Annotated in this window: 43 protein-coding genes; 29 read left to right on the plus strand and 14 right to left on the minus strand. The window is 43.4% G+C overall.

Translation table 11 applies throughout. The annotated features are described in order from the left end of the window. The first annotated feature begins 358 nt into the window (after window positions 1-358). From IT392_08860 to IT392_08895, 8 genes are all read left to right on the plus strand, one after another. Window positions 359-1,561, plus strand: coding sequence for a carbohydrate porin (locus tag IT392_08860; protein ID MCC6544595.1), 1,203 nt, complete (start codon window positions 359-361; stop codon window positions 1,559-1,561). A 26-nt stretch (window positions 1,562-1,587) separates the two neighbouring features. Beyond that, on the plus strand, window positions 1,588-2,397 hold the full coding sequence (locus IT392_08865; GenBank protein MCC6544596.1) for a DUF4198 domain-containing protein: 810 nt from the start codon (window positions 1,588-1,590) through the stop codon (window positions 2,395-2,397). A 163-nt stretch (window positions 2,398-2,560) separates the two neighbouring features. Further along, window positions 2,561-3,175, plus strand: a complete 615-nt coding sequence (locus IT392_08870) for a hypothetical protein (GenBank protein ID MCC6544597.1) — start codon at window positions 2,561-2,563, stop codon at window positions 3,173-3,175. A 229-nt stretch (window positions 3,176-3,404) separates the two neighbouring features. After that, complete coding sequence (locus tag IT392_08875; protein MCC6544598.1) at window positions 3,405-4,046, plus strand: hypothetical protein; 642 nt, start codon at window positions 3,405-3,407, stop codon at window positions 4,044-4,046. Window positions 4,047-4,064: 18 nt separating this feature from the next. Continuing rightward, the gene (cbiM, locus tag IT392_08880) at window positions 4,065-4,700 is read left to right on the plus strand and encodes a cobalt transporter CbiM (protein MCC6544599.1); all 636 of its coding nucleotides are present in this window, start codon (window positions 4,065-4,067) and stop codon (window positions 4,698-4,700) included. Window positions 4,701-4,853: 153 nt separating this feature from the next. Next, the gene (gene cbiQ / locus IT392_08885) at window positions 4,854-5,642 is read left to right on the plus strand and encodes a cobalt ECF transporter T component CbiQ (GenBank protein MCC6544600.1); all 789 of its coding nucleotides are present in this window, start codon (window positions 4,854-4,856) and stop codon (window positions 5,640-5,642) included. A gap of 52 nt (window positions 5,643-5,694) precedes the next feature. Further along, entirely contained in the window at window positions 5,695-6,783 is a 1,089-nt protein-coding gene (locus IT392_08890; protein MCC6544601.1) for an ABC transporter ATP-binding protein, read from the plus strand. Next, window positions 6,783-7,409, plus strand: a complete 627-nt coding sequence (locus tag IT392_08895) for a hypothetical protein (GenBank protein ID MCC6544602.1) — start codon at window positions 6,783-6,785, stop codon at window positions 7,407-7,409. Before IT392_08890 ends, IT392_08895 begins: the two co-directional genes overlap by 1 nt. 56 nt (window positions 7,410-7,465) lie before the next feature. Here IT392_08895 and cobA read toward each other — a convergent pair whose 3' ends face one another. After that, on the minus strand, window positions 7,466-8,707 hold the full coding sequence (gene cobA, locus IT392_08900; GenBank protein MCC6544603.1) for a uroporphyrinogen-III C-methyltransferase: 1,242 nt from the start codon (window positions 8,705-8,707) through the stop codon (window positions 7,466-7,468). 409 nt (window positions 8,708-9,116) lie between these two features. On the opposite strand from cobA, the gene IT392_08905 reads away from it, so the two are divergent. Further along, on the plus strand, window positions 9,117-9,458 hold the full coding sequence (locus IT392_08905; protein MCC6544604.1) for a helix-hairpin-helix domain-containing protein: 342 nt from the start codon (window positions 9,117-9,119) through the stop codon (window positions 9,456-9,458). 25 nt (window positions 9,459-9,483) lie between these two features. Further along, the gene (locus tag IT392_08910) at window positions 9,484-10,272 is read left to right on the plus strand and encodes an HD-GYP domain-containing protein (protein MCC6544605.1); all 789 of its coding nucleotides are present in this window, start codon (window positions 9,484-9,486) and stop codon (window positions 10,270-10,272) included. An 8-nt stretch (window positions 10,273-10,280) separates the two neighbouring features. On the opposite strand, the gene IT392_08915 is transcribed toward IT392_08910, so the two are convergent. After that, complete coding sequence (locus IT392_08915; protein MCC6544606.1) at window positions 10,281-10,715, minus strand: universal stress protein; 435 nt, start codon at window positions 10,713-10,715, stop codon at window positions 10,281-10,283. 104 nt (window positions 10,716-10,819) lie between these two features. On the opposite strand from IT392_08915, the gene IT392_08920 reads away from it, so the two are divergent. The 4 genes from IT392_08920 to IT392_08935 are packed head-to-tail and all read left to right on the plus strand — an operon-like array spanning window position 10,820 to window position 16,851. Next, on the plus strand, window positions 10,820-13,804 hold the full coding sequence (locus tag IT392_08920) for a carboxypeptidase regulatory-like domain-containing protein (protein MCC6544607.1): 2,985 nt from the start codon (window positions 10,820-10,822) through the stop codon (window positions 13,802-13,804). Next, the gene (locus IT392_08925; protein MCC6544608.1) at window positions 13,783-14,190 is read left to right on the plus strand and encodes a hypothetical protein; all 408 of its coding nucleotides are present in this window, start codon (window positions 13,783-13,785) and stop codon (window positions 14,188-14,190) included. Before IT392_08920 ends, IT392_08925 begins: the two co-directional genes overlap by 22 nt. A 12-nt stretch (window positions 14,191-14,202) precedes the next feature. Further along, the gene (locus IT392_08930; protein ID MCC6544609.1) at window positions 14,203-16,593 is read left to right on the plus strand and encodes a PD40 domain-containing protein; all 2,391 of its coding nucleotides are present in this window, start codon (window positions 14,203-14,205) and stop codon (window positions 16,591-16,593) included. A 24-nt stretch (window positions 16,594-16,617) separates the two neighbouring features. Further along, the gene (locus IT392_08935; GenBank protein MCC6544610.1) at window positions 16,618-16,851 is read left to right on the plus strand and encodes a DUF3276 family protein; all 234 of its coding nucleotides are present in this window, start codon (window positions 16,618-16,620) and stop codon (window positions 16,849-16,851) included. A gap of 10 nt (window positions 16,852-16,861) precedes the next feature. On the opposite strand, the gene IT392_08940 is transcribed toward IT392_08935, so the two are convergent. From IT392_08940 to IT392_08995, 12 genes are all read right to left on the minus strand, one after another. Continuing rightward, window positions 16,862-17,215, minus strand: coding sequence for a hypothetical protein (locus IT392_08940; GenBank protein MCC6544611.1), 354 nt, complete (start codon window positions 17,213-17,215; stop codon window positions 16,862-16,864). 18 nt (window positions 17,216-17,233) lie between these two features. Further along, window positions 17,234-20,398 carry a VWA domain-containing protein gene (locus IT392_08945; protein ID MCC6544612.1) on the minus strand — a complete coding sequence of 1,055 codons (3,165 nt, stop codon included), beginning with the start codon at window positions 20,396-20,398 and terminating at the stop codon, window positions 17,234-17,236. A gap of 12 nt (window positions 20,399-20,410) precedes the next feature. Beyond that, window positions 20,411-20,863 (minus strand): pilus assembly PilX N-terminal domain-containing protein, encoded by a 453-nt coding sequence (locus IT392_08950; GenBank protein MCC6544613.1) that lies wholly within the window; start codon window positions 20,861-20,863, stop codon window positions 20,411-20,413. A gap of 8 nt (window positions 20,864-20,871) precedes the next feature. Beyond that, window positions 20,872-21,708 (minus strand): prepilin-type N-terminal cleavage/methylation domain-containing protein, encoded by an 837-nt coding sequence (locus tag IT392_08955; GenBank protein MCC6544614.1) that lies wholly within the window; start codon window positions 21,706-21,708, stop codon window positions 20,872-20,874. Between the two features lies 1 nt (window position 21,709). Next, on the minus strand, window positions 21,710-22,108 hold the full coding sequence (locus tag IT392_08960) for a prepilin-type N-terminal cleavage/methylation domain-containing protein (GenBank protein ID MCC6544615.1): 399 nt from the start codon (window positions 22,106-22,108) through the stop codon (window positions 21,710-21,712). Window positions 22,109-22,272: 164 nt separating this feature from the next. Then, window positions 22,273-22,785 carry a hypothetical protein gene (locus tag IT392_08965; protein ID MCC6544616.1) on the minus strand — a complete coding sequence of 171 codons (513 nt, stop codon included), beginning with the start codon at window positions 22,783-22,785 and terminating at the stop codon, window positions 22,273-22,275. Between the two features lie 73 nt (window positions 22,786-22,858). Continuing rightward, the gene (locus IT392_08970; GenBank protein ID MCC6544617.1) at window positions 22,859-23,626 is read right to left on the minus strand and encodes a prepilin-type N-terminal cleavage/methylation domain-containing protein; all 768 of its coding nucleotides are present in this window, start codon (window positions 23,624-23,626) and stop codon (window positions 22,859-22,861) included. 4 nt (window positions 23,627-23,630) lie between these two features. Beyond that, window positions 23,631-24,032 carry a prepilin-type N-terminal cleavage/methylation domain-containing protein gene (locus IT392_08975; protein MCC6544618.1) on the minus strand — a complete coding sequence of 134 codons (402 nt, stop codon included), beginning with the start codon at window positions 24,030-24,032 and terminating at the stop codon, window positions 23,631-23,633. Then, window positions 24,002-24,511: a prepilin-type N-terminal cleavage/methylation domain-containing protein gene (locus IT392_08980; protein MCC6544619.1), complete on the minus strand. Its 510-nt coding sequence runs from the start codon at window positions 24,509-24,511 to the stop codon at window positions 24,002-24,004. Before IT392_08980 ends, IT392_08975 begins: the two co-directional genes overlap by 31 nt. A gap of 312 nt (window positions 24,512-24,823) precedes the next feature. After that, entirely contained in the window at window positions 24,824-26,173 is a 1,350-nt protein-coding gene (locus IT392_08985) for a sigma-54-dependent Fis family transcriptional regulator (protein ID MCC6544620.1), read from the minus strand. Between the two features lie 9 nt (window positions 26,174-26,182). Next, a complete protein-coding gene (locus IT392_08990) occupies window positions 26,183-27,532 on the minus strand; it encodes a PAS domain-containing protein (protein MCC6544621.1) in 1,350 nt (449 codons plus the stop codon). Then, window positions 27,520-28,281, minus strand: coding sequence for a prepilin peptidase (locus IT392_08995; GenBank protein ID MCC6544622.1), 762 nt, complete (start codon window positions 28,279-28,281; stop codon window positions 27,520-27,522). The genes IT392_08990 and IT392_08995 overlap by 13 nt, the downstream gene beginning before the upstream one ends. Before the next feature lie 107 nt (window positions 28,282-28,388). On the opposite strand from IT392_08995, the gene IT392_09000 reads away from it, so the two are divergent. The 15 genes from IT392_09000 to IT392_09070 all read left to right on the plus strand — a co-directional run. Continuing rightward, a complete protein-coding gene (locus tag IT392_09000) occupies window positions 28,389-29,399 on the plus strand; it encodes an NAD(P)-dependent glycerol-3-phosphate dehydrogenase (GenBank protein ID MCC6544623.1) in 1,011 nt (336 codons plus the stop codon). 55 nt (window positions 29,400-29,454) lie between these two features. Beyond that, entirely contained in the window at window positions 29,455-30,210 is a 756-nt protein-coding gene (larB, locus tag IT392_09005; protein MCC6544624.1) for a nickel pincer cofactor biosynthesis protein LarB, read from the plus strand. 105 nt (window positions 30,211-30,315) lie between these two features. Then, window positions 30,316-31,482 (plus strand): nickel pincer cofactor biosynthesis protein LarC, encoded by a 1,167-nt coding sequence (larC, locus tag IT392_09010; GenBank protein MCC6544625.1) that lies wholly within the window; start codon window positions 30,316-30,318, stop codon window positions 31,480-31,482. Window positions 31,483-31,586: 104 nt separating this feature from the next. After that, window positions 31,587-32,303, plus strand: coding sequence for a methyltransferase (locus tag IT392_09015; GenBank protein MCC6544626.1), 717 nt, complete (start codon window positions 31,587-31,589; stop codon window positions 32,301-32,303). Window positions 32,304-32,645: 342 nt separating this feature from the next. Beyond that, window positions 32,646-33,113: a hypothetical protein gene (locus IT392_09020; protein MCC6544627.1), complete on the plus strand. Its 468-nt coding sequence runs from the start codon at window positions 32,646-32,648 to the stop codon at window positions 33,111-33,113. 147 nt (window positions 33,114-33,260) lie between these two features. Next, on the plus strand, window positions 33,261-34,466 hold the full coding sequence (locus tag IT392_09025; GenBank protein MCC6544628.1) for a sugar transferase: 1,206 nt from the start codon (window positions 33,261-33,263) through the stop codon (window positions 34,464-34,466). A 15-nt stretch (window positions 34,467-34,481) separates the two neighbouring features. Next, window positions 34,482-35,483, plus strand: a complete 1,002-nt coding sequence (locus tag IT392_09030; protein MCC6544629.1) for a Gfo/Idh/MocA family oxidoreductase — start codon at window positions 34,482-34,484, stop codon at window positions 35,481-35,483. Window positions 35,484-35,509: 26 nt separating this feature from the next. After that, window positions 35,510-36,079 (plus strand): N-acetyltransferase, encoded by a 570-nt coding sequence (locus tag IT392_09035; protein MCC6544630.1) that lies wholly within the window; start codon window positions 35,510-35,512, stop codon window positions 36,077-36,079. Beyond that, window positions 36,072-37,361 (plus strand): DegT/DnrJ/EryC1/StrS family aminotransferase, encoded by a 1,290-nt coding sequence (locus tag IT392_09040; protein MCC6544631.1) that lies wholly within the window; start codon window positions 36,072-36,074, stop codon window positions 37,359-37,361. Before IT392_09035 ends, IT392_09040 begins: the two co-directional genes overlap by 8 nt. Before the next feature lie 12 nt (window positions 37,362-37,373). After that, a complete protein-coding gene (locus tag IT392_09045; protein ID MCC6544632.1) occupies window positions 37,374-38,447 on the plus strand; it encodes a peptidoglycan bridge formation glycyltransferase FemA/FemB family protein in 1,074 nt (357 codons plus the stop codon). Between the two features lie 219 nt (window positions 38,448-38,666). Beyond that, a complete protein-coding gene (locus tag IT392_09050) occupies window positions 38,667-39,497 on the plus strand; it encodes a hypothetical protein (GenBank protein MCC6544633.1) in 831 nt (276 codons plus the stop codon). A 6-nt stretch (window positions 39,498-39,503) separates the two neighbouring features. Next, window positions 39,504-40,538, plus strand: a complete 1,035-nt coding sequence (locus IT392_09055) for a glycosyltransferase family 2 protein (protein MCC6544634.1) — start codon at window positions 39,504-39,506, stop codon at window positions 40,536-40,538. Continuing rightward, window positions 40,535-41,599, plus strand: coding sequence for a DUF354 domain-containing protein (locus IT392_09060; protein MCC6544635.1), 1,065 nt, complete (start codon window positions 40,535-40,537; stop codon window positions 41,597-41,599). The genes IT392_09055 and IT392_09060 overlap by 4 nt, the downstream gene beginning before the upstream one ends. Before the next feature lie 86 nt (window positions 41,600-41,685). Then, window positions 41,686-42,768 (plus strand): UDP-N-acetylglucosamine 2-epimerase (non-hydrolyzing), encoded by a 1,083-nt coding sequence (gene wecB / locus IT392_09065; GenBank protein ID MCC6544636.1) that lies wholly within the window; start codon window positions 41,686-41,688, stop codon window positions 42,766-42,768. Then, the coding region (locus IT392_09070; GenBank protein MCC6544637.1) for a hypothetical protein at window positions 42,768-43,678 on the plus strand (911 nt) is incomplete at its 3' end. The genes wecB and IT392_09070, both read left to right, overlap by 1 nt.

A 43,678-nucleotide genomic window follows, 5' to 3' on the forward strand; every position in this document is an offset into this window, starting at 1 on the left:
CAGACAGATATTTTTATGTCAAGAATTATTGTGATGTGTGATGTGAATACGACAGCAGAACTTTGGAAAAATCTATTAGTCTATAAAAATTCTTGACAGATTTTAAAATGTCGTGTTTAATAAAATCCATCAACGAAGAGGCGAACCTCTTCAGCAGTAGCTACTGATAGTTAAAGAATTATCAATAAACAATCAAGGCCATGAAGGTCAATAACCCGCGGGAGCGGGTGGCATTCACGGCTTTTTTTTTGATTAAACCAGGAGACCACGGAGGTTTCTGCAGAGCTTGCCTGGATGGGTGAGCTCCAACTTCCGTGGTCTTTTTTTTAACCCATAGTAGTAAGAAAGGAGAAACAGAATGATTTGCAGGAAAAGTCTCAAGAAAGGCATCGCAGCATCAGCAGTTGCAGGAGCGGTCTTCTTCAGTTTTATGTTAACACAGCCGGCAGTTGCCCAGGCTGAAGAAGAGGATGACGGAGGCCACATCATCCCGCATGAGATAGGCAAATTAAATATCTCCGGCGGTATTACCTCAATACTTCAGGGGACAAACGGTATTGCTGACAATGGTGATGTGACAGATTTTACTTATACTCTTGATTTAATCTTTGAGGCCGGTGTAACTCAGACAGGTAAAGTTGTTGTCGCACTTGAGGCAGGAAATGGCAGTGGAGTAAATGATCCTCTCAATGCATTATCAACGCCAAATTATGATGCATTTATTACGGAGCTTTCTACAGCAGATAATGCATTTGCTTCGATATCTGTTTCTCAGGCATACTACGAAGGGAACTTTCTTGATGGTCAGCTGGGACTCAGAGTGGGGAAGTTAGACGTCCATAGTTGTCATGATGAGAACGCTTATGCCAATGATGAAACAGATCAGTTTATCACAGGGATGTTCACTCGCTATGCCGGCTCAATCTTTCCTGAACTCGATAGTTATTATGCACCGGGTATTTCTTTAACATACAGTCCGGCAAAGGTAGTTGATATAACATTAACCGCAGCAAATGGAGTTGGTTCAGGGTTTGATGATATTACTTCCAATGCATATGGTGCAGGACAGGTTAATATAAAACCTGGACTGTTTGGAAGGGAAGGAAACTACAGATTTTATTATATTTACGATGCCAGAAATTATACAGATATAAGTGATCCGACCAAAACAGATAAAACCAACACAGGTTTCGGTTTGAGTTTTGATCAGGAGGTTATCGGAGGTTTAGGTCTGTTCGTCAGATATGCCGCTATTGATGATGGTATAGATCAAAATCTCGTTAAGTCTGCCATCAGCGGTGGTGTATCTTTAAACGGGTCATTCTGGAATAGAGACAATGATGTTATAGGAATAGCTGCCGGAGTTCTTGCTATTAATGATCAATCATCCGGTGCAGCGGCCAATCCGGATGATGAAGGCCATATTGAGGCTTATTACAAGATAGGTTTCAGCGACCACTTTACGCTTACTCCTGACGTGCAGGTAATTACTAATGCAGGTGGTAATGCCGATATTGACACTATTACCGTCTTCGGGCTCAGGGCGCAGATGAACTTTTAAATAAGAATAACATGGAGGATACATCAATGAATAAGATTACTAAAGCAACATGGGCAGCGCTGATAGGTTTGATTTTCTGGACATATGTTGGTAGTACGGCATATGCCCATTTCGAGATGATTATCCCATCTGACGAGATGGTCTCGCAAAACGAGAAGCGTGATATTACACTGGACGTCCTGTTCACTCATCCATTTGAGGGGCATGGTATGAGTGCAGAAAAACCGGTCCGGTTTGGTGTGGTTATTGGAGAAAAAAATATTGATCTGTTGAGTTCTCTAAAAGAGTTAAATGTTACGGACAGGGCTGGAAAAAAATTTACCGCCTTTAAAAGTGCCTATACTTTAAAAACTCCAGGTGATCATATCTTCTATGTAGAACCAAAGCCTTACTGGGAACCGGCAGAAGAGTCCTTCATAATTCACTACACAAAGGTTATCGTAAACTCACTCGGTATGGAAGAAGGCTGGGATCAGGCAGTTGGTCTGAAGACAGAAATCGTCCCGCTGACAAGGCCATACGGTTTATGGACAGGGAATGTGTTTCAGGGGGTTGTGATGGTAGATAACGAACCTGCTCCTTTTACAGAGGTTGAGGTGGAATACTACAATGAGGAAGGAACTGTAAAAGTTCCCGCAGATCCAATGATTACTCAGGTAGTTAAGGCTGATAAGAACGGAGTTTTTACTTATGCAATGCCGAGGGCAGGCTGGTGGGGCTTTGCAGCTCTGAATACCGATGATGCGACCCTTACGCATGAAGGCAAGGAGTATCCTGTTGAAATAGGGGCAGTCCTCTGGGTAAAGACTTATGACATGGGGACGAAGAAGAAATAGGTATCCAGGTCAATTGATGAGAGGATATGAAAATTCAGCTATTAATCCAGTTTGTTGATTATAAATTATTACAGGAAAATAAACTATGCAAGGTTAGTAGATCTTGAAACAAGTTAGGAATAACTGTAGGATTAATTTTAGAAAGAATAGTGAGGAGGCCAGGGTGTTACATTACAGAGCATTTCGTGGACATTTACGATGCTTAATATTTATTACGGTCATCACCCTTTTCTCAGGGATAACTGTTTTGTCCGGCCCTGCCATGGCTCATAAAGGCCATGCGGGTCCACAGGTCGTATTTCTGAAAAAAGGGGAGGCGCTTAAGCAGATACTGCCTGCCGGGGCTAAGGTTGTTCTGCGGAAAGAGATGCTGGACCGGGATAAGGCAAAGAAGGCAAATGAGGAATATGGAGTCAGGTTAGATGAAGGAGTTTACACATATTATGTAGCCCGTGACAGCAATAGCGGAGCGGCCAAAGGAGCGGCTATGGTTGTTGAAATTGAGTACATGCACGGAGAGGTCAACCTGGCGATAGGTATAGATACAAAGGGGAATGTTACAAAGGCAGCCATACTGAATGTTAATGAAAAATATGTGCCGGATATGAAGGCTTCCATCGGTACAGGATATTTGCCTCAGGTTGAAGGGGTGACCATAAAGAAGCTGGCAACAATGGCCAAGGAGGCATCCAAATCTTCATTGACAACCGAAACGATATATTCCCAGTTGCGTGATATGGCGGCATTACTCTCAACTTTTGTGACCTCCTCAAAATGATTCCTCTATTGTCAAATATTCTTGACAGTTTTTATTATTTAATGTTTAATTGTTATCAACAACGGAGAGGCGAACCTCTTCAAAGAATAGTAAGGAATTTGAAGGTTTTTTTGGAGTTGAGATTGAAATGTGGCCATGTAGGCCTGAAACCCGCTGGATAGCGGGGCCTACATGGCTTTTTTATTTATGTTGATAATAATAAATGGCTTATATTTTTAGGAGAGGTGAAATGTTTAAAAAGATCTACTTGTTCATAGCTACGGCGTGTCTTTCAATTGTACTTGTCTCCGCTGCATATGCTCATAAGGTGCAAATGTTTACCTATGCAGAGGGTGATGAGGTCTTTGTTGAAGGGTATTTTGCAGATGGTAAGAAGGCTATGAATAGCAAGGTTGTTGTTTATGATTCATCGGGATCGGAATTGCTTCATGGATTAACTAATGATTCAGGCCAGTTTAATTTTACGGCGCCTAAAAAGTCAGACCTCAGGATTGTCCTTGACGCAGGTATGGGGCACAAGACAGAGTATACACTTCCGGCCGGCGAGCTGCATCTTGACGATGGCAGTAAAACTTCCAAGGCAGTAACTCCACCAGCTTCAAAAGACATTAAGTCAAAAACAGTAAAAGCGGATAAAATCAAAGAAGAAAATGTTGATGTAAGTCAGGCCAGCCGTCTTGACGATGCTCAACTCCAGGCTATTGTTGAAAAGGCTGTAGAGAGGTCCGTGGGTGAGGCAATAAAACCGCTTGTAAGAAGCTTTACCGAGATGCAGCAGAAGAATTCATTAACGACAATTATTGGTGGTGTGGGTTATATACTGGGATTGATGGGAATAATCCTCTACTTTAAGTCACGCAGGAGTTCATAGAAAAGGAGATATGTTAACATGCATATAGCCGATGGCATATTATCTGCGCCGGTATTAGCAGCAGGTTTTGGCGGAACAGCAATAATTGCAGCAGTTACTATGAGGAAGATGAATCTCGAGGAGATACCAAAGGTCTCTGTTATGGCAGCAGTCTTCTTCGTTGTCAACCTGATCCACATACCTGTTGGTCCTACAAGCATCCATTTTATTATGAACGGTCTCGTCGGGGTTATTCTTGGACCTCGAGCCTTTGCTGCCGTAATGCTCGGTGTTGTATTGCAGGCGTTTCTTTTTGGTTTTGGCGGAGTGACAGTGATAGGGGTTAACTGTGTCATGCTTGGAGGAGGGGCTCTGGTTGCCTACTTTGTCTGGCAGTTGAGACACCACTTTCCCTTTGGTGATAGACTGGAGATGATTTTTGGTGCTCTGGCAGGTTCTACCGGTGTTCTTGTTTCAGGTCTTATTCTTGCACTTGCCTTATATACTTCAGGCGAGGAGTACTGGGCAACAGCAGGCTATGCCCTGGCAGCCCATGTGCCGGCCCTTATAATTGAGGCAATTGTAGTTGGCGCATGTGTCACATTCTTAAAGAAGACCAGACCTGACATGCTTGCAGGTCATGTACAGAAGGCATATACTAAAAATGTTGCATAACCAGTTAAAGAGGCCAGTAGCCGTTAATACGACATACTGATTTATGTCAGAATCTCATACTAAGAGATCACCAAACAGTACTGAAACTATGTTCAGCACAAGATTTTTGGGTGACAGAGAAGCTTTGTTTTCGGATAAACTGAGGAAGTTAAAGTGGCTTTTGATATAGACAGGTTTTCTCATATAGAGTCATCCGTTCAGCGCTGGGATCCGAGGATCAAAATCCTTTCACTCGTGTTTTTTATATTCGTAGTAGCGCTCCTTCAGACCATACCTGTTGCGGCAGCATCTCTGGTTATTGCAATTACAATCATTAAATTAACAAATATTCCTTTTCACTTTGTATCCAACAGCATTAAAGTAATTGTGATTTTTCTCGCTCCATTCTTTCTGATGCTGCCATTCTCTTATCCTGGTGAAGCGGCTTTCCATATTATCGGTCTTCCATTTGCATGGGAAGGATTTCGACTGTCCATTCTTATTTTTGTCAAAGCGGTTGCCATAGTGTTAACTACTAATGCCATATTTGGTTCATCCCGTTTTGATGTTTCCATGATCGCCTTGCAGAATCTCAGATGTCCTAAAGTACTCGTCCAGATGATTCTCTTCACATACCGGTATATCTTTGTCTTCATTGATGAAATAAAAAGGATGGAAAAGGCAATGCGTTCAAAAGGATTTGTTATGAAGGCGAATATGAATACTCTTCGAACAATGGGTAACTTTGTCGGGGCGCTGCTTATCCGGAGTTTTGAACGGACTTCCAGGGTATACAGCGCTATGCTCTCAAAAGGTTATGAAGGCGAGCTTCATTCGCTGGTAAGCTTTAAGGCATGTGGGAAAGATTACGTGAAGGCCGGCTTGATAGTTTTGGTAACTGTTGCAGTTCTGGCTGTAGATTTGATCAGGGTGTTTGCGCCTGCGATTAAGGGGTGGTATTAATAATATAGCAATGAGTGGAGAGCAATGAGTGTTGAGCAATGAGGAGATTTTGATGTCTGATAATAGTGCAATCTTAGTTGATGATGTCTGTTTTGCCTACCCGGATGGACGCGAGGTGCTTAAAGGTATCACCTGTAATATTGGCAGGGGAGAGAAGGTTGCACTCATAGGACCTAACGGAGCCGGGAAGTCAACTTTTATGAGTCAGTTAAACGGGGTCTTGATGCCGAGCAGCGGGCGTGTGCTGATTGACGGAATTGAGGTGACCCGTGATAATCTTACAAAGATCAGGCGAAGCGTAGGGATTGTATTTCAAGACCCGGACGATCAGCTATTTTGTCCTACAGTCTTTGATGATGTTGCTTTCGGTCCGCTGAATCTTGGCCTTTCAAGGGATACAATTCATGCTCGAGTAAAGGATGCCCTTGAGTTGGTTGGACTTGCCGGTTTTGAGAACCGGTCATCCTTTCACCTGTCTTTCGGAGAGAGAAAAAGACTGGCGCTTGCAACTGTACTTTCATATCAGCCTGAGGTACTTGTCTTTGATGAGCCATCCACCAATATGGACCCGTTGAGCCGCCGGCGCCTTATTGAATGGCTTAAGTCATCAGACAAAACCATATTGCTCTGTACACATGATCTTGATATTGCACTCGAGGTCTGCAGCCGCAGTCTGCTTTTGAGCGGAGGGAAGATAGTTGCGGACGGCCCCTCATCAGAGATACTCTATGACAGAGAAATGCTGGAGGCTCACAGCCTTGAACTGCCCCTTGCTGTAAGGACCCATGAACTCCTGCATGATATGCTTCACAAGGCTGAAATGGATGAAGAGCATAGGAGTATTATCAAGAGCTTTCTCCATGCACATCGCCATATCCATGGTGTAGATCAGCACGGACATGTCCATTTGCATGCCCATGAGCATGAGCACGATCATCTGCATGAACCTGTCCCTGAGGTTCATATCCACAAGCTTGGACATGAGAAGGGTGATCATGTGCATACAGGCGATGAAGTGCCTCATTCTCATGATAAACAATCCGAACAGGAAAATGTATCCGTTGCGAGCCCGTCCGGTCAGACTAAGAAAAAATGGTTCAGGCGGGGTCATTCGCATGGGGATGGGTTTCATACACACTGATGGCGACCACTAAGGTTCTCATGGTGTTAAATCAAATTAAACTATCTCAGCTTTCCACTTCATGGAAGATTCTCATCACGGGATTTGTGATAACCCTGAGCGCCGGTTACCTGAATGGCGCCCTTAATGCAGCCCTGTCGGTAGGGCTTACCCCTGCTTCTATTTCAGACCATTACGGCGGACAAATTCTTTCAGAGTCAGAGAAGACTATTATAAAGGAGAAAGGTTTCGTTGAAGAAGAGGTAAACCTGGATGACAAAGAAGATGCAGATAACGATCATGTGCATGACGGGATGATGCCTGAGCATGAAGGTGGTATAAAGCCTGTCTCCCTACAGCAGATGGCCCAGGTGGCACATGTCCACTTGTTCGGATTTTCGCTGCTCTTACTGTCCCTGGGGACACTGACCTGTTTTACTAATTTGGCCGAATGGCTTAAGGTTTTACTTGTCGGTATGCTAGGCATTTCTTTTTTACTTGATATAGCCGGACTCTATCTGGTTCGTTTCGTCAGCACCAACTTTTCATGGCTCCCTGTGATTACCGGGATCACAATAGGAATATGTATCGCATTTATATCACTTCGAGTGCTCTATGAATTGTGGATGCCGCCTGGGATTAAATAGGGACAGCGCCTATTTATTTAGCCCTGACAATGTCTGCAAATAAATAGGCGCTGTCCCTATTTAATCCCTTCTATTTTAAGCAACGCCATTTTTATTCCGGGCCCCCCGCTGTATCCACCGATGTTTCCATCGGCGCTAATGACCCTGTGACATGGAATGACAATGGGGATAGGATTTTTTCCGCAGGCACCGCCTACTGCCCTGACAGCATGAGGCTTTCCAATCATAATTGCTACATCTTTATATGAAGCGGTCTTTCCATAAGGAATATTAAGTAATTCCTTCCAGACTAATTTCTGAAAATCTGTGCCGGTTAAGTTTAACTTAAAAGTGAACTTTGTCGTATGTCCGCTAAAATAATTGCCAAGCTCAGATAAGACCGGCATTAATTGCTGCTCATCTTTAAGGATTAAAGAGTCTTTATAAATTGATTTTATCTCCTTAAGAAATGACCTCTCATTTCCAAAGCTAATCCTGCAAACACCCTCATGTGTTGCAGCGACAAAGACCTCTCCCATGGGATTATCAGTCCTGACAGATGCATAAGATATTGTTGTAAGCCGCGGGCGTAATCTTACTACATCCCCAATTACTATAATGGCCGGCGGTCTAATCTGCTCTGCATTTGACCGTCTGACTATATTTCCGAGGGTTCCTGTAACTGTAATTTGGTCAGGCGTAGTCCCCCACTGAATAACTGCAGCAGGTGTAGCAGGGGAACGGCCATGTTTTATTATTTTATTTACGATAAAAGAGAGATTTGTTATACCCATTAAAATTACAAGTGTATCTACTCCGGTTGCAAGCTTGTCCCATGCCATAGCGCTATTTTTATTCAAAGTGTATTCATGCCCTGTTACGATTCCGATATTTGATGAATACTTCCTGTGAGTTAGAGGAATACCGGCCAGTGCAGGTACTGCGATAGCAGAAGTTACACCGGGAACTATATCAAAGGGGATACCTGCTATTGAAAGATTTTCGGCCTCTTCTCCCCCCCGTCCGAAGATAAACGGATCACCTCCCTTAAGCCTGACTACAGTATGACCTGCAGACGCCTTCCTGATCATTAATCTGTTAATTTCTTCCTGAGGCATAATGGATTTACCGCCATGTTTTCCGACAAATATACATTCAGTCTCAGGCCGTGCAAAGGAAAGGATATTCGCATTGGCAAGGTAATCATAAATAATGACATCGGCTTTTTCCACGCACTCCTTTCCCTTCAGTGTGAAAAGCCCTATATCACCCGGCCCTGCGCCGACTAAGTATACTTTCCCAATCTCCTTTATCTTCACTCGAAATAGCCTTTCAAATCCCCCCTGCCCCCCTTTTCTAAAGTGGGGTAACTAATTTCCCCCTTTGAAAAAGGGGGATTAAGGGGGATTATTTTCATGCAAATTTGTGAGCCCTCGGCTCATGACGGTTCATCCGAACATATCGCCTTTCCTTGTCATTATAGAACAAATTAATCTTCTTAGAAAGCCTGCGAATATTACCCATTGCACAAGCGCGAGTGCAATCCTTTTTCAGATATGCCCTCTTTTGTGTGCATGATACCTGTGAATTTAAAATGTTATATCTGAATCGTGGAATCGTTATACCTATATTTTACAAGGGGTTTAAGGTGCTAATAGAGATGTAAAATTTACTGGCATTGAAGTTGCTCAATGTTGAGTTTAAAGAAAATGAAAGGAGGTGAGAAAAATGATGAAAAAAGCATTAACTGTAAGTTACCTGCTTCTGCTTTTAAGTATCTCTGCAGTTCAACCTTGTTTGGTAATGGCAGAAGCCGCAGCTCCAGTCTCCAAAGGTGAGATGGCAGTATTAAATGTAAATGCAGCGTCTGCAGATGACATGGCCGCTATACCCGGGCTTGGGGAAAAAAAGTCACAGGCAATTGTTAAATTCAGAGAAAAACATGGTCCCTTTGTTAAGGTTGAAGACCTGAAAAAAGTAGATGGCATCGGGGACAAATTATTCGGGAAGATCAAACCGTATTTTACAGTAAAAACTGAAAGTGCAATCAAGGCACAAAATAATAAGTAGATGTGTATGCCAAAAGGAGCTGAAGATGAATATAGATGATACCTATCTCAGGAGGTATATAAAAAACCTCAGCATAAAGATAAAGTACCGACAGAGTCCTAATCTGCTTTGTCTGTTCAGACACACTGATGTTATCCCTGATGCATGTGCGGTCAACGAAGCGGCGCCACCTCAATCATCATATCTGACCCCCTTCATATCAACCGATGAAGCCTTTGAGACACAGAGGATAAGACAGCTGCAGGCACGGAACAGGGATACCATTACAAGACTCTCTACTTATATTGAAATGAGAGACCCGCTCGGTACCGGTCATTCAGTCAGGGTAGCGAGATATGCCGTAGCAATAGCAAAGGCATTGTGCTGGAGACGGGAGAAGATAGAAGAGCTGGACATAGGGGCTTACCTTCATGACATTGGCAAGATATGCGTTACAGAGGAGATATTAAGCAAAAGCGAACGGCTGACCATTAAAGAGATGCGTCTGATACGCAGGCATACGAGGGTAGGTGCCGGTATGATCATGAAGATAGATTTTCTCAGACCAGTAGTTCCATATATATTGTACCATCATGAAAGATATGATGGCAGGGGCTATCCGTTCAGATTATCCGGAAAGGACATCCCTGTAGAAGGAAGGATTCTGGCAGTTGCAGATACGTTTGAAGCATTGATGAATGTCAGGCCATACCGTAAGGCGATGTCCTCTGAAATGGCAATAGAGGAGATAAGGAAATTATCCGGAGGTCAGCTTGACCCTGATGTGGTTGCTATTTTTACAGAACTCCTGGGAAAGAAAGAGATTACAGTATAGATTCGGTGTCACTTCTTCTTAATGGTCATGACAGGGCAGGGTGATTTTCTCAGGACTTTCTCTGCCACGCTCCCCATTAGAAGGTGTTCAATGCCGGACCGGCCATGAGTAGCCATTACAATCAGATCAATTGCCTGTTCTTCTGCAAACTTTACTATCTCCACAGAGGGATTGCCAGATAGCATCACGCTTTCTACGTCTGTGCCGGTACTCTTTATGGAGGCCACTGTTTTATCCAGCAATATTCCGGCAGTGGCCTCCATCTCCCTGAATTGAGCGCCGTAGTCAATACCGAAATCGTCGGCATAGGTAAAGGGTTCAACGACATGTGCAGCATAAATCCTGCATCCGTATTTGCCGGCGATGGAGATTGCATATTGACCAGCGTACTCTGACGATTCCGAGAAATCAGTCAAATAGAGTATTTTTGAGAATTCAATCATGACTGATAAATAAGATATTTAAAGCCTTTTGTCAATTGATTTATTTGATTATGTGTAATCCCTTTCGCACTGAGGTGTTGCGATTAATTAAGCGGAGGCCAACATTGATAAATATAAGTAGAACACTAACATATTTATTTATTATAATCCTGTTTTTACCCCGTTATTCTGCCGGACAGCTTATCAATGGTGATTTTAGCTCCGGACTCCTCGGATGGGATACGTATGGAGATGTCACTGCTGATCAGGGGGCGGCCATACTGCGAACCGGCGGAATTTACGGGGTGTATGATACGTCAATATATACGATATTTGTCGTATCTGGAGATCGTCTGAACTTTAAATACTATTTTGATATTACAGGGCCGGATGATATCCTCTCTCCAGATTACCTTTCATATCCACCGGATTCGTTCCAGGTAAGTCTTGATGATGGACATGGGAATTTCCTGGCTGCGCCCCTTTCATTGGAACCCTTTAATGACTTTGTCCCATTCTCACTGGATATCTCAGGCTTCATCTATGGCACTTCTGTGATGCTTAGTTTTGACTTGATTGATCAGGATGACGGCTTCACCTCCATTGCAGCAATAGATGATGTGATGGACCCAATAACTGCTGTGCCGGAACCAGGGACATTGATATTACTGGGAGGAGGACTCATCTGGGTCTTTTTATTTGGCCGAAATAAGAGAATTCTTAAATGCCTCATCTCGATTATGATTCTATTAGTAATCATGATACCGGGCATCGGTACTGCACACGGAGAACTGCTTGAACAGAATGTTAATGATCTTACCAGGATTGAATTTAAATCTCCCGTCCTTAACGTGCGGACCAACATGCTTGCACTCGACATGGTGCTTAAAAACGTGTCAGATTCAACAATACATACGCCTATAAAGATGGTAATTACAGGTATCAGTACTCCTGATGTGACTGTCGCTAATCCTGACGGTTATACTCAGGAAGGCTTACCCTATTTCGACTTGACCGGATATTTTGCAGATCAGGAACTATCTCCGGCGGAAGTTAGTCCCACTGTCAAACTGCTGTTCTACAACCCTAAGAGGGTCAAGTTCCGGTGGGATCAGGACCTCATGGCCCTTGTGGAGATATTTCCCGAAACAGGCCCTGTTCTTGAAAATATATGCCTCGTGCCTGGCGAGTTTCCTCCGGTGTGTGAGTATTACAAATACGATCTTGAAGTGAAAAATCCGTCGTTTGATAAACTCCTCCAGCGTCAATTGTCTGAGATGTACAGATATGAGCAGGTCAGGGTGTATGCATACGATTATGAGGAATTGCCTGTCAGAGTGCTGATTAATAATACAGATGCTGTTTATAATGAGAAAGGCTTCTATTATTACAGCGACCTCCTTTTGCAGGACGGTCTCAACACAATATCAATAGATGTGACAAATGAATCCGGGATAACTATTGCCAGAACTATCATCCTGAATATTGATTGCACACCGCCGAATGTTGAGATTTCTTATCCTTCAGGCGGGTCAGTTGTTACCAGCCAGGAATTGATGATAGGAGGGATAGTAGATGATCCAACCGTCCAGAGTGTGTCCCTGATAAATAATTACATCAATAATATGAACGTTCCTGTCTCAGACGGTAGATTTAATGCAAATATATTTCTTCAGCCCGGCCACAATAACATTACAATCGAGGCCTCAGACCTTTCCGGAAACTCCATGAGTGCCAATATTGATATCGTTTACACTTATTCTGAGACGTCGGAGGTATCCGGACGCATATTAAACGGAGTTCTGGGTCTTCCAGTTTCCGGAGCTGCAGTTACCCTGATTTCACAGAACGGTGAGAACGTGTCTGTAATAAGTGATAAAGACGGAGAATACAGAATAAAGGACATAAACAGTGGGGATAAAACAATATCTGTTGAGAAAAATGGGTATGAACCAAAGATTGCTAAGATATTGCTATTGGGTGGTGATTCCCCACCTGCTCAGGACATAGTTCTGCTGCCTCTCAGCCATCCGGATACATTTACCCTTACAGGGCATATTATGAATACAGCTGGTCAACCTTTGGAAGGTGCAACTGTTTCAGTAACAGGATCATCTTTTAATGCAGTGTCCGACAACAATGGTATTTATCTGATCGGGGGTATACCACGCAATTCCTTTGAGGCAGGCGGGTTCTTAACAGGATATGATGCAGAAAAAGTCAATGTTAATGCATCTGCATTCAGTAAAGATACATTAGTACTGATTCATAATTTTATCCTGAACAGGAATAACTATTCCATAGATATAAGCTATCCTGAAAACGGAGGGACTATAGCCGGTGATGATACAGTCGTCAAAGGGTCTTTCAGAAACGGAAATATGGATGCCGGCGTCCGCGTTAATGGCGTCCTCGCCAATACATATAATGGCTACTTTTCGGCAAACTATGTTCCGCTGACAGAGGGTTTGAATATAATAACTGCAGAAGTTGTTGATAAAGACGGGACTATGGTTACTGATACGATAGAGTTATCAAGATCTCCTGATGTAAACGAAGGTGTCTTAATCTATGCGCAAGAGGCAGGAATTGTGCCGCTCATTCTAACTGTTGGAATAAAAGTTCCTCAGGATACAGTGTTTGTCAATAGTAATATCCAGATCTCAGGGCCTGCAGAAGCACAGGTGGTGTATGAAGATATATTTCGTTATACAGTATTAATAAATGACCCCGGAATCTATACGCTGACAATAAACCTGACAGATTCCGCGGGGAATAGTTATACCCGTGAATTTGAGTTTACAGGAATGGAAAGAAGTTATGTCGAAAATATGTTAAAGCAAATATGGAAAGGATTCAAAAATAATTTTGAAAATAATAACAATGAAAACGCATTATCTATGATTATACCTGAGACACGGAAAAGATTTGAGGAGCAGTTTAACGCCGCCGGAGATAAATTGTCAGAGTTCTTTAGCAGCTTGGGCGATATCCAGCTTGTAACCCTAAATGACAATATTGCAAAGGCCCGAGTCTACCACGATGATGCTGCGCATTACATCTGGTTTGAACGGGACATTTACGGATTATGGAAAATACTAAATTTCTGATGAACCGTAAACTGATATTGCTATCCATCATATATTTATTATGTTGGAATATTACCGTGCATGCCGGAGACTCAATTGATGTCAATGTTGATAAAGATCTTAAGGCCTTGTGGGGTTCTATGATCGGTCACCTATCAGCCGGTGACATTGAAGGGGCCCTTAAATACATTGCTTTTAATTCAAGATGGAAATATAGAACGCAGTTTGAGTCAATTAAGGATAAGCTGCCGGAGATAGCCTCACATATAATAAAAATAGATCCGGTTTATATAAAAGACAATGAGGCAAAATACAGGGCCAGAATAGGGAATCCGGATGATGGATATACTCAGTATATCTGGTTCCGTAAAGATATATTCGGTTTATGGAAGATAGAGAAATTTTAAAGGAGGTCTACAATGTACGGAGTAATGCTTATTATAATTATAGGAATTTCCAGCATACTGTGCGCTGATTACTCCTTCGGATTTGGCAGCAACTATACACATCCGGCGATTACTGCATCGGCAGTTGACAGCATGCTAAAGGATAGGACTCTGGAACGTTACCTGAAAGATGACATTGACTTAAAAGACGGTCTTGGCACTCAACTTGTTTTTCATCCTGAAGTTTCAGATAGCGAAATGATTAAACAGGTAGAGCGCAATAACAAAGTGTTTGGAAAGTCGTTCCGGCGGCAATTCCCTACGAGATCTGCTCAGCCTTATTCAGCAGAATATTTACTGGTCTCCGGGAGCGAGGCTGAAGATCATCCTACCGAGCGGTCACAGCACCATTTCCATGACCCTGTATCAAACTCCGGTCTTGACAATAATTATTACGGGGTAGGAATATTCGCAGACTTCCTTGCTCTTTTTTACCCGTCTGCAGAGCAGAGTAATGCCGGACGTCTCATTTGTTCGATTGTCTCGCTCTGCGAGCCCGGATTTGACCTTAACGGGACATCAGCTGTAGACAGGGTGACCGGTAAGGCTTCAGATGCCTATCCGCATAATTACTTTGCATGGCCTGATACGCGGCGCTATTTCTATAATGCACTCACTGCAAAGACTAAGGATGATCGTGAGCATAATTATGCAATGACATTTTTCTCTCTCGGGCACAGTCTTCATATGCTGGAAGATATGGCTGTGCCTGCCCATACACGCAATGACTTTCTTTATGATCATATCTGGCATGGGATTATGTATGGTTCATATCTGGAAGGATTTGTGGAGGATGGTCGAAAGGTTGGTAATGATTCCTTGACAAACAATAAGATCACCTTCAGCAAGCTGTCTTATTTCTGGGATAATGACGGAAGTCAGGCGATGAAGGGACTTGCCGAATACAGCAATAATAATTTCCTGAGTGAAGGAACTGTTTTTCAAAAATATGATAGTCCGGATTGGATTGACATTGTTAAGTATGAAATAGTTGCTGAGGATGGGAAAACGGATGACGTCCGGTATTACAGGGGGCGGACATCAGACGGGATAGACATACCTCATCTTGCTGTCGTTGGTCTTCTTAACCCGATATTGAATCTCTTCAGTGATAGAGAAAAGGCAGGTAAAACTGCCTACCTTGATCCGAATTGCTACAAGGATTATTCTGATATATTAATACCCAAGGCAGTTGCATATGCGTCGGGACTTACAGAATATTTCTTCAGGGGGAGGCTCGCTGTTATAAAGGATGGCGCTGACGCGATAAAGATAAAGAATCTGTCTGAAGAACCCCTGAACGAAGGGATTATCGAGATATACTATGACTCCGCGACAACAGGCACAAGGGAAATGATATCTACCTTTATCATATCAGCGGATCACCCTATTGACCCCGGTGGAATAACTGAAAGAATAGTGATGGAAGCGCCAACAGATAATATTGAAAAAGGCCGCTATGTCGTGATCTTTAAAGGCAGGCTTGGAGAAGAATATGGCGCTGTAATTGGAAAGGTCCACAGAGACAGGCTGATGTTCATATCAAACCGAAACGGCACATCTGAGGTATACACTATGTCTCCGGACCTCAGCAATCTGAAAACAATCCTGCCGAATACTGATGCGAATATTGTATACACTCACCCAGCCGGGTCACCCGACGGGACTAAGATCGCGATTCACTCTAATCGTGAAAATAGTGATGGAATATATATTTTCGATTTAGTCTCAGGCAGCATAAACTGGATTACCGAAGGTTACTGGCCGTCCTGGTCACCTGATGGTAGACAGCTTGTTTATTCAAAGAATACGGGGATAAAAAGTGACATCTATATAATCAACATAGATACAAATGAAGAGACAAGGCTGACAGATGATTCTTACAACAACCTATGGCCATCATGGTCCCCGGATGGTTCAAGGATAGCTTATACATCACAGCTGGAGAATAAGACTGATATCATTGTCGTGGAATTAAGCAGCAGGTTGGCGCAAAATCTTACAGCATCTCTGGACAATCATGACCGCTGGAAACCGGCGTGGTCACCTGATGGCAGAAGGATTGCGTATGAGAAACCAACTAAGGTTGTATACGATGTAAATGAGCCGTGGTATGTAAACGTTCACGTACTTGATATTTATAGCGGTACAGAGATTAATGTTACGAATACAGATATTAATAATTCAGAACATGGCGTCTGGAACGGGACACCTGCCTGGATTGATAATGAGCGAATAGTTCTCGAATCAAATGTTTCAGGAGAGCTGTGGTCCGATCTGTGGGCTGTTGATGCAGGCGGCATCGGGTTCATTATGAGACTTACTGATTCCAAAGGGCACGATGGTTATCCATTCATGTGGTAAATTTTAATAATGGAGGTAGTTTCAATGAGTGAGAAGGCAAGTCTTTATACAAGGATGATCAGGGCAGGGAAAAGGACATATTTCTTTGATGTCAGAGAGGCAAAGAACAGCAAGCGGTTCTTAATAATAGCAGAAAGCACACGATCTGATGACGGCACATTTAACCGCTCTTCAGTAATCATATTTCCCGATGACGTAGAGAATTTCCTTACGGCCTTTTCCGAGGCCAGGGCATTGCTAAAAGATGGTGTGGTATAATCCTGAATGTTTAATCGCTATCCTCTTCCTTTTGCATAAATGGATAATTATGTTTATCGCCGTGAGCTATAATGCCGGGCAAGAGGTAAACCCGGATTGCGTTTGGGCCGGATAATGTTTGTTCAGTCACGACATATATATACGTACCTCTTTTTATATCGGAAAGGGACTTGTGCTTTTCTTTGTGGTCTTTGACTTCAACGCTTTCATCAAGCAAAACCTTTCTTTCATTTATGTATAGGTATCCCGGCATCCCCTCTGTGGAGTTGACGACACCCTGGAATGTTGTTGTAGCATCGCTTCCTGCCAGCGCCGGTTGATGTGAAAGCAGCAACAATAAGCTTGCGATCAGGAAATTAAGCATTTTACCCTCCTTCGTTTATTACTTATCCCGCCAGTACAGGCGTATTGCTGTCTTGCCTGCCTTTACCTCTGGAATTTCAAGTCCACCGCCCACTCCTATCAGGGCGCCTTCCCCTTCCGCGTTAATAATGACGACAACTCCTGAGGGTATACCGCTGCCAATATCATCAAACCTGTCGCTGCGTTTAAGTATCTGACCTTCATTGCCCAGTGACCGTTTATTTGTTTCAGTTGAAAATCCTAAGTCATTGGTTGTATCATAATTAAAGACAGCTTCAGCAGTAAGATAATTGACTGCATATACCCTTGCTGTACCACGGTTGGGCAAGCATGGATTCAAGTTTTCACCTGGGTCAGGTGAAAATGAGGTGAAGTATGCAACCTTAGCAAAGACGGTTGCCGGCGCGAGAACTTTTTCACCATTGTGCTGGTCTAATTTAATGTACCACCCCTTACTGGTTGAAAGACTCGAGAGGATCGAGGCTATTTCACTTGCAGACGTTGATGTTTCCTGAAGCAGGTTCTCTGTGGCATTGTAAAGATTTGATTCAGTAAGTGGTGTTGTAATGTTGCCGGCATCCTTAATAGCATACAGTCTGTCAACTACAGACGTGCCTCTCGGGTATTCTCTGTCACCTGTACCAAAATACAGGACGTCATATCCTATCTCCTGCACTAAGTCCGGCGGATACAGGATCTTCCGGCCTGTTGACCCGTCAGCACCTGTATTGGAGCGGAAGATGATCTTCCCTGTCCAGTTTGAGGTGAGATTGTTCCCTATATCGAATCTCCATATCTGACCTCCGGCATCGCCAACATATGCCCTGTCTGCATAACCGTTCCCATCTGAATCTATTACGGTTAGGGAACTTGGTATGGCATAAGTCATGTCATGTTTGTTGTTTGACGGATCAGCCGCACCTGTTGAAGTGGTATATGAATATTCCCATAGTTTACTGCCGGTAAGGACGTCCACAGCATATACCGCCCGGCCTTTTGTTGCGCTTGTTGTCCTTGGTGAGACATCTTCACTTAGTGTATCGTATCCTCCACCAATCAGGAATATATACTTTTCCTCACCGCTTATGACTACCCTCGTTATTTCAGGCTCAGACCAGCTCTGTCCTAGTTCCGCATCATTCCAGGCTGATCCTACATCAGGATCAGTGGCAGTTATGGCTGCTCCAATCCTCCATATTACTGAAGGAGCGTCAGGGTTAGTTACATCGAGGGCAAAGTATGAACTTGTTCCTCTTCGCGCTCCAAATATTAATACTACCTTGTCCCCGTCGGCCGAAGATATGGTGCCATTTCCATTTGCATCCTTTATAAAGATCCTTGGTGATGCGTCTGCGAAGTATGGATGCATTGTTCCACTTACGAGATTCTTAAGACTTCCGAGCAAATCTGTGGGAACAAAACCCCATAATTCTTCACCTGTACTGTCTTCGAATGCATGCAGCATACCGTCATTTGCCCCAACGTATATCACAGATCGTGATTCTGAATAATGAACCACCGAAGGCTTGGAATGGAGTATGTCTCCAAGTATCCAATCCCTTTTTTCAGTTGGTGTTGCGCTGTAGGAATTATATCCGTGTATATATTTTATAAGATTGTTTTTTTCCGTGTCGTTAGACAGATTAAAAATACCATAGGTCAATGCACTGTTTCCTGTGGTAAATGCATTTGATGAGTTTGTAAGGTTTGTAGATATCCCGAGATATGTGTAAATGTTCCTTGCCGCCGTCCTTGCAAGTAGTACTTCTCCAACCCCTCCTTCTTCCACAAGACCTCCGTCTGCAAGTGTTGACCAATAAGACACAGAGGATTCAAGGAAATTTCCGTCACTATCGAGAGCTGGTGTGCCGTTTTTGTCTACTACAGTTCCATTGTTGAGGTTAAGTCCATACTTCTTGAGATTTCCTGACCAGAAGGCCCCCACAGCAGGTTTAAAAAACCCTATATAAACGGCGTCACCACTGTAAGTCTTATTTTCCGGACTGACTGGCACGACAGGAGCTACAAAAGATGTGTTGTCCTGAATAATTGAACCTATTATTTGAGTGAAGGCATTGCTCAGGGTTTGCGTGTTATATGCAGAATAATATGCACCACCACCATTAGCAGCTGTTTCTTTGAGCAGTAGTGTTGCACCGTCATCTGCTTCAGGAAGGCCAAACCCGACGGTATACGTAGTTACGCTCTGTGTTCCACTAAGACTTAAACCCATGTCATTATCATGAATATACTTTGCCACATCGTCTAGATAATCTGAGCCATTTGAGGAATAAGATTTCCTGGGATCTCCTGTAGGCTCATAGCCGTCTCCGTCACAATCGCCGTTATTGCATATGGTCTTTAATACATTGCTTCTGTCCTCAGTAGACATGCCGTCTGTCATAATTATAATGTAGTTTTTCTGGCAGGTATACTGCATTGGGGATGTATAATTTGTGCTCGAGTTAAAATAACTTGACTGCCCGCTGAAATATCTCATTGCCTCATATTGTGTTTCTGCCAGCGGAGTCCATGTCTCACCCTCCAGATCATTAATTTTGCCAATCAGGGTAGCCCTGTTTGTTCCTATTGTCATGTCTGATACAGGAAATGCAAGCCTTCCACCCTGGGAGTAATTAAATACCATGAGTCCAAAGTTGACTGAATCTGTTGTTTGTACAAGGTCTGTGACCACCCTCTTTGCTATGGTCAATTTTGGGGTGGTAGGATCTGAGTCCCCTGAGTCACTCACAAGAAAGTTTATGTAATTCCCGGTAGCATATGTAGCTGACGTAGAACTACAGGATCCTGATGTTGCAAGTTTACCAGTATAACTTCCCTGGGTAGACAGCGTATTGTATGCAGTAGTGCATTTGGATTGAACCTTGGCAAGGGTGGTATAAGCCTGCCAGACTTTTTCAACGTCGCGCCACCTGAAAACATCGCTGGTCGCACACAGTGAGTTACCACTGCTGCCGCACACACTGGTCTGACTGTATGTAACAGACGGATTATAACCTATAGCGCTCTTGACCTCGTCATTCATACTTCCCGAGTTATCAAAAATTATCAGGATATTAGGTTTTATCTCAGATGTTGTCGTGCCGTAAATCTCCAGGTCATCAGCATGGACAACAACAGGGAAAGCGATCAGGATGCAAATTACTATTAATAACCTTTTCATTGAAGACCCCCTTTATCCTTTCGGTAAAATCTTTGCTACCCCTTCTTCCTGTACGCTTTGTGCTCCTGAGCTGGAAGTACCTGTTGCATCAATTACAAAATAATTTGACATAGTGTCTTTGGCGCTGAACCCATAACCAGGTGGTGGATTGCCTGAATTCATGTATCTAATTGATCCTGTTGCAATTGTCCCGGCTGATGCGAGACTCCGTGCCGCGACAGTCGGGTGGTTATTATCAGGGACATTAAGCGTTCCCTTTGTTGTAAAGTAATATCCATCTCCCTTAACATATTCTATAGCACCCTCTGCTGCATAAAATGCCTCTTTATTGCCTCTGTAATTTGCAGAACTTGTCAGCTCGGTAGTAGAGTTAAGCAATGCGTATAATCCTATTGTGGTAAGCAATCCAAGGAACACCATTGCTATGACCAGCGCAGTCCCTCTCTCTTCATTTAATTTAATCATTATCATCCTCACAATCTTATATTCTTGACAGGCACTATAGTCGTAATCTCTCGTGCGGTCGGCTGTCCGCCAAGTCTGGCGGCTTGTCTAATCGTAGCCGCTGTCACGTCTATCCGAATACGCCTTACGTCAATCAAATTAGCCGGGGCAGTAACTTCACTTCCGTCGTCAAGGATATATGAAATTTGAAAGTCTGTTATCCCGTCTATTATAGTGGACTGTACTACTCCATCATCCCTTATAAGCTCATTTCTTCCTGTGGCAGGTGCTGTTTGTACCCTGTATGCAATGGTCCTGAAGTTTCTTGCAAATAAGAATCCTGGATTAATGACGCCGTCTGATAAGGGATTTGAGTTTAATGATATCTTTTTATTAGCGCTGTCTACGGCAGTCACTACATAGTTTCCGACAAGTATATTGTTCTCATTGTTAATTATGTTTATTGAGTCGCCGGCATTAAAACCGGTCACTGAATCCACCGTGACCTTATTGTCTGTTCCAGGAAGTTCAACTGTATTTGCAGTAAGATATGTCATGGGGCCGGGACTGAAATTAATGCTGACCCTGTCAGGCGCTGCGGCATCACCTGGAGTACCGTCCTGGAACGCTGCTACCGGATTGGTTCCTCTGGGTACTGCGAGACCGGCCATTCTTATATCCCTCTCCATATAGGCAATGGAAGCACGTACATCCCTTTGAGTAATTGACACATCCCGCTGTGCCTCAAATGTGCGTTGTTGACTAATCATTACGTTATATAGTGCAGCAAGGACAAAACCCATTATTCCTACGGTTATAAGGAGTTCTACTGCACTGAACCCTCTTTGCGATTTTAAAATATTCATATCATCCCTTATTTATTCGTGTAAATACGCTTGTGTTTCTTGTAACACCTGTACGTGGTTCTACCCATGTTACAGTCAGAGTTAATGTACTCGTACCGCTGACAGGGGTATTGTCCTGAATGGTGTAACTCCTGTTATAAGTGATACCCTGTACGACCTGGTTTCCATCATCAGCGTGTGCCCCGGCCGTCAAGGCTGCAGCGGATCCATCCAGCGCCTTTAATACCTCTATCCTCTCCTGTGCCACTGCAGTTGCAGTGCTGATCTTGAAGCCGCTGACATTACCCTGGATTGCGGCTATATGCAGCCCTGCAAGACCAAGCAGACCGATAGCCAGGACAGTAAGAGCGATTAACAATTCAAGGAGTGAAAAGCCTTTCTGATTAGATAGTATCTTCATTGAGAAATTCCTTTCTGATTCTTCTGAAGGAATGCTTCTGCAATGAAGGTGCCAGCTTGCAACTACTTGATAATTAATGATAATTAAGATAATGACGGGCGCTAAATTGTGGAGTTGACTTCATAGGTATGTAATTGGTTACATAATTGATAAATCCGCTTATTTCACTCTGTTTTCCATGAACCCGGGAGTACCTCGGCGCCTGAGAGACCTTCAATTAATTCTGCGGTTACGACCCTGTTCATCCGTCCGGAGATACCGTTACTCTGCACAGTACAGATGGCTCCCGGTGTAAGAGGTTTGAATATTTTCAATTCGTTGTCCGATTCCTTTAGAACGATATCCGGGTTTGCTGCTGTCCCTTTATACTGACTTAGTCCATTTTCGTCAAAGAAGGAACTACTGTCGGTCATGCGCTTATCAAAGAAATTTCCCGGTTCTCCGCTGAATTTGTATGGTTTTGCAAACCAGTATAATGTCTGCTCTATACCTGACTCAGCGATATAGAATGCCCTGGCATCTGATTCTATCCCCCTTGACAGGATAATCTCTGTGTAAGCGAGATAAAGGGATGATGTGCCGAGTATAGTGAGTAACAGGAGAAAAATAAGGGTAATGAGCATCACTGCCCCTGAACTCACCCGTTTGCCCCGTAGTAAGCATGTTTGATATTTCATTCGAAAATAGCCTTTCAAATCCCCCTGCCCCCCCCTTTTCTAAAGGGGGGTAACTAATTTCCCCAGAATCCTGTTAGTTTCTGAGTGTGACTGTTGTCTTTGAACTCTTTGTCCGGTATCCATTGTTATCCCAGAACATGTTGTCACGTCTGAAACTTTCCACTATAAGTGAGATATCTATTTCATGTATATCAGAGGCAAGAAAAGGTGCATTGTTATTTTTATCCCTGTAAGAGAGAGATAAACCATCAACGGCAATGTTTTCAGCCACAGGCTCCCAGTTCCCTCTGTCTATCTTTCTCTGCACCTCCTTCTTAGATGGATTATATCTGTAAGAGATGGTGTTAATGAGGTTTACTGTACTTCCGGCGGGAAAAGCGGAACTTATACCACCCTCTGTTTTAAGGTAGTCTGTTTTACCATCTTCATAAAGTATATGTTTTTCGCATTTGTCAAACTTACTATTATTGCAGATGATAACAATGTCGTTTATCCCAAATGATCTTCCATTACCTTCTTTTATTTTGAGGATTGTTTCTCCTTGAGCAGCATCAGCAGAGAGAGTTGATTTAACATCTCTCAGATTAGTCATGAATTCAATCTCGTCCCTGCTGAATTTGCCGATCCTTTCCAGGTGAGGCGGAACGCCATATCCTGTAAGTATTAACTCACGTGACAGCAAATTCATCACACCTCTGATATTTTGAACCATTTCAGCCCTGGCCTCCTGTACAGAGTATATATGATGTTCTGTGACAAAATATTTTGTAACAGACAAAGTAACGAGGAGGGAGATAAACATTGCGACCAACAGCTCTATTAGGGTATATCCTTTATGCATTGTATTATTTAATAAATCTTAGTGTCTTCAGCTCAAGTTCTCTTTTCTTATCCCCTTCATTCCATGTAGCCCTGACTTCAATCTCATACAGGTCTGCTGCAGGGGTATCTCCTCTGATGGTCCACTGGCATTGTATTTCAGGGAAATATAGTGCAGTGCATTCTCCACTGCCTGTTTCAATATTTGAGTCACCCCTTAGATGCTCCATTTGTGCCCTGGATATCTGGACAGCAGAAAGTGATTTATTGCCGGTTGCAATCCCTTGTTCGCCAATAAGAAGCATCCCGCTTATCCCCAATATGCCAATCGTGAATATTGTGAGGGCTATCAAAACCTCTATGAGAGTGAACCCATCGCGTGAACCAACGCAAGTAGTCAGGACCACTTGAGACCGTCCCAATTCCATATCTTAATCCTCCCAGTGACAGTAATGCTTATTGCCATGGTGATGTTGTAATTATTGGTTATATAGATTGTACCCATACTGTTGCTTCCCCCTGAATAGAATGCCGCCTTGTTAGAGGGAAAAGTTATCCCATCTCTGTCCGGTGATGAGGTTGGATTTCCAGGGGGGCCGAGTACCCCCTGGCCATATCCGAATCTGACTCCATGAGGCAGATTCAATTTCCTTTCAGACAGCTCATACAGATTATTTGCCGGGTCAAACAGTACCGTGTAATCAGTGTGATCAAGGACAGATTTCATTTTCACCTCACGCAGGTCTGTTGAGATAGTCCGTGCAGCAGTTTTAATGCGCATTCTTTCTGTGAAGGCAGACATGCCGGGAACAGCAATAGCCGATAGTATGCCGATGATAGAAATCACAACTATAGTTTCCAGAAATGTAAATCCGTTTACTCTGTCATGCCGAACTTGTTTAGGCATCTCTTTTATTATCACTTTATAAAAAGTCTTCACTTAAATTATTCCATTCAGGATTATACTGGCTTATCAAATTTATCTTCCATCCTCTGTCATCCCGAACTCGTTTCGGGATCTCCTGACTCTGCATCGTTTGAGATCCTGAAACAAGTTCAGGATGACAGGCTGAATGACAGGCTGCATAGTTACGGATTGTGAGCCTGGGCTCATCAAAGACCACTTTTTTTTTAATCTGTATCTCTTGAGTTCCTCTAAGGGTCCAAAATTAATTTAATGTAAACACCCTTAGAGTTGGAGAGGAAAAAATGCGGATAATTAGTGGATACCATACCCCTTAATCTTTGTCAACAATGTCTTGTAACTAACCTTCAGGATTTCTGCAGCCTTTGATTTGTTGCCTTTTGTCAGTTCTAAGATTGATTTAATTGCCCTTATCTCTGCAGACCTTGTTGAGACAGCTACTAATTCTGCCAGGCCGCCTGCTAAAACTCCCGGTTCCCTTATCCTGTCATTCAGTAAGCCGAGATGTTCAGGTAATATAGTGTTCCCATCACAGAGTATCATGGCACGCTCTAAGCAATTTCCCAGTTCACGGATATTTCCTTTCCATGTCTGTTGTATCAGCAGTTCCATGGCAGACCCTGAAATGTCCTGAACATGTTTTTTCAACTCGACGTTGTACGTTGAAATAAAGTGGTAGGCAAGAAGCGGGATGTCTTCCCTGCGTTCTCGAAGCGGCGGGAGTGTTATTGGGAAGACCGTCAAACGGTAGTATAGGTCTTCTCTGAAGGATTTATCGTTTATAGCCTCATTCAGGTTTCTGTTGCTTGCGGCTATTACCCTGACATCCACCTCTATCTTTTTTGTACCGCCTACCCGCTCAATCGAGTCACCCTGCAATACTCGCAGCAGTTTTGCCTGAAGCCCAAGGTCCATCTCTCCGATCTCATCCAGAAATATAGTCCCTCTATTTGCGAGCTCAAATTTCCCAATCCTCTTCTCAGTCGCCCCAGTAAATGAACCTTTTTCATGACCGAAAAGCTCGCTTTCAAGTAATTCCTTCGGGATCGCAGCGCAGTTTATAGCTACGAAGGGGCCGTCCTTGTTCAAGCTCAGATAATGAATGGTCCTGGCAAAGACCTCCTTCCCCGTGCCGCTTTCTCCTGACAGCAATACAGTGGCCTTGCTTGGCGCCACTTTATGGGCCAAGTGCAGTGCATCCATAAATTTAGGACTATGCCCGATTAATCCCGGGACATCCTTATCCCTGCCTTCTTTGAGAAGCAGGTTTTCAGTGAGCAGACGTTTCTTTTCGAGTGCGCGTTTAATTAACAGAAGGAGATGATCAGGATCAAATGGCTTCGTTATAAAGTCGTAAGCACCTTCCTTTACAGCCCTTACTGCATCTTCTATCTTCCCGAATGCAGTCATTAAAATTACAGGTGTAAATGGGCTCTGCTCCCTTACTAATGACAGGATATCAATGCCGGTCCCGGATGGTAGTCTTAGGTCAGTCAGGACAAGGTCAATATACTCATTTTGAATTTTATCCACACCCTGAGGCGTGTCAGTGCAAAGGATGACCTTATACTCATCTGCTGAAAGGGTCTGGCAGAGCATCCTTGCCATTGATTCATTATCTTCGACTACAAGTATTGTTGCCATGGCCACCTGTTATTCCGTGTTGTTACTGATACAAGGCAAATATATCCTGAAAGTGGTTCCCTTCCCGGTCTCGCTCTCTACGTCAATGTGTCCCCCATGTGAGAGTATGATCTTATGTACGAGTGCAAGCCCCATCCCTGTGCCGCGTGGTTTTGTCGTATAGAACGGAAGAAATATCTTGTCCAGTGTATCTTTAGGTATCCCGATGCCTGTATCTTCAACAATTATCTCAATGCCTTCAACAGATGGAGATACCTGCAGGTCTTTTTGAATATCTTTTGTCATGTTTCTGTATTCTGACGGATGACTTCTTGCACTTATCTTGATCCTTCCCCCGTTTGGCATTGCCTCAAGCCCGTTCTGTATTATGTTTTGCAGGGCCTGCCGCATTAATACCTCATCAATATTCACTGTTGGCAAATCATTGATGCTCAAGTCTACATCTATTTTATGATCTGTATATTTGCCCATAGTAATGTCTATGGTGTTTCTAAGTAATCCGCTAAAATCAACCGGGCTAAGGGATGGAGTAACATTCCTCCCATAGTTTAACAATTCCCTTATTATCAGGTCCATGGCATTAACTTCTGAGATAATAGTGGAAATATCTTGCTGTGAAGGGTCTTCATCGGGGAATTTTTTTGAAAGCATCTTTGCATATCCCATAATTGAACCCATCGAGTTTCTGAGTTCATGTGCAATACCGCCTGACATCTCCCCCAGCATGGCAAGGCGCTGCCTGAGTTCGCCCTGCTCCCGCAGCATCTTTATCTCTGTGAGGTCTGTGAATACAATTATAATTCCAGTATGTTTCCCTTCCTTATCCCGCAGAGGTGAAACCGACAGACCTATCCATATATTAGTACCTTCTTTTTTCTGGAACGATATCTCCTGTCGCGACAGGGATGTTGCCAGCATTAATGACTCATCAAGAACATGGCATATAGCGTTATCCTGACCGAAGACTTTTACGCAAGACAATCCCACTGCATCCTCTTTTTTAATTGATAACATCTTTTCTGCCGCATGATTAAAAGTCGTTATAACCCTGTCCATATTAAATGTCACAACACCGCTCCCGACACACATAAGGATATCTTCATTATAATTCTCTGCTGCAGATGCACGACGCTCTGCCATGCCCCGCAGTTTCTCCAACTCGTCTTCTTTTTCCTTCAGTTTCTGTATGAGTGATGAGAATGTGTCAATTATAAACTCGACCTTTTCTTTTTTTTCAGGTGAAGTCTGTTCGGCATTGGCTGCGATAAGGTTCTTGCGTGTCATGAACAATGCCCGGAGAATCAAGTATATGGCGACTCCGCCCGCAAGTACGCCAGCCGCAAGGGCTAATAATGCCATAAGTCCATCCCGAAATACCATTCAATAATCTCCGCCTTAAAGAACAGGCTCATTATACCACCAAAGGCAAGGAAAGGCCCGAACGGGATCTTATATTTCCTCCCCTTCCCGAAGAATATCATTATAAAGATTCCCACTAAAGAACCAATGAAGGAAGATAATACAATAGTGATTAAGACGTCTGTAAGTCCTAAAAAAGACCCGATCATGGCGATTAATTTAATATCCCCGCCCCCCATGCCGCCCCGGCTCGCTACAGCAATTACAAAAAAAAGGCCGCCACCAAGCAATATCCCGAAGAAGGAACTCTTTATGCCTGCAGGAAGTATAAGGGCGCTTGCAGCTAAACCTATAATTATCCCTGGAATAGTTATTACATCGGGGATTATCTGGTGATACAGGTCTATAACACTTGCAGTAAGAAGAGATGAAAAAAGGAGTGCATAAAAGGCAGTCTCTGCATTAAATCCAAATTTCCATGCTATTAAGACATATCCTGCTCCATTAATAAGTTCAATCAGAATGTACTGCGCTGAAATAGATGTTCCGCAGTCCCTGCATCTTCCCCGCAGCATCAGGAAGCTTAGGATCGGGATATTGTCGTAGAACTTTATTGATGTCCTGCATTGGGGGCAATTAGATGCTGGCGAGATTATGGATTTCTCCATCGGCAAACGGTGAATGCAGACATTGAGGAAACTGCCTACTGCAGCGCCTAATACAAAGATAAATATGTATGTTAGAATCATTTAGGGGTTGCCTTAATCTTGACATGCATGGTTAATAAATGCATTATAAACAGTGTCAATAAAGCATGCAAGCGATAAGCTGTAATTGAATTATAAAGGTTTTTCTGATGATCAAAAAGATAGCAGTTTTAGGGGCTGGCAGTTGGGGGACAACCCTTGCCTTGCTGCTCGCTGAAAAAGATAATGAAATACGGTTATGGGCCTACGAAAAAGAACTCGTAGAGGTTATAAAAAAAGAGAGGGTGAATACCTTATACCTTCCGGGTTATACACTGCCAGATAACATTTATCCTACAAATTCACTGAGAGAGGCAATCAAATCATCAAATTATATACTTTCAGTTGTTCCTTCCCACGCAGTAAGAGATATATTTACAGAATTAAAAGAGTTCATGCCTGATGTCCCGGTAATAAGCGCTACTAAGGGGATCTCTACCGATACATTGCAAACAGTCTCACAGGTAATGGCAGATGTCCTGTCTTTAGCAACAACTCAAAAGAGATTTGCAACTATCTCAGGGCCTAGTTTTGCTAAAGAGGTAGCACAGAAACACCCGACTGCTATAACAATCGCCTCTGGAAATGAAGTCCTTGCCAAGGAATTGCAAACCCTGTTCTTCCGTTCATACTTCCGTGTTTATACCAACATGGACATAATAGGTGTTGAGGTTGGCGGGTCACTAAAAAATGTTATAGCAATAGCTACCGGGTGTGCAGACGGGCTTGGTTTTGGACACAATACAAGGGCCGCATTAATCACCCGAGGTCTTGCGGAGATCAGGAGACTCGGGCTGGCTATGGGAGCACAGGCCCCGACCTTCTACGGGCTCTCAGGGATAGGAGACCTGGTCCTGACTTGCACCGGTGAATTAAGCAGGAACAGGACTCTTGGATACAGACTTGGGCAGGGGGTAAAACTCAAAGACACATTCTCGGAATTGTCGGGGAGAGGGATGGTCGCAGAGGGTATTAAGACCGCAAAGGCGGCCCGGGAGCTTGCAAAGAAGTATGATGTTTCCATGCCTATTACACAAGAGGTATACAGCCTGCTCTATGAAGAAAAAGATGTCCGGAAGGTAGCGAATGACCTGATGATGCGTGAAATGGGAGGGGAGTAAAAGCGTAAGCAATGAGTTATAAGAAGCAATGAGCAATGAGTTGGAGAATTTTCGGATGAAACCTGAAGACATAGCAAAGATTTTGAGATCGGTTAAGGCAGGCAGACTTGGTGTAGACAAGGCCCTTGACCGCCTGCGGCATCTCCCCTATGAAAACCTTGATTTTGCCCGTATAGACCATCACAGACACCTGAGACAGGGTATGCCTGAGGTGATATACTGCGAGGGAAAGAAGGTTGTTCAGGTAGTAAGGATAGCTGAACGGATACTTGATAAAAAAGGAGATATCATTGCAACCAGGGCAGACAAGGATATATTCGATGCCCTTTCAGCTATGGATGACAGGGCAGAGTATAATGAATCCGGTCGGGTGATTACAGTACTGCATAAAAAGAAAAATCTTACAAAAAGTACCGTACTGATTGTCTCAGGAGGCACATCTGACATGCCTGTTGCAGAAGAGGCCCATGCCATACTTTATGCCTTTGGAAGCAGGGTGGAGACACTTTATGATGTCGGGGTGGCGGGGATACACAGATTGCTCGATAACCGTGATGCATTGCTGAAACCCCGTGTAATTATCGTTATTGCAGGCATGGACGGTGCCCTTGCGAGCGTGGTTGGCGGGCTTGCCTCCCAGCCTGTGATAGCAGTACCTACAAGCAATGGATACGGTGCAAGTTTCGGAGGTGTTGCTGCCCTTCTTACCATGCTCAACAGTTGCGCTGCAGGTGTAGCTGTAATGAATATAGACAATGGTTTTGGCGCAGCCTGTATAGCACACAAGATCAATATGACAGGCGAGCCTTAAACTGTAGCAATAAAAATCCCCCTTAATCCCCCTTTTTCAAAGGGGGAAATGCTGTTCCCCCCTTTAGAAAAGTGGGGCGAGGGGGATTTGAAACTGGACTTTCAAATGAAAATAGCCTATTTCGATTGTTCCAGCGGCATCAGCGGCGATATGATCCTCGGCGCTTTGGTTGATGCGGGGGTCCCCTTCGATGAACTAATAGAGGGCCTTTCAAAACTAAATCTGGACGGGTTCTCCATCACCGCAGGCACTGTTTTGAAAAAGGGTGTCAGGGCAACAAAAATTGATGTTGTCATAGAAAGCCGGGATCTGCCGGGACGGCCTTTAAAAGACCTGAGGGATATCATATCCGACAGCGCCCTTGACAGTGAAATAAAGTCGAAAAGCATTTCAATCTTCCAGCGGCTTGCTGAGGCTGAGTCAGTTGTGCATAACTGTCGGGTCGAGGAAGTGCACTTCCATGAAGTTGGGCACATTGATACGATTGTGGACATAGTTGGTTCCGTCTATGCAGTTCATCTGCTTGGCATAGATAAAGTTGTATCGTCTCCAATAGATACCGGCAGTGGCAGTGTAAAGATGTCACATGGCCTTTTCCCTATCCCGGCCCCTGTGACTGCGGAACTGCTGAGAGATGTACCCCTCTTCTCGTGCGGCACAGAGCGTGAACTCACCACTCCTACCGGTGCGGCAATTATAACTTCTTTTGCATCATCGTTTCAGCCATTGCCCGGGATGACACTCTCTAAGATAGGTTACGGAGCCGGCGGATGGGATTTAAGAGAAAAACCGAATGTCCTGAGGGTTTTTATTGGTGAGGATACAGATGTATACGGTACAGATGAAGTTTGTGTTATAGAGACAAATATTGATGATATGAATCCGCAGGTCTACGAATACCTGATGGACCGTCTCTTTGATGCCGGGGCGCTTGATGTCTATATTACTCCGGTTGTTATGAAGAAGAGCCGGCCGGCCCAAATGCTTTCTGCGGTAGCAGATACAGAACGATTAAATGCCATGAAGGAAATCATATTCAGGGAGACGACAACAATAGGAGTCAGAGTAAGGAAGATGTCTCGTTTTGTCCTTGAACGCGACATGAAAGAGGTCCACCTTCCATATGGGACTGTACGCGTAAAGATATCAGGTAGTAGTAACGGTGTATGCAATATCGTCCCTGAATATGAGGATTGTAAGGCATTAGCAATGAAGACAGGTCTTCCACTAAGGGATATAATCGAGCTTGCGAGAAGACTGGGACAGGAGTGAAGAAACGCGTAAACTACTCTCTCCTTCAAGGAGAAGGACAGGGTGGGGATGGGTTATTCCCAGATGAAAATCCCCCTATATCCCCCTTTTTCAAAGGGGGACTAATGTCCCCCCCTTTAGAAAAGGGGGGGGAGGGGGGATTTGAAACTGGTTCCTCAGATGAAACCCTCGACGAAATAGAGGATGTCCGGATACTCCAGCCAAAGAAAGGTCACCGCTTCACAACCGACTCTGTCCTGCTTGCCAGACTATCCACCCCAAAAAAATACGCAAAAGTTTTAGAACTTGGAACAGGCTGCGGAGTAGTATCAATTATCCTCTCCAGGAGAACCCCATCTCTCCGGATTACTGCAGTAGAAATACAGGAAGATATGGCCAGGCTTGCGGAACGTAATGTTAAACTGAATAACATGGAACATAGTATCTCTGTTTTAAACATGGATGTAAAAGAGTTGTATAAAGCCCTGCCATCATCGCACTTTGATTATATAGTGACAAACCCTCCCTACAGGCGGCCAACCTCCGGACGTACCAGCCCTGACAAAACGAGGTCTGTTTCAAACCATGAGTTATCTGTGACAATAAATGACATCATGAAGGTTAGCCAGCATTTGCTTAAGGTGCGCGGCCGAATTAGTCTTATATATATTGCTGACAGGTTGGTTGACTTATTCGCGGCGATGAGGAGTTGCAGGATTGAACCTAAAGAAATGCGATGTATCCTCTCCAATAAAGAAGGTGTTTCAAGGTTTGTCCGGGTTGAAGGAGTGAGAGATGGAAAGCCAGGGCTGAATTTATCATGCTTTAGTAAACACCTTTGATTACGGGCTATGGAAAGACTTTTTTTATTTAGCTATTGAAATAATTTTAAAATCGTGTAAAATTCACATTCAATCACAAAAAGTGATCTACTGATACTATAGTAGAAGTCAGATAGGTAGAATGCAGAAGAGAGAGTAGATGCTAAATTGCGCTGTTTGTTGGTATCTTCCCACAGACCATCCCTATTGGGAAAATTAGGTTATAAGATGGGTATTTTTTTTCTCACTTAAAAAATCTTGCTAATCTGATTAATACGTTATCAGTGAAAAACAGCTTTGTTTTCAGCTAAAATCAACCGAGCGAATGGCACGCAACTTGCTTCCTTCTAATCCAATAACATTATGAAACCACAATGGTATGCAGTTCATACTAAGCCCCGGCAGGAGGCCGTAGCTGAGGCATTTCTGAGGCAATCTGGAGTTGAAATCTTTTATCCCAGGATAGGGCCATCCAAATCATTATTTACAGGTTACATATTTGCTAAATTCGATCCTGACACACAGTTGAGATTAGTGAAATATTCCAGAGGAGTCAGTTCAGTTGTCAATTTTGGGGATAAACCTTCCCCAGTGGATGAAATGCTCATTGAAGGGATAAATCTGAGGATTAAAGATGGTTTTGTGGTTCTTGATCCCCCATCATTTACAAAAGGGGAGAGGGTCGAAATTAAAGAGGGGCCATTAGAAGGTATCAGCGGAATATTCGACAGCCGCGTAAAAGACTCAGACAGAGTTATCATACTGCTGAATGCCATAGCATCGCAGTCCAGGATTGTCGTTTCCTCCGCGAGCCTTCGCAGGTCCTCTTAAAAACCAACGTTTAAGGTATCATTTTTTTACATAATTGTTTCGCTTTCTAAAGCAACTTATATGGTTGCCGAAGTTATTAACATATTATATTACACCATCAGGTTTTATACCTGTAGTGGCGGCAGCTTGCCTGGTATCTTTTAAATCATGAAAAAATCTCCTGTTAGAAATAAACTGCTTGCGACGATAAGGAATAAAATAGCTGACATCCTTTCCGGAACAAATGGGAAAATCATGTTTAATTCTTCTCAAGCAAACAACACATTACTTGATGATGATTACGAACTTTACATAGAACACTATTTTAATCAAAGACTTTGTTTTGAAAGAAAACGTACCGAACGTTCAAAAAATCCATTCCTCATGATGCTTTTAAATATTGAAGAGTTTAAGGACAATAAGAATAAAATTATCGGGGATGTGACGTCGGCGCTTCTGTCTTCCACGAGAGAGACAGATATAAAGGGTTGGTACAGGCATGACTATATTATAGGTGTTATCTTCACAGAGATAAGCAACCTGGATATGGATTCAATAGAACAGAAGATAGTTGATAAATTATATGACACTGTAGGATCAGCTGAAGATGTAAATAAGATAAAGATATCCATTTACATCTTTCCTGAAAAAGACAATGGCAGAAAACCAGATAGTCTTCCTGATTTACATTTATATCCTGATGTAACAGAACAAGGCATCGTAAATAAAGACAAGTTTATCTTAAAACGTATTATTGATATAGGGGGAAGTCTTGCAGGGCTTTTCATATTTGCTCCATTCTTTATTTTTGTTCCAATAATAATCAAACTCACTTCAAAAGGCCCGATTCTTTTCAGTCAGGATAGGATAGGGCTGAATGGAGAAAAGTTTAAAATGTTGAAATTCAGATCAATGTACATTAACAACAATCCCAAAATACATGAGGAATATATCAAGGAATTAATTAACGGAAACAAAAATAAAGACGATAATAAAAATGGTTTGGGAGAAAATGGGGTTTATAAAATTATGAATGACCCAAGAGTTACTCCAATCGGGAGATTCCTTAGAAAAACGAGCCTTGATGAGCTCCCTCAATTTATAAACGTTCTTATAGGAAATATGTCACTTGTGGGACCAAGGCCGCCGCTTGAATATGAACTGGTAAACTATGACATCTGGCACAGACGCCGCATATTCTCGGTTAAGCCCGGCATCACAGGTTTGTGGCAGGTTAAGGGGAGAAGCGTAACAACATTTGATGAGATGGTAAGAATGGACCTTAAATACACAAGAGAGCGTTCGTTATGGTTGGACTTGGTGCTGCTTCTGCAAACGGTGCGGGTAGTATTAAATGGAAAAGGTGCATATTAATATCAGGAGAAGGTCATGCTTAAGGTTGGTGTAATAGGCTACGGTTACTGGGGCCCAAATATAGTAAGAAATTTTAACAGGCTCAAAAGCGCTAAAGTAGTCGAAGTCGCTGACACCAATAATAAGGCTTTAAACCGCGTAAGCGAGATATATCCGGCAATAAATGTGACTACCAGTGCCGATGAAATCATCACATCTGCGGACACAGATGTGATAGCGATTGTTACACCGGTCTCAACTCACTTTGAACTTGCTAAAAAAGCCCTTCAGAATGGCAAGCATATCTTTGTGGAAAAACCTTTTACCACAACAAGCGCTCAGGCTGAAGAGCTGATAGAGTTGGCAGATAAGAAAAACCTCTTAATAATGGTTGACCATACGTTTCTTTTTACCGGCGCGGTAAAAAAGATCAAGCAGCTTATTGATGATAATTCACTCGGACGTTTATATTATTATGATTCCATGAGAATTAACCTGGGACTTTTCCAGCACGATGTTAATGTAATATGGGATCTGGCGGTACATGATTTATCTATCATGGACTATCTGATGAAGGAAAAGCCCGTTGCCATAGGGGCAACCGGGAAAGGACATGTTAATGACAGAGAAGATATCGCATACATAACAGTTCAATTCTCAAATAACGTAATATCCCACTTTAACGTCAACTGGCTGTCTCCGGTTAAGATAAGAATGACCCTTATAGGCGGCGAGAAAAAGATGCTTGTTTGGAATGACCTGAGCGCAGATGAAAAAATAAGGATATATGATAAAGGGATAGAGGTCAGCAACCGGGAGGGGATTTACGACATGTTGGTGAGTTACAGGACCGGTGATATGTGGGCCCCTAAAGTTGAACAGCTTGAGGCCCTGCAATTAGAGACAGAGTATTTTGTCAACTGCGTGAAAAGTGGTGACAGGCCATTTAATGATGGTCAGGCAGGTCTCAGGATTGTAAAAATGCTTGAGGCATGCGACAGGTCACTGAAGAAAAACGGGGAACTGGTAAGTTTGTAACGAAGAGTGGGGATGGGTAAATCAGAGTGAATCAATATTTAGCCATAGCAGAAGACGTCAAACTGGGTGAGAATGTAAAGCTCGCCAGGTTTATTAATCTCTACGGATGCACAATTGGTGACAATACCAAAATTGGTACATTTGTAGAAGTACAGAAAAATGCAACTATTGGTAAGAACTGTAAAATATCAAGCCATACCTTCATCTGTGAAGGAGTGACTATTGAAGACAACGTCTTCGTTGGGCATGGAGTGATATTTATTAATGATACATATCCCCGCGCGACAACTCCTTCAGGCGAACTGCAGACTGAACAAGACTGGAAGGTAGAACCAATAGTAGTAAAAAAAGGGGCATCTGTTGGATCAGGTGCAACCATACTGAGTAATGTAACTATTGGTGAAAATGCGATAATTGGAGCCGGCAGTGTTGTTACAAAGGATGTGCCGCCTAATGTTATTGTTGCAGGAAATCCAGCTAAGTTTGTAAGGAACATTACAATGAAATATAAAAACAGATCACCTCTCCGCGTTGGAGAGAGCGACAGGCCCTACCTGAGCGAAGTCGAAGGAGCGATGGGGGGTTTGAATGAATAATATCCCTTTTCTTGATCTTGTAACTCCTCATAAAGAGATAGAGGAAGAACTTGTTGCAGTCTTTAGAGAAGCATTGAGAACAGGGAGATTCATTGGGGGGCCTAATGTTGACGATTTTGAAAAAGACTTCGCCGCCTTTTGTGATGTTCAACATTGTATCGGAGTTGCAAGCGGTACAGATGCGTTGAGATTTGCCCTGATAGCTGCAGGGATCAGGCAGGGTGAGACAGTAATTACTGTACCAAATACCTTCATAGCGACAACCGAGTCCATATCTCAGGCCGGCGCATCAATTGCCTTCGTGGATATTGATGAACGGACCTACAATATAGATACAGAGAAACTCAGGGAATATCTCGAGACACAGTGCGTTGTAGATGATAAGACAGGAAAGCCAATAAACAAGAAGACCAAAGGTATCGTATCAGCCATTATCCCTGTTCACTTGTATGGTCAGATGGCAGACATGGATTCAATAGCAGAACTTGCTGAGAAATACCACTTAATAGTTATAGAAGATGCCTGTCAGGCCCATGGCGCCGAATATCTATCTGCATCCCCCACTTTAGAAAAGGGGGAATTTGAAAACTCCCTCTCCCTCAGGGAGAGGGAAGGGGTGAGGGTTAGTCATTCAGAAAAAAACCACTGGAAAAAAGCCGGCTCCCTCGGATTAGCCGCTGCCTTCAGCTTCTACCCCGGCAAAAATCTCGGCGCCTTTGGAGAGGCCGGGGCCGTTACAACTAATGATGAAGAAATCGCCAGAAAGATTCGCATGATACGTGACCATGGTCAATCTCAGAAATATTTTCATGATATTGAAGGATACAACGGAAGACTCGATGCACTACAGGCTGGGATACTGCATGAAAAACTCAAACACCTTTCTGAAGGAAATGAAAAACGCCGTCAGTCTGCAAGCCTGTACAATGTACTACTCAACGAGGTAGATGGTGTAATAACCCCATATGAACCGGATTGGAGCAGGGCTGTTTACCACCTTTATGTAATTCGCACCCGTAACAGAGATAAGCTACTGAAACACCTGGCTGAAAAGCAGATAGGTACCGGCCTTCATTATCCATTACCACTTCACCTTCAAAAGGCATATGAATGTCTGGGATTTAAAGAGGGAGACTTCCCTGTCTCAGAAAAAGTAGCGACAGAGATTCTATCTCTGCCAATGTTCCCCGGCCTTTTGGATGACCAGCAGAAGTATGTGGCAGAGAGCATAAAGAATGTCCAAAGCAAACCTTCCGCCTGTACCCTACTCCATAAGTCCTGAATATCATCCCGAATGTTAGATGAAAACAAGTTAATAGTAATAAATCCGCTTGAGAATCCGGAATGGGACAATCTTGTGCTTTCTACACAAGATTATTCATTTTTCCATTCGTCAGTATGGGCAAGGGTGCTGAATGAATCGTATGGCTACATGCCGCTCTATTTTGCCTTGATAGACAACGAGCGGCTACTGGCCTCTATCCCATGTATGGAAATAAAGAGCATAATAACAGGTAAGAGGGCTGTATGCCTCCCATTTACCGATTACTGTGAACCCCTCTTTTCACCCACTTTAGAAAAGGAAGGTGAAGGTTCAGAAGATCCCCTGTCAATAATACTCAATGCCCTTATTTCATACGGCAAAAAAGCTGCATGGAAGACGATTGAATTCAGATTTGGTGTATCGTCATTACAACAAATTATGCCATCCTATGCATACTACGGTCATACACTGGATATCTCAGGAAAAGAGGATGGAATTTATGCTTCATTTCGCAAAAGCACAAAGAGAAACATAAGTAAGGCAATCAGGGAAGGGGTTAAAATCAGGATCTTAAACTCGCTTGATTCCATCAGCGAGTTTTATCGTCTTAATTGTATAACCAGAAAGGCACATGGTTTACCCCCGCAGCCATACATGTTTTTCGAGAAGATATATGAACATGTCTTGTCAAAAAACATGGGTTTCGTAGTCCTCGCATCATATGAAGATATCTGCATTGCCGGGGCTGTCTACTTCCACTTTGGAGAGAAGGCCACCTACAAATATGGCGCCTCAGACAGGAATTATCAGCATCTCAGGGCTAACAACCTTGTCATGTGGGAGGCAATAAAGTGGAGTTCACAGAACGGATTCAAGAGGTTCTGTTTTGGCAGGACGGAGCCGGATAATAAAGGCCTGCTGCAGTTTAAACGAGGGTGGGGCTCTGATGAGCGAATCCTCAATTATTACAAGTATGATATTAAAAGTGAAACCTTTGTCAGTGATACTTCCCACCTATCCGGAGTTCATAACAAGTTTTTTCATAATATGCCGATTCCATTATTAAAGATTACGGGATCAGTATTGTATAAACACATAGGATAACTTTATCAGTTATTGTGAGCAATGAGTAGTTACACTAACAGACTGTATTATTTATTAAAGCCGTTCATTCCAAGAACGCTTCAGATCATCCTTCGCAGAGGACGGGCTTATATTAAGCGGTCATTATATAGAGGTATCTGGCCTGTAGATGAAAGGGCATGCAAAAAACCTTATGGTTGGGCTGGCTGGCCGGATCAGAAACAATTCGCCCTGATTCTGATGCATGATGTTGATACTGAACGAGGTCAAAGAAAATGTCATCAATTAGTTCAATTGGACGAGCAAATGGGTTTCAAGTCTTTATTCAGCTTCGTTCCTGAGGGATATCATGTTTCAGCGGAGCTTCGCCAGGATATTGTTAAAAGGGGATTTGAAGTAGGTGTGCATGGTCTGAAACATGATGGAAAATTATTCCTGTCCAGAGAAATATTTTGTCAAAAAGCCATTGGTATCAATAAATATTTGCAAGAGTGGGAATCTGTTGGATTTGTGTCACCTTCAATGCATCACAATCTCGATTGGGTACATGAATTAAATATAGAATATGATGCATCAACATTCGATACAGATCCCTTTGAGCCGCAGCCTGACGGCATGACAACAATCTTCCCCTTCTTTGTTAATGGGACTTATAGTCAAAGAGGGTATGTTGAGCTTCCTTATACACTCCCACAGGATTTCACCTTGTTTGTTATTATGAAGGAAAAAAATATAGACATCTGGAAAAGAAAACTTGATTGGATAGCTGAGCATGGAGGTATGGCACTTTTGATTACCCACCCTGACTATATGAATGGTAATAATGGAGGGAGCACTTTAGAAGAGTACCCAATGGAATTTTATAAAGAATTCCTTGGTTATGTAAAGGGTAAATATGAGGGTCGGTATTGGAACCCGTTACCAAAGGAAATGGCACGCTTCTGGAGAGGGAATTACAAAGATAACTTCACAAAAAATAATATGATGAACAATCCAGCCGTCAATTCAATAAATGCAGAAACCGAAGGAAACAAAAATATACTGACCACTGCGTTTAGCGCAGAAAAATAATTTACAATGTCAAATCTCGTTTCCATCCTTATCCCGGCATATAATGCCGAAAAATGGATCAAGTATACCATAGAGTCTGCTTTATCTCAGACCTGGGGCCGCAAGGAAATAATCATAGTTGATGACGGGTCTTCTGACAAGACATTACAAATAGCTAAGAAGTACGAATCAAAGTCGGTAAAAGTTGTAACGCAGGAAAACGGCGGGGCGAGCGCCGCGAGAAACAGGGCATTGAAGTATGCGCAGGGAGATTATATTCAGTGGCTTGATGCTGATGACCTCTTGCACCCGGAAAAGATAGCGTTGCAGCTGGATGAGAGTGATGACGGGCAGAGCTCCCGGACATTGCTTACCTGCAGTTGGGGAAAGTTTTATTTTCGCCAGCAGAAAGCGAAAATAAATCCCGATTCCCTATGGCAAGACGCAGCGCCTGTTGACTGGATCATGAGGAAATTCATGGATAATGTGTGGATGAATCCGGCAGTCTGGCTGGTTAGCAGACGCCTGACAGAAATGGCCGGACCATGGGATGAAAGATTGTCCATTTCCGGAGTAGACGATGGGGAATATATATGCAGGGTGGTAGCCGCAAGCGAAAGGGTTAAATTTGTCCCAAATGCAAGGTCTTATTACCGCCAGTCGGGTTTCTCCCAATTGAGCAGGACATATACTAATAAGTCTCGTGAGTCTTTGCTCTTGGCAATAAATCTCAGCATAGGGCATCTCAGATCTCTGGAAGAAAGCGAAAGAACCAGAAGTGCAAGTTTAATCTATCTGCAAAGTTATCTATCGTATTTTTACTTTATCACCGACGAGGTCGAGCTGCTTGATAAGATAAGAGTACTTGCCCACGAGTTGGGTGGAGAATTGATGCCGCCGAAGCTAAACATGAAAGAAGGTCTTATGTGCAAGCTTTTCGGGATGAAGAAGGGAAGGCAGCTTATGAGGACTCTCCGCAAACTTAGGTTTGGCATACCGATAAAGTGGGATGAGTGGCTGTTTATAATATCCAAGCCAGAATATAACCAAAAAAAATCATGAACACACCAGTCGAAAAAAATAAGAAAATCTGGATAGATCTGGACAATTCTCCGCATGTACCCTTCTTCATCCCTATTATGAAGGAGCTGGAGAAAAGAGGACACTCAGTTTTCCTTACGACACGCGATTGCTTTCAGGTATGCAGCCTTGCTGATTATTATAAGTTGAGCCACAGAAGGATAGGGAAACATTACGGTGCAAATAAGCTGCTTAAGGTTCTGGGTACACTATGGCGGAGCATGCAACTTGCACCGATAGTGCTAAGAGAAAAACCGTATATATCCTTATCACACGGATCACGTTCTCTGATCATTTTATCTTCTTTACTTCGCATACCAACAGTTCTCCTTTTTGACTATGAATATTCAAAAAGCATACCGTTCATTAAACCAGTCATGGGCATTGCCCCGGAAGTGATAAATGGAGCTGATAACGGAAACAAATCCAAGATGGGTGTACATGGGTACAGTGGTATAAAGGAGGATGTTTATGTCAGTTCGTTCAGGCCTGACGCATCGTTTTTGAAGAAACTGGGTCTCAAAGAGGACGATATGGTAGTAACTATACGTCCGCCCGCTACGGAGGCGCACTACCATAATCCGGAGAGTGAAAAACTTTTTTTTGAAGTTGTCGAATTTTTGGGCAGCATTCCCGATGTCCGAATGGTCATTTTGCCAAGAAATGAGAAGACACAGAGGGAGTTTGTCTACAAAACCTGGCCCAGGATGTGTGATGACCGAAAGATAATTGTCCCTAACCAGGCCCTGAACGGTCTTGATCTGATATGGTATTCCGATTTTGTGATAAGCGGCGGTGGAACCATGAACAGGGAGGCTGCAGCATTGGGTGTTCCTGTATATAGCATCTTTCGGGGAAAGATCGGGGCAGTTGACAGATATCTGTCTGACAAAGGACGCCTCACACTTATCGAGACTGTTGAAGATGTGAGGTCGAAGATCAGGCCTGTCAGGCGGTCTAAGGGGAAGGAAGCCGGCTTAGGTGATGGAATAGCTCTTAAGCAAATTGTGGCAGCAATAGAAAAAGTGATTGAAAAGATCTGATTTGATTAAACTGATTCAGGAATCGTCTTATATAAAACGTGAAAATATGAGACCAGAACAAAAAACCAATAGCAGGTGATATCGCAATGTTAATCCATCTCGTCTGTGCCGCCAGGCCAAATTTCATGAAAATTGCACCGCTGTACCATGCCCTCAAGAGAGAGCCCTGGGCTGTCCCGGTGATTGTCCATACCGGACAGCATTACGATATCAATATGTCCGATGCCTTTTTCGAGGACCTTGGTCTGCCGAATCCCGACATCAATCTTGACGTGAAAAGCGGCACCCATGCTGAACAGACAGGTCGTGTCATGATCTCCTATGAAAAAGTACTTCAGGAGAAGAGGCCTGATCTGGTTGTTGTGGTAGGTGATGTCAACTCAACCATGGCTGCAACCATTGCTGCATCCAAACTTGGGATCAAAGTGGCTCATCTTGAGGCTGGATTGCGGTCTTTTGACAGGACCATGCCTGAGGAGATCAACAGGCTGGTCACCGATGTCCTTGCGGATATGCTCTGGACACCATCGAGAGATGGTTCGGAAAATTTGATCAGGGAAGGGATATCCCCTGATAAGATCCATCTGGTGGGGAATATCATGATAGATTCCCTTGAAATGCTGAGGAGGAAGATTGAAGAACAGGATACGTACAGTACCTTCAATGTGAAAGCGGGCGAATATGGGATCGTTACGATGCATCGGCCTTCGAATGTGGATGATCCGATTATCCTGAGAGACATATGCAATATCCTCAGGGACATTGCTGAAAAGGTACCACTTATTTTCCCGATCCATCCGAGAACCCGAAAAAAGATAGAGGAAAACAATTTGCTGTCAGGTCTGGAACAGTCTGATAAATTGTTTCTGCCGGAACCCCTTAATTATGTTCGTTTTATGAATTTGGTCTTTAATTGTCGCTTTGTTATAACAGACTCCGGCGGGCTTCAGGAGGAAACAAGCTATCTCGGTATTCCCTGCCTGACGCTCAGGAAAAACACCGAGCGACCGGTCACTATTACTGACGGCTCGAATCAATTGTGCGAATTGAGTGACCTAAAAAGGAAAACGGATGAGATTATTCAAGGAAGAATTCAGAAGAGAAACACCATCGAGCTGTGGGACGGTAAAACAGCGGGACGAATCGTGGATATTTTGCGAACACTCTAATGAAAATAAATACTGACATCTCAAACAGAATTGAAGGAGCAGCACTCTCATTGTTTGAGTATTGCAAAAAAAATAACTGGTCCGGTTTCGACCCATATGATGCCCTGAACAGCCGTCTGTTTGCCCATACACCATTCTCAAAAAGCAGAATCTGCAGGATAGCAGTAACACAAATCATAAAGAGGCTTCCTGTCAATATCAGGCCGCTTATGCTTATTTCCAAAGAGCAAAATCCCAAGGCAATAGCTTTGTTTCTTATGGCATTCATCAAGCTTTCGAAGCGCGGGCTGCTGAGGCAGGATGATCTCGTCGGGATTTTAGTCAATCAGTTGGTTAACCTCCGCTCACAAGATACTCCATACTGGTGCTGGGGATATAGTTTCCCCTGGCAGGGAAGGACAATGCTGGTGCCTAAGGGTGCGCCGAACCTGGTCTGTACGGTCTTTGCGGCTAACGCCTTGCTGGATGCATACGAAAATAAGCAGGAATTGCGCTTTCTTAATATGGCCGTCAGCGCCGCTGAATATATCCACAATGATCTATTTTGGTCGGAAGACAGCTCAATAGCAGGTTTCAGCTATCCCCTACCAGAGGTGCGGTCCCGTGTCCATAATGCTAATTTTCTGGGAGCTGCACTTTTTTGCAGGATATTTAAACATACCGGTGAGAAGAAATTCCTCGAACCGGCACTAAAGGTAGCTCGATACTCTGCTGCAAAGCAGCACGATGATGGCTCGTGGGACTATGGCGAGCTGTCCAAACAACGCTGGGTGGATAATTTCCATACGGGTTATAACCTATGCGCTTTAAGGTCAATTGGCGAAAACGCCGGGACCTCTGAATTTGAGCCGCATCTGCGCCGTGGTCTTGAATATTATCGTAAGCACTTTTTCAGGGAAGATAGTGCACC

The sequence above is a fragment of the Nitrospirota bacterium genome (genome assembly GCA_020846775.1).
GTDB lineage: Bacteria > Nitrospirota > 9FT-COMBO-42-15 > HDB-SIOI813 > HDB-SIOI813 > RBG-16-43-11.

Excerpts from the sequence above, each read along its gene's own strand:
- IT392_08950 (MCC6544613.1), bottom strand. The coding sequence starts at position 20,863 with ATGATTAAATTAAATGAAGAGAGAGGGACTGCGCTGGTCATAGCAATG.
- IT392_08955 (MCC6544614.1), bottom strand. The coding sequence starts at position 21,708 with ATGAATATTTTAAAATCGCAAAGAGGGTTCAGTGCAGTAGAACTCCTT.
- IT392_09060 (MCC6544635.1), top strand. The coding sequence starts at position 40,535 with ATGAACACACCAGTCGAAAAAAATAAGAAAATCTGGATAGATCTGGAC.
- IT392_09000 (MCC6544623.1), top strand. The coding sequence starts at position 28,389 with ATGATCAAAAAGATAGCAGTTTTAGGGGCTGGCAGTTGGGGGACAACC.
- IT392_08930 (MCC6544609.1), top strand. The coding sequence starts at position 14,203 with ATGTACGGAGTAATGCTTATTATAATTATAGGAATTTCCAGCATACTG.
- cbiM (MCC6544599.1), top strand. The coding sequence starts at position 4,065 with ATGCATATAGCCGATGGCATATTATCTGCGCCGGTATTAGCAGCAGGT.
- IT392_08990 (MCC6544621.1), bottom strand. The coding sequence starts at position 27,532 with ATGGCATTATTAGCCCTTGCGGCTGGCGTACTTGCGGGCGGAGTCGCC.
- IT392_09055 (MCC6544634.1), top strand. The coding sequence starts at position 39,504 with ATGTCAAATCTCGTTTCCATCCTTATCCCGGCATATAATGCCGAAAAA.
- IT392_08960 (MCC6544615.1), bottom strand. The coding sequence starts at position 22,108 with ATGAAGATACTATCTAATCAGAAAGGCTTTTCACTCCTTGAATTGTTA.
- IT392_09045 (MCC6544632.1), top strand. The coding sequence starts at position 37,374 with ATGTTAGATGAAAACAAGTTAATAGTAATAAATCCGCTTGAGAATCCG.
- IT392_08910 (MCC6544605.1), top strand. The coding sequence starts at position 9,484 with ATGAATATAGATGATACCTATCTCAGGAGGTATATAAAAAACCTCAGC.
- IT392_08975 (MCC6544618.1), bottom strand. The coding sequence starts at position 24,032 with ATGGAATTGGGACGGTCTCAAGTGGTCCTGACTACTTGCGTTGGTTCA.
- IT392_08860 (MCC6544595.1), top strand. The coding sequence starts at position 359 with ATGATTTGCAGGAAAAGTCTCAAGAAAGGCATCGCAGCATCAGCAGTT.
- IT392_09030 (MCC6544629.1), top strand. The coding sequence starts at position 34,482 with ATGCTTAAGGTTGGTGTAATAGGCTACGGTTACTGGGGCCCAAATATA.
- IT392_08965 (MCC6544616.1), bottom strand. The coding sequence starts at position 22,785 with ATGAAATATCAAACATGCTTACTACGGGGCAAACGGGTGAGTTCAGGG.
- IT392_08915 (MCC6544606.1), bottom strand. The coding sequence starts at position 10,715 with ATGATTGAATTCTCAAAAATACTCTATTTGACTGATTTCTCGGAATCG.
- IT392_08985 (MCC6544620.1), bottom strand. The coding sequence starts at position 26,173 with ATGGCAACAATACTTGTAGTCGAAGATAATGAATCAATGGCAAGGATG.
- IT392_08890 (MCC6544601.1), top strand. The coding sequence starts at position 5,695 with ATGTCTGATAATAGTGCAATCTTAGTTGATGATGTCTGTTTTGCCTAC.
- IT392_08905 (MCC6544604.1), top strand. The coding sequence starts at position 9,117 with ATGATGAAAAAAGCATTAACTGTAAGTTACCTGCTTCTGCTTTTAAGT.
- larB (MCC6544624.1), top strand. The coding sequence starts at position 29,455 with ATGAAACCTGAAGACATAGCAAAGATTTTGAGATCGGTTAAGGCAGGC.
- IT392_08935 (MCC6544610.1), top strand. The coding sequence starts at position 16,618 with ATGAGTGAGAAGGCAAGTCTTTATACAAGGATGATCAGGGCAGGGAAA.
- IT392_08980 (MCC6544619.1), bottom strand. The coding sequence starts at position 24,511 with ATGCCTAAACAAGTTCGGCATGACAGAGTAAACGGATTTACATTTCTG.
- IT392_08945 (MCC6544612.1), bottom strand. The coding sequence starts at position 20,398 with ATGAAAAGGTTATTAATAGTAATTTGCATCCTGATCGCTTTCCCTGTT.
- IT392_08970 (MCC6544617.1), bottom strand. The coding sequence starts at position 23,626 with ATGCATAAAGGATATACCCTAATAGAGCTGTTGGTCGCAATGTTTATC.
- IT392_09050 (MCC6544633.1), top strand. The coding sequence starts at position 38,667 with ATGCATGATGTTGATACTGAACGAGGTCAAAGAAAATGTCATCAATTA.
- IT392_09025 (MCC6544628.1), top strand. The coding sequence starts at position 33,261 with ATGAAAAAATCTCCTGTTAGAAATAAACTGCTTGCGACGATAAGGAAT.
- larC (MCC6544625.1), top strand. The coding sequence starts at position 30,316 with ATGAAAATAGCCTATTTCGATTGTTCCAGCGGCATCAGCGGCGATATG.
- wecB (MCC6544636.1), top strand. The coding sequence starts at position 41,686 with ATGTTAATCCATCTCGTCTGTGCCGCCAGGCCAAATTTCATGAAAATT.
- IT392_09015 (MCC6544626.1), top strand. The coding sequence starts at position 31,587 with ATGTCCCCCCCTTTAGAAAAGGGGGGGGAGGGGGGATTTGAAACTGGT.
- IT392_08865 (MCC6544596.1), top strand. The coding sequence starts at position 1,588 with ATGAATAAGATTACTAAAGCAACATGGGCAGCGCTGATAGGTTTGATT.
- IT392_08995 (MCC6544622.1), bottom strand. The coding sequence starts at position 28,281 with ATGATTCTAACATACATATTTATCTTTGTATTAGGCGCTGCAGTAGGC.
- IT392_08895 (MCC6544602.1), top strand. The coding sequence starts at position 6,783 with ATGGCGACCACTAAGGTTCTCATGGTGTTAAATCAAATTAAACTATCT.
- IT392_08925 (MCC6544608.1), top strand. The coding sequence starts at position 13,783 with ATGGAAAATACTAAATTTCTGATGAACCGTAAACTGATATTGCTATCC.
- IT392_08940 (MCC6544611.1), bottom strand. The coding sequence starts at position 17,215 with ATGCTTAATTTCCTGATCGCAAGCTTATTGTTGCTGCTTTCACATCAA.
- IT392_09040 (MCC6544631.1), top strand. The coding sequence starts at position 36,072 with ATGAATAATATCCCTTTTCTTGATCTTGTAACTCCTCATAAAGAGATA.
- IT392_09020 (MCC6544627.1), top strand. The coding sequence starts at position 32,646 with ATGAAACCACAATGGTATGCAGTTCATACTAAGCCCCGGCAGGAGGCC.
- IT392_08875 (MCC6544598.1), top strand. The coding sequence starts at position 3,405 with ATGTTTAAAAAGATCTACTTGTTCATAGCTACGGCGTGTCTTTCAATT.